The sequence below is a fragment of the Kribbella sp. NPDC026596 genome (assembly GCF_040638415.1).
Classification (GTDB): Bacteria; Actinomycetota; Actinomycetes; order Propionibacteriales; family Kribbellaceae; genus Kribbella.
Window position 1 is genome coordinate 1 of the sequence record NZ_JBEZYF010000006.1, and the last position, 55,515, is coordinate 55,515.

General features: G+C 67.9%; 58 protein-coding genes, 2 tRNA genes and 2 pseudogenes (1 of these 62 only partly in view). 33 read left to right on the plus strand and 29 right to left on the minus strand.

The genetic code is table 11. From position 1 onward, the window contains the following. Positions 1-379: 379 nt before the first annotated feature. Positions 380-877, minus strand: a complete 498-nt coding sequence (locus AB0E63_RS06335; RefSeq protein ID WP_360362270.1) for a MarR family transcriptional regulator — start codon at positions 875-877, stop codon at positions 380-382. A 97-nt stretch (positions 878-974) separates the two neighbouring features. Here AB0E63_RS06335 and AB0E63_RS06340 point away from each other — a divergent pair, with 97 nt between their 5' ends. Both AB0E63_RS06340 and AB0E63_RS06345 read left to right on the plus strand, forming a co-directional pair. Beyond that, positions 975-1,760, plus strand: a complete 786-nt coding sequence (locus AB0E63_RS06340; RefSeq protein WP_360362273.1) for a methyltransferase domain-containing protein — start codon at positions 975-977, stop codon at positions 1,758-1,760. A 2-nt stretch (positions 1,761-1,762) separates the two neighbouring features. Continuing rightward, positions 1,763-2,110 (plus strand): VOC family protein, encoded by a 348-nt coding sequence (locus AB0E63_RS06345; RefSeq protein WP_360362276.1) that lies wholly within the window; start codon positions 1,763-1,765, stop codon positions 2,108-2,110. A 40-nt stretch (positions 2,111-2,150) separates the two neighbouring features. Here AB0E63_RS06345 and AB0E63_RS06350 read toward each other — a convergent pair whose 3' ends face one another. From AB0E63_RS06350 to AB0E63_RS06375, 6 genes are all read right to left on the minus strand, one after another. Beyond that, positions 2,151-4,613 carry an FtsX-like permease family protein gene (locus AB0E63_RS06350; protein WP_360362279.1) on the minus strand — a complete coding sequence of 821 codons (2,463 nt, stop codon included), beginning with the start codon at positions 4,611-4,613 and terminating at the stop codon, positions 2,151-2,153. A 1-nt stretch (position 4,614) separates the two neighbouring features. Continuing rightward, positions 4,615-5,394 carry an ABC transporter ATP-binding protein gene (locus tag AB0E63_RS06355; RefSeq protein WP_360362282.1) on the minus strand — a complete coding sequence of 260 codons (780 nt, stop codon included), beginning with the start codon at positions 5,392-5,394 and terminating at the stop codon, positions 4,615-4,617. A gap of 98 nt (positions 5,395-5,492) precedes the next feature. Next, positions 5,493-6,164 carry a response regulator transcription factor gene (locus AB0E63_RS06360; RefSeq protein ID WP_360362284.1) on the minus strand — a complete coding sequence of 224 codons (672 nt, stop codon included), beginning with the start codon at positions 6,162-6,164 and terminating at the stop codon, positions 5,493-5,495. Further along, positions 6,161-7,345 carry a sensor histidine kinase gene (locus AB0E63_RS06365; protein WP_360362287.1) on the minus strand — a complete coding sequence of 395 codons (1,185 nt, stop codon included), beginning with the start codon at positions 7,343-7,345 and terminating at the stop codon, positions 6,161-6,163. Before AB0E63_RS06365 ends, AB0E63_RS06360 begins: the two co-directional genes overlap by 4 nt. 74 nt (positions 7,346-7,419) lie before the next feature. Further along, positions 7,420-8,022, minus strand: a complete 603-nt coding sequence (locus tag AB0E63_RS06370) for a TetR/AcrR family transcriptional regulator (RefSeq protein ID WP_360362290.1) — start codon at positions 8,020-8,022, stop codon at positions 7,420-7,422. Positions 8,023-8,118: 96 nt separating this feature from the next. Further along, positions 8,119-9,120: an acyl-CoA desaturase gene (locus AB0E63_RS06375; protein ID WP_360362292.1), complete on the minus strand. Its 1,002-nt coding sequence runs from the start codon at positions 9,118-9,120 to the stop codon at positions 8,119-8,121. A 121-nt stretch (positions 9,121-9,241) separates the two neighbouring features. On the opposite strand from AB0E63_RS06375, the gene AB0E63_RS06380 reads away from it, so the two are divergent. Continuing rightward, a tRNA-Gln gene (locus tag AB0E63_RS06380) sits at positions 9,242-9,313 on the plus strand. Positions 9,314-9,330: 17 nt separating this feature from the next. Here AB0E63_RS06380 and AB0E63_RS06385 read toward each other — a convergent pair. Next, positions 9,331-10,167 (minus strand): site-specific integrase, encoded by an 837-nt coding sequence (locus tag AB0E63_RS06385; protein ID WP_360362295.1) that lies wholly within the window; start codon positions 10,165-10,167, stop codon positions 9,331-9,333. On the opposite strand from AB0E63_RS06385, the pseudogene AB0E63_RS06390 reads away from it, so the two are divergent. Next, positions 10,081-10,434, plus strand: a pseudogene (locus AB0E63_RS06390) (HAD family phosphatase); the annotation flags it as partial. The gene AB0E63_RS06385 and the pseudogene AB0E63_RS06390 overlap by 87 nt on opposite strands. Here AB0E63_RS06390 and AB0E63_RS06395 read toward each other — a convergent pair. Beyond that, positions 10,431-10,754, minus strand: a complete 324-nt coding sequence (locus AB0E63_RS06395; protein ID WP_360362297.1) for a hypothetical protein — start codon at positions 10,752-10,754, stop codon at positions 10,431-10,433. The pseudogene AB0E63_RS06390 and the gene AB0E63_RS06395 overlap by 4 nt on opposite strands. 231 nt (positions 10,755-10,985) lie before the next feature. On the opposite strand from AB0E63_RS06395, the gene AB0E63_RS06400 reads away from it, so the two are divergent. After that, complete coding sequence (locus tag AB0E63_RS06400; protein WP_360362300.1) at positions 10,986-11,222, plus strand: hypothetical protein; 237 nt, start codon at positions 10,986-10,988, stop codon at positions 11,220-11,222. Positions 11,223-12,508: 1,286 nt separating this feature from the next. Here the strand turns inward: AB0E63_RS06400 and AB0E63_RS06405 are convergent. From AB0E63_RS06405 to AB0E63_RS06440, 8 genes are all read right to left on the minus strand, one after another. After that, positions 12,509-12,682 (minus strand): hypothetical protein, encoded by a 174-nt coding sequence (locus AB0E63_RS06405; RefSeq protein WP_360362302.1) that lies wholly within the window; start codon positions 12,680-12,682, stop codon positions 12,509-12,511. 720 nt (positions 12,683-13,402) lie between these two features. Next, positions 13,403-13,990, minus strand: a complete 588-nt coding sequence (locus AB0E63_RS06410; protein WP_360362305.1) for a GNAT family N-acetyltransferase — start codon at positions 13,988-13,990, stop codon at positions 13,403-13,405. A 158-nt stretch (positions 13,991-14,148) separates the two neighbouring features. Beyond that, a complete protein-coding gene (locus tag AB0E63_RS06415; RefSeq protein ID WP_360362307.1) occupies positions 14,149-14,553 on the minus strand; it encodes an NUDIX domain-containing protein in 405 nt (134 codons plus the stop codon). Positions 14,554-14,635: 82 nt separating this feature from the next. Further along, entirely contained in the window at positions 14,636-16,111 is a 1,476-nt protein-coding gene (locus tag AB0E63_RS06420) for an alpha/beta hydrolase (protein ID WP_360362869.1), read from the minus strand. A 90-nt stretch (positions 16,112-16,201) separates the two neighbouring features. Continuing rightward, the gene (locus tag AB0E63_RS06425; RefSeq protein WP_360362310.1) at positions 16,202-16,747 is read right to left on the minus strand and encodes a hypothetical protein; all 546 of its coding nucleotides are present in this window, start codon (positions 16,745-16,747) and stop codon (positions 16,202-16,204) included. A gap of 463 nt (positions 16,748-17,210) precedes the next feature. Next, positions 17,211-17,429, minus strand: coding sequence for a hypothetical protein (locus AB0E63_RS06430; protein ID WP_360362313.1), 219 nt, complete (start codon positions 17,427-17,429; stop codon positions 17,211-17,213). A gap of 248 nt (positions 17,430-17,677) precedes the next feature. Continuing rightward, positions 17,678-18,253 (minus strand): DinB family protein, encoded by a 576-nt coding sequence (locus tag AB0E63_RS06435; protein ID WP_360362315.1) that lies wholly within the window; start codon positions 18,251-18,253, stop codon positions 17,678-17,680. Continuing rightward, positions 18,234-19,337: an alpha/beta fold hydrolase gene (locus AB0E63_RS06440; protein ID WP_360362318.1), complete on the minus strand. Its 1,104-nt coding sequence runs from the start codon at positions 19,335-19,337 to the stop codon at positions 18,234-18,236. The genes AB0E63_RS06435 and AB0E63_RS06440 overlap by 20 nt, the downstream gene beginning before the upstream one ends. A gap of 14 nt (positions 19,338-19,351) precedes the next feature. Between AB0E63_RS06440 and AB0E63_RS06445 the strand changes: the two genes are divergently transcribed. Continuing rightward, complete coding sequence (locus AB0E63_RS06445; RefSeq protein ID WP_360362320.1) at positions 19,352-19,894, plus strand: hypothetical protein; 543 nt, start codon at positions 19,352-19,354, stop codon at positions 19,892-19,894. Here AB0E63_RS06445 and AB0E63_RS06450 read toward each other — a convergent pair. Next, positions 19,884-20,216 carry a VOC family protein gene (locus tag AB0E63_RS06450; protein ID WP_360362323.1) on the minus strand — a complete coding sequence of 111 codons (333 nt, stop codon included), beginning with the start codon at positions 20,214-20,216 and terminating at the stop codon, positions 19,884-19,886. The genes AB0E63_RS06445 and AB0E63_RS06450 overlap by 11 nt on opposite strands. Positions 20,217-20,233: 17 nt before the next feature. Further along, entirely contained in the window at positions 20,234-20,599 is a 366-nt protein-coding gene (locus tag AB0E63_RS06455; RefSeq protein WP_360362326.1) for a hypothetical protein, read from the minus strand. A 188-nt stretch (positions 20,600-20,787) separates the two neighbouring features. On the opposite strand from AB0E63_RS06455, the gene glmU reads away from it, so the two are divergent. Together glmU and AB0E63_RS06465 are read left to right on the plus strand one after the other, a co-directional pair. Continuing rightward, positions 20,788-22,254: a bifunctional UDP-N-acetylglucosamine diphosphorylase/glucosamine-1-phosphate N-acetyltransferase GlmU gene (gene glmU, locus AB0E63_RS06460; RefSeq protein ID WP_360362329.1), complete on the plus strand. Its 1,467-nt coding sequence runs from the start codon at positions 20,788-20,790 to the stop codon at positions 22,252-22,254. Between the two features lie 13 nt (positions 22,255-22,267). Continuing rightward, the gene (locus AB0E63_RS06465) at positions 22,268-23,248 is read left to right on the plus strand and encodes a ribose-phosphate diphosphokinase (RefSeq protein WP_360362332.1); all 981 of its coding nucleotides are present in this window, start codon (positions 22,268-22,270) and stop codon (positions 23,246-23,248) included. 45 nt (positions 23,249-23,293) lie between these two features. Here AB0E63_RS06465 and AB0E63_RS06470 read toward each other — a convergent pair whose 3' ends face one another. Next, entirely contained in the window at positions 23,294-23,773 is a 480-nt protein-coding gene (locus tag AB0E63_RS06470) for a hypothetical protein (protein ID WP_360362335.1), read from the minus strand. 114 nt (positions 23,774-23,887) lie between these two features. Continuing rightward, entirely contained in the window at positions 23,888-24,568 is a 681-nt protein-coding gene (locus AB0E63_RS06475; protein ID WP_360362338.1) for a hypothetical protein, read from the minus strand. 136 nt (positions 24,569-24,704) lie between these two features. Between AB0E63_RS06475 and AB0E63_RS06480 the strand changes: the two genes are divergently transcribed. From AB0E63_RS06480 to AB0E63_RS06520, 9 genes are all read left to right on the plus strand, one after another. After that, positions 24,705-26,669 (plus strand): histidine kinase, encoded by a 1,965-nt coding sequence (locus tag AB0E63_RS06480; RefSeq protein WP_360362341.1) that lies wholly within the window; start codon positions 24,705-24,707, stop codon positions 26,667-26,669. After that, complete coding sequence (locus AB0E63_RS06485) at positions 26,657-27,298, plus strand: response regulator transcription factor (RefSeq protein WP_360362344.1); 642 nt, start codon at positions 26,657-26,659, stop codon at positions 27,296-27,298. The genes AB0E63_RS06480 and AB0E63_RS06485 overlap by 13 nt, the downstream gene beginning before the upstream one ends. Before the next feature lie 23 nt (positions 27,299-27,321). Continuing rightward, positions 27,322-28,083 carry a DUF1932 domain-containing protein gene (locus tag AB0E63_RS06490; RefSeq protein WP_360362346.1) on the plus strand — a complete coding sequence of 254 codons (762 nt, stop codon included), beginning with the start codon at positions 27,322-27,324 and terminating at the stop codon, positions 28,081-28,083. Between the two features lie 270 nt (positions 28,084-28,353). Then, on the plus strand, positions 28,354-28,998 hold the full coding sequence (locus AB0E63_RS06495) for a 50S ribosomal protein L25/general stress protein Ctc (RefSeq protein ID WP_360362349.1): 645 nt from the start codon (positions 28,354-28,356) through the stop codon (positions 28,996-28,998). Positions 28,999-29,040: 42 nt separating this feature from the next. Continuing rightward, complete coding sequence (pth, locus tag AB0E63_RS06500; RefSeq protein WP_360362352.1) at positions 29,041-29,616, plus strand: aminoacyl-tRNA hydrolase; 576 nt, start codon at positions 29,041-29,043, stop codon at positions 29,614-29,616. Further along, complete coding sequence (gene mfd, locus AB0E63_RS06505; protein ID WP_360362355.1) at positions 29,613-33,239, plus strand: transcription-repair coupling factor; 3,627 nt, start codon at positions 29,613-29,615, stop codon at positions 33,237-33,239. The genes pth and mfd overlap by 4 nt, the downstream gene beginning before the upstream one ends. A gap of 28 nt (positions 33,240-33,267) precedes the next feature. Continuing rightward, entirely contained in the window at positions 33,268-33,891 is a 624-nt protein-coding gene (locus AB0E63_RS06510; RefSeq protein ID WP_360362357.1) for a hypothetical protein, read from the plus strand. 9 nt (positions 33,892-33,900) lie between these two features. Continuing rightward, entirely contained in the window at positions 33,901-34,959 is a 1,059-nt protein-coding gene (locus AB0E63_RS06515; protein ID WP_360362360.1) for a MazG family protein, read from the plus strand. Positions 34,960-35,271: 312 nt separating this feature from the next. Beyond that, positions 35,272-36,129, plus strand: a complete 858-nt coding sequence (locus tag AB0E63_RS06520) for a phosphotransferase (protein WP_360362363.1) — start codon at positions 35,272-35,274, stop codon at positions 36,127-36,129. Between the two features lie 43 nt (positions 36,130-36,172). Here the strand turns inward: AB0E63_RS06520 and AB0E63_RS06525 are convergent, their stop codons facing one another. Next, positions 36,173-36,619, minus strand: coding sequence for a hypothetical protein (locus tag AB0E63_RS06525; protein WP_360362366.1), 447 nt, complete (start codon positions 36,617-36,619; stop codon positions 36,173-36,175). A 69-nt stretch (positions 36,620-36,688) separates the two neighbouring features. Between AB0E63_RS06525 and AB0E63_RS06530 the strand changes: the two genes are divergently transcribed. The 7 genes from AB0E63_RS06530 (at position 36,689) to AB0E63_RS06560 (ending at position 41,467) form a co-directional block, all read left to right on the plus strand. Beyond that, positions 36,689-37,531 carry a LysR family transcriptional regulator gene (locus AB0E63_RS06530; protein ID WP_360362368.1) on the plus strand — a complete coding sequence of 281 codons (843 nt, stop codon included), beginning with the start codon at positions 36,689-36,691 and terminating at the stop codon, positions 37,529-37,531. Beyond that, the gene (locus AB0E63_RS06535; protein ID WP_360362370.1) at positions 37,528-38,052 is read left to right on the plus strand and encodes a tRNA 2'-phosphotransferase; all 525 of its coding nucleotides are present in this window, start codon (positions 37,528-37,530) and stop codon (positions 38,050-38,052) included. Before AB0E63_RS06530 ends, AB0E63_RS06535 begins: the two co-directional genes overlap by 4 nt. Positions 38,053-38,112: 60 nt before the next feature. Then, positions 38,113-39,393: a phosphopyruvate hydratase gene (eno, locus tag AB0E63_RS06540; RefSeq protein ID WP_360362373.1), complete on the plus strand. Its 1,281-nt coding sequence runs from the start codon at positions 38,113-38,115 to the stop codon at positions 39,391-39,393. Between the two features lie 14 nt (positions 39,394-39,407). Then, positions 39,408-39,707 (plus strand): hypothetical protein, encoded by a 300-nt coding sequence (locus AB0E63_RS06545; protein ID WP_360362376.1) that lies wholly within the window; start codon positions 39,408-39,410, stop codon positions 39,705-39,707. Continuing rightward, a complete protein-coding gene (locus tag AB0E63_RS06550; protein ID WP_360362379.1) occupies positions 39,632-40,015 on the plus strand; it encodes a septum formation initiator family protein in 384 nt (127 codons plus the stop codon). Before AB0E63_RS06545 ends, AB0E63_RS06550 begins: the two co-directional genes overlap by 76 nt. Further along, entirely contained in the window at positions 40,012-40,494 is a 483-nt protein-coding gene (locus tag AB0E63_RS06555) for a DUF501 domain-containing protein (protein ID WP_360362382.1), read from the plus strand. Before AB0E63_RS06550 ends, AB0E63_RS06555 begins: the two co-directional genes overlap by 4 nt. 97 nt (positions 40,495-40,591) lie before the next feature. Then, positions 40,592-41,467, plus strand: coding sequence for a Ppx/GppA phosphatase family protein (locus AB0E63_RS06560; RefSeq protein WP_360362871.1), 876 nt, complete (start codon positions 40,592-40,594; stop codon positions 41,465-41,467). On the opposite strand, the gene AB0E63_RS06565 is transcribed toward AB0E63_RS06560, so the two are convergent. Beyond that, complete coding sequence (locus tag AB0E63_RS06565; protein ID WP_360362385.1) at positions 41,464-42,036, minus strand: TetR/AcrR family transcriptional regulator; 573 nt, start codon at positions 42,034-42,036, stop codon at positions 41,464-41,466. The genes AB0E63_RS06560 and AB0E63_RS06565 overlap by 4 nt on opposite strands. A 133-nt stretch (positions 42,037-42,169) precedes the next feature. Between AB0E63_RS06565 and AB0E63_RS06570 the strand changes: the two genes are divergently transcribed. After that, positions 42,170-43,591 (plus strand): MFS transporter, encoded by a 1,422-nt coding sequence (locus tag AB0E63_RS06570; protein WP_360362388.1) that lies wholly within the window; start codon positions 42,170-42,172, stop codon positions 43,589-43,591. Here the strand turns inward: AB0E63_RS06570 and AB0E63_RS06575 are convergent. Continuing rightward, complete coding sequence (locus tag AB0E63_RS06575) at positions 43,571-44,104, minus strand: flavoprotein (protein ID WP_360362391.1); 534 nt, start codon at positions 44,102-44,104, stop codon at positions 43,571-43,573. The genes AB0E63_RS06570 and AB0E63_RS06575 overlap by 21 nt on opposite strands. Positions 44,105-44,121: 17 nt before the next feature. On the opposite strand from AB0E63_RS06575, the gene AB0E63_RS06580 reads away from it, so the two are divergent. Both AB0E63_RS06580 and AB0E63_RS06585 read left to right on the plus strand, forming a co-directional pair. Continuing rightward, on the plus strand, positions 44,122-44,952 hold the full coding sequence (locus AB0E63_RS06580; RefSeq protein WP_360362395.1) for a uracil-DNA glycosylase: 831 nt from the start codon (positions 44,122-44,124) through the stop codon (positions 44,950-44,952). A gap of 208 nt (positions 44,953-45,160) precedes the next feature. Then, a complete protein-coding gene (locus AB0E63_RS06585) occupies positions 45,161-46,468 on the plus strand; it encodes an NAD(P)/FAD-dependent oxidoreductase (protein WP_360362398.1) in 1,308 nt (435 codons plus the stop codon). On the opposite strand, the pseudogene AB0E63_RS06590 reads toward AB0E63_RS06585, so the two are convergent. The 3 genes and pseudogenes from AB0E63_RS06590 to AB0E63_RS06600 all read right to left on the minus strand — a co-directional run bounded on the left by AB0E63_RS06590 (position 46,465) and on the right by AB0E63_RS06600 (position 48,941). Further along, positions 46,465-47,189 (minus strand): annotated as a pseudogene (locus AB0E63_RS06590) (glycoside hydrolase domain-containing protein). The gene AB0E63_RS06585 and the pseudogene AB0E63_RS06590 overlap by 4 nt on opposite strands. Next, the gene (locus AB0E63_RS06595; protein ID WP_360362401.1) at positions 47,170-47,826 is read right to left on the minus strand and encodes a response regulator transcription factor; all 657 of its coding nucleotides are present in this window, start codon (positions 47,824-47,826) and stop codon (positions 47,170-47,172) included. Before AB0E63_RS06595 ends, AB0E63_RS06590 begins: the two are co-directional and overlap by 20 nt. Beyond that, positions 47,823-48,941 (minus strand): histidine kinase, encoded by a 1,119-nt coding sequence (locus AB0E63_RS06600; RefSeq protein WP_360362404.1) that lies wholly within the window; start codon positions 48,939-48,941, stop codon positions 47,823-47,825. Before AB0E63_RS06600 ends, AB0E63_RS06595 begins: the two co-directional genes overlap by 4 nt. Positions 48,942-49,045: 104 nt before the next feature. Between AB0E63_RS06600 and AB0E63_RS06605 the strand changes: the two genes are divergently transcribed. From AB0E63_RS06605 to AB0E63_RS06615, 3 genes are all read left to right on the plus strand, one after another. Then, complete coding sequence (locus AB0E63_RS06605; protein ID WP_360362407.1) at positions 49,046-49,552, plus strand: ACT domain-containing protein; 507 nt, start codon at positions 49,046-49,048, stop codon at positions 49,550-49,552. Beyond that, positions 49,549-50,097: a peptide deformylase gene (gene def / locus AB0E63_RS06610; protein WP_360362410.1), complete on the plus strand. Its 549-nt coding sequence runs from the start codon at positions 49,549-49,551 to the stop codon at positions 50,095-50,097. The genes AB0E63_RS06605 and def overlap by 4 nt, the downstream gene beginning before the upstream one ends. Positions 50,098-50,123: 26 nt before the next feature. Next, positions 50,124-50,206: transfer RNA gene (locus tag AB0E63_RS06615), tRNA-Leu, on the plus strand. Between the two features lie 97 nt (positions 50,207-50,303). Here the strand turns inward: AB0E63_RS06615 and AB0E63_RS06620 are convergent. Then, a complete protein-coding gene (locus AB0E63_RS06620; RefSeq protein WP_360362413.1) occupies positions 50,304-50,897 on the minus strand; it encodes a tyrosine-type recombinase/integrase in 594 nt (197 codons plus the stop codon). Here AB0E63_RS06620 and AB0E63_RS06625 point away from each other — a divergent pair. Next, the gene (locus tag AB0E63_RS06625) at positions 50,795-51,097 is read left to right on the plus strand and encodes a UTRA domain-containing protein (RefSeq protein ID WP_360362416.1); all 303 of its coding nucleotides are present in this window, start codon (positions 50,795-50,797) and stop codon (positions 51,095-51,097) included. The genes AB0E63_RS06620 and AB0E63_RS06625 overlap by 103 nt on opposite strands. A gap of 8 nt (positions 51,098-51,105) precedes the next feature. Then, positions 51,106-51,762 (plus strand): 2'-5' RNA ligase family protein, encoded by a 657-nt coding sequence (locus tag AB0E63_RS06630; protein WP_360362419.1) that lies wholly within the window; start codon positions 51,106-51,108, stop codon positions 51,760-51,762. Positions 51,763-51,861: 99 nt separating this feature from the next. On the opposite strand, the gene AB0E63_RS06635 is transcribed toward AB0E63_RS06630, so the two are convergent. Next, a complete protein-coding gene (locus tag AB0E63_RS06635) occupies positions 51,862-52,422 on the minus strand; it encodes a hypothetical protein (protein WP_360362422.1) in 561 nt (186 codons plus the stop codon). Between the two features lie 2,206 nt (positions 52,423-54,628). On the opposite strand from AB0E63_RS06635, the gene AB0E63_RS06640 reads away from it, so the two are divergent. Further along, positions 54,629-55,515 carry the 5' portion of a methyltransferase gene (locus AB0E63_RS06640; RefSeq protein WP_360362425.1) on the plus strand. Its footprint extends 118 nt past the window's final position, so the window shows 887 of its 1,005 coding nt (coding positions 1-887); the start codon lies at positions 54,629-54,631; its stop codon lies beyond the right edge, outside the window.

Here is a 55,515-nt window from a genome sequence, read left to right on the forward strand (position 1 = left end):
CCAGAAACAGACAACTGAGTCGCGGTGTGCCCTCCGATCCCCTGTGCTTCGGAGGGCGCACCGCGACTCCGGGTGAGCGGGCCCCGTGCCGGCCGGCGTTGTTCGGGCCCCGAGCCCCGGACACCGCGCGGCCACTTTCGGCGGACCACCTCTTGCCGCCGAAGTCACCATCTCTTGTACGTTTGGTAGCCGATCAACCACCGACAGTGAGGACCCTAGTAGGGCTCTTCACTCAGTGTCGATAGTCGTGAGCTACAGCAGCCTCTCGATCTCGTTGCAACTAGCAACGATCGAAACAGGCCGGAAGTGACGGGCGGTCTTTTCGGATTATTCCGGCACAATTCCAGCGATCGTTTGTCTGATTCGCTGGGCCGAATGATCAGTGTTTTTCCAGGTCGAACGGGCGGACCAGTTCGCGCAGCACCCGGGCGATCTTCGCCTGGTCGCGCTCGCTGATCGTGCCGAGCAGTTTGCGCTCGTGCGCGAGCAGATCGGCCATCGCGGCGTCGACGGCATCGCGGCCGGTGGTGGTCAGTTGCACGAGCACGCCGCGGCGGTCGGCCGGATCCGGCAGGCGCTCGACCAGACCGCGCGCGGTCAGCCGGTCGACCCGGTTCGTCATCGTGCCGGAGGTGACGAGGGTTTCCTTCAGCAGTTTGCCGGGGGAGAGTTGGTACGGCGCGCCGGCCCGGCGCAGCGCCGCGAGTACGTCGAACTCCCAGGACTCCAGGCCGTGCGTCTCGAATGCCTGGCTGCGAGCGCGATCCAGGTGCCGCGCCAGCCGGCTGACCCGCGACAGCACCTCCATCGGCGCCACGTCGAGGTCCGGGCGCTCCCGGCGCCAGGCCTCGAGCAGCCGGTCGACCTCGTCTTCCATGGTTCGAGACTACGTCATCAAGACTCTTGACATCAAGACAAGTCGGAGGACTAGAGTATCTCGATGTCAAGATAAATGCGTCAGAGAGGTGCTCACCATGCGCACGTCACCAGTGTGGAGTCCGGAGCAGTACGGTACGTACGCCGACGAGCGCGGCCGCCCGTACGCCGATCTGGTCGGCCGGGTCCGGGCCGCGGACGTCCGTACGGTCGTCGACCTCGGCTGTGGTCCCGGTGGGCTGACCGTGACACTGCGGGAGGTGTGGCCGGAGGCAACCATCGTCGGCGTCGACAACTCGCCGCAGATGCTCGAGGCGGCGCAGCGGTTCGCGGACGAACGGCTGAGCTTCGAGCTCGGCGACGTTCGGGAATGGGCGGTCGAGCCTGGCTCGGTGGATGTGATCGTCACCAACGCGACCCTGCAGTGGGTCCCCGAGCAACTGGATCTGCTGCCCGGCTTCGTCCGCGCGCTGCGTCCGGGCGGCTGGCTGGCGATCCAGATCCCCGGCAACGGCAACGCCCCGTCGCACGCGATCCTGCGCGAGCTCGCCAACACCGATCCCTATGCGGAGTTCGCGAAGGACTCGTCGCTTCGGCCCGACGTCCCGGGCCCGGCCGAGTACGTCGATGCGCTCAGCGCCGAGGGGTGCGTGGTCGACGCGTGGGAGACGACGTACTTCCATCTGCTGTCCGGCGACAACGCCGTACTGGAATGGGTGAAGGGGACCGGGGCTCGGCCGGTGCTGCAGACGTTGCCGGACGAGCTGCGGGTTCGGTTCGAGGCGGAGTACGGCGCTCGGCTGGCCGAGGCGTACCCGCAACGGGACTACGGGACGCTGCTGCCGTTCCGCCGGATCTTCGCCGTCGCGCATAAGAAGGGGTGACGATGCGACTCGATCATGTGCAGGTGTCGTGTCCCCCGGGCGGGGAGGATGTGGCGCGAGCGTTCTACCGGGATGCGCTCGGGATGACCGAGGTGGAGAAGCCGGAGCTGCTCAAGGCCCGCGGTGGGTGCTGGTTCAAGCAAGACGCCGCCGAGATTCACATCGGCGTCGAGGTGGACTTCCAGCCGGCGAAGAAGGCTCACCCCGCGCTGGCCGTGGACGACCTGGACGGGCTGGCGGCCAAGCTCGAAGGGCTTGGCTTCCCGGTCACGTGGGACAACGAGACGATCCCGGGCCGCCGGCGGTTTCACACCGCCGACGGCCACGGGAATCGAGTGGAAATCCTCTGAGCGGCTCGCCCGGCCCCCTCAAGCCGGGCGAGCCGTCGGCCTACTCGGTCGCCAGGGCGCCGGCGGGGGCGACCTTGGCGGCTCGCCGCGCGGGCAGCACCGAGGCGAGCAGGCCGGCGACGGCAGCGACGGCCGCGATCACGACGAGCAGCGTGCCGGGTACGGCGTACTCGACGCCGCCGTCGACCGTCTGGCCGCCCATCAGCGCGCTCGTCCCGGTCCAGCCGTAGATCAGGCCGAGCGCGATCCCGAGACCGGCCGCGACCAGTGCCATCAGCAACGATTCGACCGCGAGCATGCCGCGCAGCTGACGCCGGGTCAGCCCCATCGCCCGCAGGAGCGCGTTCTCCCGGGTGCGTTCCAGGACCGACAGGCTGAGCGTGTTGCCGACACCGACAAGCGCGATCAGCACCGAGACCCCGAGCAGGCCGACACCGACGATCAGCAGGACATCGAAGATCTTCGTGTAGCTGGTCCGCTCGGCCAGTCCACCGGTGACCCCCAGCTCCTTGATCGAGGGGATCGACTGTTGCACGGAGTCGATCACCTGCGAGCCATCCGCCTTCGGGTCCGACGCCAGCCAGAACCCGGTCACCGCGGCGCTCGGCGAGAGCTTCGCGAGATCGGTGGACGTGACGGTGATCGGGTCGAGTCCGGTCGCCAGCCGGGCCGTCACGGACAGCTTGTGACCGCCGGACACGATCGTCAGCGGAGCGCCCTCCTCCAGGTTCAGCATGCGGAGGGTCTGGTAGTCGAGCAGCGCCGTACCGGGCTTGAGCTGGGCCGCGGTCGCTGGGTTGTGAATGACGGAACCCGCCGCGGCCTGGTCGATGCCGGTCACCGGCAGCTCCTGGCCGTTGGTCTTCACGGTCACCTGGCGAACCGGGACGACCTGCGTGATGCCCTTGATGTCCCGCAGTTGCTGCTCGGCACCGGACGGCATCTTCTCGTTGTACGCGTTGACCATCAGGTCGACCGGATACTGCCCGTCCATCGACACGTCGAACGTCTTGCGCACCGACGCGATCCCGACGCAGGTCAGGCTGATCAGCGTCACGCCGATCAACAGGGCCGACGTGGTGGCCGCCGTACGCTTCGGGTTGCGGATCGCGTTGGCGACCGCGATCCGGGCCGGTACGCCGCCACCGCGAGCCGGCAGCGCGCCGATCAAGCGGATGAGCGCGGGCACGAGCAGCGACCCGATCGCCAGGATGCCGAGGAACGACACCGCACCACCGGCGACACCGACCAGAACCTGGTGGCCCGAGGCGCCGGCCGCCAGCAGCAGCCCGCCGCCGGCGAGCAACAGGATGCCGAGGATCAACCGCAGTACGCCGGCCTTCGAAGCGGCCGCCGGAGCGGCTTCGGGACGAAGGGCGGCCAGTGGCGCGACCTTGGTCGCCCGGCGAGCCGGTACGACGGCCGCCATGATCGTCGCCACCGTCCCGAGCAGGAGCGGCACGAACACCGACAAGAGGTCGAGGTGCAGCGCGACCGGCGGGATACCCCAGTCGAACTCGCGGGACAGCGCCAGCGCCAGTGCGGACAGCGCGACGCCGAAGACGACCCCGATCGCGGACGCGATCACGCCGACCACCGTCGCCTCCGCGAGTACGGAGGAGAACACCTGGCGGCGGGACGCGCCTACGCACCGCAGCAACGCCATCTCGCGAGTGCGCTGGGCGATCACGATCGTGAAGGTGTTGCCGATCACCAGGCAGGCGACGAACAGCGCGATCACGGCGAACATGCCGAACACCCCGCCGAGGACGTCGATGCCGTTCGTGTAGCCCTCCACCTCGTGCTGGATCCAGGCGTCACCGGTGTAGACCTTCAGGTCCCTCGAGACGGCACTCTGGACGGCGGCCGCCATCGCCTGCTGGTCGACGCCGGGCTTGGCCGCGACCGCGAGCGCCCGGACGAACGCGTCCGGTTCGAGGACCTTCACCGCGGCCGGGGTGGCCACGGCGGACGCCGTACCGACGGACTTGGCGTCGTCCAGCAGGCCGGTGATGGTGACGTCCCACGACTTGTTGTTGTACGAGCTGATCCGCAGCGTCTGACCGACCGAGAGCTTGTGCTTGGCGGCGAGCTTGGCCGGGATGGCGATCTCGTTCGTTGCGGTGGGCAACCGTCCGGACGACGTACCCGGTCCGGCGATGTGGGTGGTGTCGTAGAGCGAGTCGATCTGCAAACTGGTCGGGCGGACCAGGCCTGGGAACGACACCTCCATGAACGCCGTGGTCATCGTCACCGCGGACGCGGCCTGCGGAAGCTTGCTGACGCTGGCGATGTCGGACGGCGTGATCTCGCCTTTCTCGGGGTACGCGAGCGCGTCGACGCCGCGGTACCGGGCGCCGATCGTCTCGTCGATACCGTGCGACGCGGACGCGTGCGCGGTCATCGCCAGGGTGCCGAAACCGACACCGAGGATGATCGCCAGGCAGGCGGCGATCAGGCGGCCCAGGTGGGCGCGCAGCGAGGAGAGGATGGAGCGTCGCACCTCAGGCCCCCAGCTGCCGCAGTGCGTCGAGCACGGTCTCCGGGGTGGGCTCGCGCAGTTCGCCGGCCAGCTTGCCGTCGGCGAGCATCACGACGCGGTCGGCGTACGACGCCGCCAGCGGATCGTGGGTCACCATGACCACCGTCTGGCCGAACTCGCGGACCGACCGGCGCAGGAACCCGAGCACCTCGGCCCCGGACCGGGAGTCAAGGTTGCCGGTCGGCTCGTCGGCGAACACGACCTCGGGCCGGCCGACGAGTGCACGCGCGACGGCGACCCGCTGCTGCTGACCGCCGGACAGCTCCGACGGGCGGTGCGTGAGCCGGTCCTGCAGCCCGAGTACGTCGATCAGCGCGCTCAGCCACTGCTGGTCGGGTTTGCGGTTGCCGAGCTCGAGCGGCAGCAGGATGTTGTCCTTCGCGGACAGCATCGGCAGCAGGTTGAACGCCTGGAACACGAACCCGACCCGGTCCCGCCGGATCTTGGTCAGCTCGGCGTCCGGCAGCCGGGTCAGCAGGGTCTCGCCGAGCAGCACCTGACCGCCGGTCGGGGTGTCCAGCCCGGCCAGGCAGTGCATCAGCGTCGACTTGCCCGAACCGGACGGCCCCATGATCGCGGTGAACTGGCCGACCCCGAAGTCGACCGACACCCCGTCGAGCGCGGCGACCGCGGTGTCGCCCTGTCCGTACACCTTGCGCAGGTCGTGCGCCCGGATCGCGGTTCGCGGCGTACCGTCCTGCGGCAGCCGCCCTGCCGCCAGCTCACCGGTCTGCAAGCTCATGTCACTCCTTGGTTCAACGTGATGTTGTCCAAGAAGTTAGTGATCCGCCCGCCTGGTTTCGTCGGACCAGAGTGGGGACTGCGGGTCCTACCTGGGTATTACTTGGTCGGCCTGACCAGCCCGGTCTCGTACCCCAGGACGACGAGCGCGACCCGGTCGCGCAGACCCGTCTTGGCCAGGATCCGGCCGATGTGGGTCTTGACCGTTGCCTCTGACAACGTGAACAGCCTGGCGATCTCGGTGTTCGACAGGCCGCGGGCCACCTCGACCAGGACCTCGCGTTCCCGGGCGGTCAGATCGGCCAGGTCGGGGCGCTCGGTCTCGGCGTCGGGCAGTGCGCCGGCGAAGTGCTCCAGCAGACGCTTCGTCGTACTCGGGGACACCACCGCGTCTCCGGAGTACACCTGCCGGATCGCGGACAGTAGGTCGGCCGGCGGCGTGTTCTTGAGCAGGAAGCCGGCCGCACCGGCCTTGATCGCGGCGAACGCGTACTCGTCCAGGTCGAACGTGGTGAGCACGATCACCTTCGGTGCCTGCGGCAACGACTGCAGCCGTCGGGTGGCCTCCACGCCGTCCAGGCGGGGCATCCGGACGTCCATCAGTACGACGTCGCAGGCCGTCACCTGGATCTTCTCGATCGCCTCGCCACCGTCGCCGGCCTGGCCGACCACCCGCATGTCGGCCTGGGAGTCCACCAGCATCGTGAATCCGGCCCTGACCAGCTCCTGGTCGTCCACCAGGAAGACCCTGATCACGTCGGTCTCTCTCACTGCTGTCCTCCAGTCGGAAGGTTGTACGGGAGCTTGGCGATCACCTCGTAACCGCCGCCCGCCTTCGGTCCGGCGCTCACCGTACCGCCGGAGATCGAGGCGCGTTGCCGCATCCCGACCAGTCCGTGACCCGGGTCCGAGCTCGGCGCGACCCCACCACCCCGGCCGTCATCGGTGACCACCACGGTCAGCATCTCGCGGCCGAAGTCCAGGTTCACGCACGTGCGCGCTCCCGGCCCGGCGTGTTTCAGTGTGTTGGTCAGACCCTCCTGCACGATCCGGTACGCCGTCAGTCCGAGCAGCGCCGGCAGATCCCGGGGCTCGCCGGTGACCTCGTAGTCGACGGTCAGCCCGGCGTCGCGGACGTTGTCGATCAGCTCCGGCAAGCTTGAGACACCGGGTTGCGGGCGCGGCTGGTTCGGGTCGAGCTCGGGTTGCTCGTCCTGTTTGAGCAGGCCGAGCATCTTGCGCATCTCGGTCAGGCTCGCGCGGCCGGTGTCGCCAATGGTGGCCAGGGCCTTCTTCGCCTGCTCCGGCGACTGGTCCGCGGCGTACAGGCCGCCGTCGGCCTGGACGATCATGATCGACAGGCCGTGCGCGACCACGTCGTGGATCTCGCGGGCGATCCTGGTCCGCTCGTTACTCACGGCCAGCTTGGCCTCACGGTCGCGATCACGTTCCAGCTGGTCCGCGCGTTCCTCGAGCTGAGCGACGTACAGGCCGCGGGTACGGCGGCGCTCACCGAGGGCCCAGACCCCGAAGACGAGGGCGCCGAGGGCGACCATCATCGTGATCTGCTGTTTCCAGTCGCCGCCGTTGTAGTAGCGCGCGGTCGCCATCAGGACGCCCAGGCCGCCGATGCCGAGGGCGATCCGGCTGAGCGGCACGGCGCCGTACACGGAGATGGCGTAGAGGGCGACCAGCAGGCCGACGTTGCCGGCCATCAGGTCGACGCCGGCCAGCCATTGCAGAACGGCCAGTGCCGAGACGCCGAAGAAGACCAGTTCGGGGTGGGTGCGGCGCCAGATCAGCGGGACCAGCATGCCGAACGCGAGGATGCCGCCGAACCCGTTCTGGGCCACCGACAGGAAGCCGAAGATCATGGTCAGCCCGCCCGCGAGCAGCAGGTCGAACGCCTTGCTGCGGGCAGGCACGGGCCGCGCGGTCAGGATCCCCGTCATGCGGGCCAGAGTACGGGGATCGCCCAGGTCAGAGGTCATTCCACGGTCGGATGTCGACGTACGACCAGAGGTTGTTACTTGTGCGGTCTGGTGGACAGCGTCGGCTTGGCCTCGAGGCCGGACAGGCCGTTCCAGGCGAGGTTGACCAGGTGCGCGGCGACGTCCTGCTTCTTGGGCTTGCGGGCGTCCAGCCACCACTGGCCGGTGAGCGCGACCATGCCGACCAGCATCTGGGCGTACATCGGCGCGTTCTTCGGATCCAGGCTGCGGCGCTTGAACTCCTCGGCCAGGATGTGCTCGACCCGGGTGCCGACGTCGCTCAGAATCGAGATGAACGAGCCCGTCGACGACCCGACCGGCGAGTCGCGGACCAGGATCCGGAAGCCGTCGGAGTTGTTCTCGATGTAGTCCAGCAGCGCGAGCGCCGCCTGCTCGACCAACTCGTGCGCCCGGCCGGCCGTCAGCGCCCCGGTGACACCGTCGAGCAGGGCACGGACCTCGCGGTCCACGACAACGGCGTACAGGCCTTCCTTGCCGCCGAAGTGTTCGTAGACGACCGGCTTGGAGACCTCGGCGCGGTGCGCGATCTCCTCGACGGAGGTCGCCTCGTACCCCTTCTGGGCGAACAGGCCACGGGCGATGGTGATGAGTTGCTCGCGACGCTCGGCACTGGTCATCCGCACTCGGCCGGACCGCCGCGGTTTGGGTTCCGTCACGTCGAGATCACGTCAGCATCATGCCGTACTTCGGTGTTGCGAGCGGATGTTTTACGGTCAGGCCGCTTTCAATGTGCGGGTGGCGGCGTCGGCCCGGCGGGCCTCCAGGCGCTCCCTGACCGGCCAACGGACGTCGCTGACCCAGTTCAACTTCTCGAAGAACCAGATGCAGCGGGCGGACGTGTCGAGCTGTCCCTTGAGTACGCCGTGCCGTGCGCAGGTCGGGTCCGAGTGGTGCAGGTTGTGCCACGACTCACCTTGGCTCAGGATCGCCAGCCACCACACGTTGCCGGACTTGTCCCGGCTCTTGAACGGCCGGTCGCCGATGGTGTGGCAGATCGAGTTGATCGACCAGGTGACGTGGTGCAACAGCGCGATCCGGACCAGGCTGGCCCAGAAGAACGCGGTCAGCGCGCCCCCGATCGACCAGGACCAGAGCCCGCCGATGACCGCCGGGAGGAGCAGGCTGACAACAACCAGGAGCGGGAACATCCGGGACACCCTGACGATGTCCTTGTCCCTCAGCAGGTCCGGCGCGTACTGCCGCTGCGGGGTCTGCTCGGTGTCGAACAGCCAGCCGACGTGCGCGTGCAGAAACCCCTTGGTCAGCGCGCTGAGGCTGGTGCCGTATTTCCACGGGCTGTGCGGGTCGCCGTCACGGTCGGAGAACTTGTGATGCTTACGGTGATCGGCCACCCACCGGATCACCGGGCCCTCGATCGCCAGTGAGCCGGCGATCGCGAGCGCGTACTTCATCGGCCGGTTCGGCTTGAAGGACTTGTGCGTGAACAGCCGGTGGAACCCGATCGAGATGCCGTGTCCGGCGATCGTGTAGAAGACCACCGCGAGTACGACATCGCGCCAGCCGAGGAATCCGCCCCAGGCGATCGGTACGGCCGCGAGCACGGCGAGGAACGGGATGCCGATGAACAACGCCAGCGCGACCTGCTCCCACGGGCGCTTCTGCTCACCCCCGAGCGTTCCGGTGTCGACGTCGAAGTCGTCGGCCTGCTGGGCGCTGGTGGGCGCCTCCGGTGCGGCTACGGCGGGTGGAGTCATCAGGTTTTCCCTCGGGTGGCGGACTGCTTACCTACGCTACCGTAACCTACGGAGGCGTAGGTAAGGAACCCCTCAGCGTGTCGACGACCCCACTCATGGCAAACTGTCCCGGCAACCACGATCCCCCGTGGGGTAATCGGCAGCCCGCGAGACTTTGAATCTCGAAGACCAGGATCGAAACCTGGCGGGGGAGCAACAAGAACCCCCAGGTCAGAGCGTTTCTGACCTAGGGGTTCTGTCATGTACGGACGGTTTGCTAACGCTTTTGCTAACAGGGTCATACTCGGTGGCTTCACTGTCACTCTCCGAAGCGCCCGTCTGATCGTCGCCGTCGACGGCAGCAGCGAAGGTGTTAGCAGCCTGATCCGCGTGCTGGCGGCTGACGTGGGCGTAGACCCGGAGAGTGATCGCGGGGTCGGCGTGGCCGAGGCGTTCCGCAACGACGTGGACCGGCACTCCGGCGATCAGGAGCAGGGTGGCATGGACGTGGCGCAGATCGTGTAGCCGAGCAGGCGGCAGCGGCTGGGCTGGACGGGGCAGCTCTTGCCGTGGGGTCCGTCGTGTACCGGGAATCGCCGGTTCGTTGTATTGCCGAATTAGTACGGCGATCAGGTTCGTGACCGTGTCCGGAGGTACTGGCCGTCCAAGACCGGTCGTGAACACGTAGTCGTCGCCCAGCCAGGCGTCACCCGCGATCTTCTGTTCGGCCTCCTGGCGGGTTTGGTGCTCGCGGAGGACCGTCAGGGTTCGTTTGTCGAGGGAGACGGTGCGCTCGCGACCGCTCTTGGGTGTGCCTTCGAGTCGCTTGCCCGCGACCATGCCCGCCGTGCCTTGAATGCGGATCGTTCCCTTCTCGAAGTCCACGTTTGACCACCGCAGGAACAGCAGTTCGCCTCGACGGGCACCGGAGTACGCCGACAGCCGGAAGAAGGCGAACAGGCGGCCTGCCAGGACGCCGGACGGCAGCTCGCGATCGTCAGCAACAACACCGCCGCATCGGTTCGTGCTTACCTCGCCCGTGTCGGACTGGCCAGGTACGTGCAACACGTCGAGGCCCGCGACCCATCAGACCCAGCCCTGATGAAGCCGCACCCGTACTTGATCGAACGAGCAGCACAGGCACTCGTCACGACTCCGGTCCGCTGCACCCTTATCGGTGACCAGACGACCGACGTCCAAGCTGCCAAGTCCATCGGAGCGGGCAGCGTCGGATACGCCAACAAGCCCGGCAAGGCCGACAGTCTGACCGCAGCCGGTGCCGATGCCGTCGTCGCCCACATCTCCGAACTCACCCAGGCAATCCGCGCCAGCTAGTCGCCGGTGAAGTCAAGCCGTCGATGGTGGGGACGTCCTCGCGCAGGCTCAAGTAGTGCAACGAGCGGAAGCAGGGCGGCCACCGCATCACGAACTTGCGCCTGCTCGGTCTGGCGTGAAAGCAGCCCAAGTTCGGATGCCATCATGACCGCCTGAAGCGAGTTGAAGCGGGTGTCGTCGTACCGGTCGATGCCTGACAACATCGGAAACTTCGTCGGCTCCGTGGCGGCCACATCGCACAGCCCCAGAATGTCGACAGAAGCGTCCAAGTGAGCGATTACCTCGCCCGTGTACTCGCGAACGCGAACGGCGATTCCCATGACTACATCCTGCCCTGTGCGGAGACCAGCACCCGGGGACCCTAGGGTCCTGGTCCGCCGAGATCTGCCAGTCTGTGCCGGTCGACTGTCGTATGCCAGTTGATGCTTGTCGTTCGGTGCCACCTGATGGTTGACACCCTCGTCTAGGAGACCGAGGGTACGGCGCTCGTCCGCTCATGGCCGATGATCGGATGTTCGGTTATCCGTCTCCGGCACTACTACCGTTAACCCATGACAATGACGCCACCGGGGCTTCCCGCAATCGCGGGTGCCCTTTGGGATCTGCGGGATCACGCCTACGACCATCCCGAGCAGTGGACTGGAGTCAGCTCAGAGGACGTGTTCCAAGTCATGGCCCAGATTGTTGAACGCGCGATCGACGCTGAAGTCGACATGGATTGGATCAAGTTCCCGGGTGTGGTCACATCCTCGCTCCTTCGAGGCGACTCCACCGATACCCAGGTGTGACCGACCCGCCCGATCATGCTGCGACTCGTGCATCCACTGTCACAGATCACCTGGCGGACGCCGGCCAACGCACGCACATGCCGCTGTCCGCGCGGTCATGCCGAATTGAGGACGAGTCGTCCGGACCTGATTGGTTGCGGAAGATTCGCAGTCGCCGACGTAGGCGCCCTTACCGGGAGGATGTGCCGTCGGAAGATCCGCTCTTCCGGTGTTTCTGCTCGGCATCAGCCAGGCTCCGCTGCAGCTCGTAGTGGCGCAGTTGGGCGGGCCAGATCCCAGCGATAGTTAGCACTCCGACACAAAGAGAGATCACCAAGCACCACCATGGCGACAGCCAAAGTCCCAAGAGGAGGGCGACCAGGCCGAAGAAAAGTGTCGTCATGACGAATACCCAGTAGGCAAACGCCCAGCTCAAATGTCTACTTGGCCAGGTCCGCCAGGTCGGAGGCTTGATGAGCAGAACCGGAAGCGACGAGGCAATCGACATCACTGCCCAGGTGGCGGCCCAGCCGAGGCCGTAGCGGACGTAGAACATCGCGGGAAACAGCAGTCCGAAAACCAGGCATGAGGCCCAGATCGGCAACCTCCGCCGCGCCTGGACACGGGGGGCTTCGGCTTGGACCCGCCGCCCCGGTTCACCGCGCGATTATGGCATGTCGGCAGGCTGACGCACATACCCATGTGGCGTCTGCCGCCAGAGTGACGGCGAGACTACGGCGAAGGTGCGCGTGCTCAGGACCTGGCCCCGGCGCACGTGCTCGAAGCCGCAGGGACACGTCCGCATCTGCCGCGGTCCGTGCCTTTCAGCTGTCGCAGATCAGCTGGCGGACGAGTGTCGCGCATCAGTCGACGGAGGACAGAGATCTGCCAGTCGCTCTGCCGAATTGGGCTCTTATGGATCAAGGCGCGCCTTCGGCGCGCGGCGCGGCGTGCGCATGCGGCCTCCGGCCGTTCACCGCCGCGCCCGCTGTCGGTGTCTTTCAGTAGAGCCAAGAGCAATGCCTCCGGCGGGGGCCTCACGACTCCGGGATGACGGGTCCGAATCGGCCGGCCATCTCGTGGAGGGCGGGGTGCGTCTTCCCGTCTGCCGCTCAGCCCAGTCAGGACCTATCAGCAGCCGCCAGAGGGGCCAAGATCGTTCGTCCGGTGGGGCGCTCCATCTTGGCCCCTCTGGCGTCTCCTGATCGCGCTACGCGTGGGCTGAACGGCAGACGGGAAGACACCAGGTCGAACTATGTGCGGGCAGCGCACGTCTGCGAACCGGGCACGTGTGCGTCTCGCCCCTATCAGGTCTTGAGGTTCGACCTGGTGAATACGACCATGACCAGTCCGATTGGCCCCAGGACGCCGTACATCGGGTGGTAGATGCCCTTCGCCTTCGCCAGGTACTCCGCAGCGTCGGACCACCTGATGATGCAGAACACGAGCGATGCGAGAACTGCCAAACCAGTCAGCCGCATAGGCCAACCCTGCATAGCTCCGGCGAGAAGACCGAGCACAACCACGACCACCGTCATCGCAGATGCCACAGCGAACGCCCTCCAGAACTTCCGCATGATCGCTGCGCGCGGAGGGAAGATGTGCGACTCGGACGACATGTCCGCATCATAGACGCCGTGGCTCCAGGTCGGCTTTGCTAACGGATTTGCTAACAAACGGTGTGGATCGGGGTGGACGATCAGGCACGAGCTGGGCCGGATCTACGCTCACGCCCGGTACGAGTGAATGCCCCGTGGACCGGTGCGGACGGGTCTGCGGCAACTTTGAATCTCGAAGACCAGGATCGAAACCTGGCGGGGGAGCTAGAACTACCGGGTCTATCCCGCGCGGAGCTACGCGCGCTCCTGCCGTCGCGTGCTACGCACACGACCGCTCGGACCGCAAGCCGAGTAGCACCATCTGGTCTGTCTGTGATCCGCCAGACCAGATGCGCGACACGTGTCCGCCAACTGATGCGCCTATCAGCGGATGATTGCGCTGGGACGAGACGGCGACCTCGCAACCTCCCGCCGCGAACTCGTCGAGCTCTGAAGGGGCCGATGGGCGTCTGGATCGGTCGCGAGAGTCCGCCATAAGGTCTCGACGATTGCGCGTACGCGCAATCGTCGAGAAGGCGAGCGACTCGTGGAGACGGCGCGGTGCCGGGTAGCCGTGGTCTCCGCGTGGAGCGCTGGACCGGATCAGTCGCGCGTACTCGGGGCAACCTTGCGCACCATCACGCAGTTGCCCAGGCCCTTGGGCCGGTCGTAGGTGAAGCCCTCGCGCTCGTACATCGTGCGGGTGCCGTTGTAGAGGAACGACGAGTTCTTCTTCCGGACCCCGCCGGTGTCGTGCGGGTAGCCCTCGACCAGGCCGCCGCCGGCCTGCCCGATCAGCTCGACGGCTCCGCGCAGGGCGATCGCCGCCAGGCCCTGACCGCGAAGGCCGCGCTCGACCAGGATGCAGGTGACCCGGTAGTCGGGCAGTCGCTCGGCAGTGGCCACGTACTCCTTGCGGTGCTGGATGTTGGGCAGCTCCTCGGGTGATCCGTACTCCGCCCAGGCGACGGCCCGGTCGCCGTCGTAGACCAGCGCCGCGTGCGCGATCCCGTCGGCCACCAGACGTTGCTTGAGCGCCCGGTTCCCCTCGGCGGTCTGGCCCTTCTCCGCGCAGTCGGGATGGAAATGCGTGCACCAGCAGCTGGCGAACATGCCCTTGTTCCGCTCGACGAGAGCGGCGAAGTCGTCGAAAGTCTCCGGCGTGAGCGCCTTGATCGTGAAGTCGGACATGCCAGCAACGTACCCCCGATTCCGGACGTTCGGCGTCCGGTAGCTCACGCTGCCAGGGCGGCGTACGCGCCGTCGCGGGCGAGGAGCTCGGCCGGGTGAAACGCACTCATCTGCCGGATTCCACGCGCTCATGCCCTTGAGCGGACGGTTCGTAGCGGCTAGTCGGTTGCGACTTGGATGGCGCTCAGGATGCTTGACAGACTGGCCGGGTCGGCCATCTTCAGGTTTGCGAGGTCGCTGGGCCGGAACCAGCGAAGGTCGTCGTGCTCCTCGGGTGCGGCGTTGACAGGTTCGCCTTCCCAGCGTGTGACGAGGAACGCGTGCTTGTCGAGGGTGGGGTCGCTGATCGTCATCGGGATGGGTACGGGGTGGTGGATGTGGACGCCGAGTTCTTCGAGGCATTCCCGACTGACGGCTTGGTGAGGTAACTCGCCCGACTCGACGTGTCCGCCGACGAGGTCCCAGCAGTCGGGATACCACCGACGCGCTGGGTGGCGATGCACCAGGAGCACGAGACCGTCGCGCACAAGTGCAGCGACTGAGATCGGAATCGGGGCGACCATGGCGACACACTAGGCGCGAACGCACTCTCCTGCCGCCGAGAGGGAGGCGCGGTCATGCCGGTGTGCGGCTGCAGATTTGGTGTCAGGGGTGAGTCAGCGGTGCGCCGGTGCGTACCGAGATGACGACGTCGTGGATTGCGCGGGTGACCGCTGCTGCGTGATCCGGGTCCTCTACCAAGGAAGCGTGGGTTGCCCCTGGCACGACGCGATGGAGGCTGTTGGTGGACAGAGTGACTGTCTCGTTCTGGTCAGCCATCCATCCCTCGGAGTTTCCGCGTTCGGCGGTCAGGACGACCAGTGGCTTCGCATCGAGGGTGCGGAGTGTTCCCGCCTCGGCCGTGGACCGATTCGCGACGCCGTACTCATCGAGCGTCCCGCTCAGTCCCTTCCCGGTGGCGGCGGTGGCGCGGGCATCGTCGCGGTACTCCGGCGGTAGATCGGCGTACGACATGCTGGCCAGAAGCCGGCCGATGCCCAGCCGAGAGGTTGTCGCGAACAACGAAGACACGTGCTTCAAGACGCTGTAAGAACCCGTCTCCGGCGGAGGCGTGGGTTCGTCTTTGGCGGCGGTGGAGTCAATGAGGACGAGACCGGCGACCTCCCCGGGATACCTTGAGGCATACGTCCTCACGTACAACCCGCCAAAGGAATGTCCGGCCAGGACATACGGACCCGGAACCTGTGCACGGTCCAGGAGCGTGTGGAGATCTGTGGCGATCTGCGCACCATCGGGTGGACTTGCAGCCGGATCACTCCAGCCGCGGCCCGCCCGGTCGTAGACGCATACTCGGCTGTCACTGGCCAGAGCCGGAGCGATCAGCCCCATCGACGCCGCCGATCCGCCCGCGCCGGGCTCGAGGATCACAGTCGGACCGCGTGAGCCATAGCATTCCAGGTGGAGTCGGTACGGTCCCACGTCGACGAGTTGCCCGCGCATGGCAACCGCCGGTGCGGTGGACTGACTGATCCTTTCGTACCCCCCGCCCACGGCGAGAAGCGCCAGGATGACCAACACCGGGCACAGCAGCCACGCCCTGGTGCGGCTATGCAGCTCACGCCTAGCGCGGACCCACACCCAGACCACCAAGACCAACACAGCGGGCGGCCAAACCCACCCCAGCGCGTCCACCACAGATTCCGGGGCCATGAGCACCAACGCACCAGACACGGCCATAAAGATCGCGGGCACTACGGCCCAGCGCTGAGGTTGGTCGGTGAACCGCACGGACAGCCCCGCCAAGAGCGCCCACCCGAACGCAAACCCGAACAGCACCATCGCGGTGGAGAAGTTGATATCCACGGTGTCGACTGGCAGGAACGCGAGGATGACCGCCGCTGCGAACCCAGCGGCCAGCGATCCGGCCACGACTATGCCGATCTGCGTACGCGCTGACTCTGGTGCAGGAGCAGCAACCTGCTCGGCGCGCGTCGTCCCAGTCGAACTTCGGTGGGTGATGACAACCACCTCCCCCTTGTCGAGGGCCCCCGCCCTCGTCTTCCAGCATGCGCTCAACGGCGCAGGCGACGGAATAGTCCGACCAGGCCCACGCAATGCCATACGGCACGCGACCGCTGTCCCCGGCCTGGTCCGCCGCTCCAGGCTGCTGCGGGCCGTGCCGATGATGGGCACTGCATTGGGTTGATAGCTCTAGTTGTCCTCAGCCATGGAGGTTCGGCGAGCAGTTCCGCGGTGCAGAGCTAGATGGCCGCCGAGGAAGCCCGCACCCGCCACGACCAGGTTCCCGGCTACGGCAAGCTTTGTGCCGAGGCGGTGCTCGCCGCGCAGACGGGCGACGAGCGAGCCGGCGAAAAGGAACGTTGCAGCGTCCATGCCGAGCCCGTGGACCGCGCCGATCCTGCGTTCAGTGCCTGACAGTTCCGCCCAGTCAGCGGCACCTGCGAGAGCCGTCGGCACGGACGCCAGCAGCCCGAACCCGGCGAGGAGCGTCGCCCCGCGACGCGACTCGGACCCACCGGTGAGGTCGAGAAGAGACGTACCGAGCCAGCAGCCGGCGGTCACGTCGGTCAGCGACGGATGCAACGAATGACCGAGTACGTCGGTGTGCAGCGGGCTGCGCCGTACCCGTTCGATCAGCGGTCCGTAAGCCAGCTCCTGTGCGCGGGCAAGCCGCTCGGAGAGCGGGCTTTCGCCGACCGCGCGAACTGCGCGTTGCGGCAAGGATCTCGACGCCACGCGATCAAGATACGCTGACGGCCATCACCCCTGGAAGCGCCGGCTGACGCTTTGCCGACTACGCCGGTGACAGAAGCGCGGATCTCCGCGATTCCGTGCTTCGCCCACGACTCTAGGCTCCCTTGTCGACAGTACGAGGCATCACGGGCAGAGTGTGCGTCGATGGGGAGTAGGTCGGCTAGGGTTCCACACGTGCTGTGGGACATTTCGTCATTCGGCGTGAAGGGCTGCGGCGCGGCAATCTGTCCTAGGTAGATCGCCAGAGACTCGAGACGGTGGTCGGGTGCGACTCGGATGCGCGCTACGCCCGCGAATCGAGGGAGTTCGGACGCTGCCCGCTCTCTTCGGCGAGTTCCCGTAGCAGTCGCCGCGACACCACAGCACCACGAGCGACGCCGTCAACATCAGCGCCGGTCCGACGGATCCCGATTACCGCCGCTGTCTATCCAAGCTTCTGCGGCGCTCAGGTCAGTGGTGCGGGCCAGGTGTTGGCGGGTAGGAGGTCGCGGAGGCTGGACGTTTGGTGTCTGCCTAGGACTACCTCGGTGTCGAGGTTCGCCGGGTCGATCTGGCGGATGAACTCTCGGCAGCGGCCGCAGGGTGGGACGACGTGGAGGGCGCCCTCCTCGCCTCCGCAGACGGCCACGATCTTGGCGATCTTGTACTCGCGGGCAGTCACCATGCCGCGATGGCCGCATGCTCGGCACAGAATCCCGTACCGCTCGCGGTGTCGATGCAGACACCGACGTACACGTTGCCGGCGTCAGTTATGAGGGCCGACGCCACGTCGCCGAAGACTCGGTCAGCGACATGGTGAGGATGCAGCACGGCTACGGCCGCATCGATGAGGCTGTCGTTATCTCAAGCGATCATGCACGGAACCTAACAACCCGGTCCGGCCGGAGGCGATGGGATTCTCGCCCGGTCGGCTCACTGTGCGCGGAAGTGGTTGGCGGCCTCTTGAACGGCGGTTCTTCTGTTGTGCCAGAAGGTCGCGTCTGCATCGACGGTTGCCTCGTTGCCGCCGATTCGGCCGTCGATCAGTTCGCGGATGATGTCGGCGTGGCCGGCGTGCTGTTGTGTCTCGGCGACCATCCTGATCAACAGGACGCCCAACGTTGTCTCCTGGTGGCCTTCGGCCCAATGCGCTACGTGGCCTGGGCTGTCTAGGTCGAGCTCGGCGACAGTGAGGTCGGAATGAGTGCCGGCCTGCCGGTAGACGTCGGTGATGTAGTCGCTCGATTCGTCGGGTGTGGCCCACATGTCGATCTCGGAGTACGGGTCGTCTCGGAACCAAGACGGGCGCACGATGGGTGGGCGGCCGAACGACTGACCGAGATAGCCGTACTCCAGGCCGGCCAGATGCTTGACCAAGCCGAGCAGGTTCGTGCCTGTTGGAGTCGCTGGACGGCGGCGGTCGTACTCCGGCAAGCCGTCCAGCTTGGCGAGCATTGCCGCCCGGCTGCCCTGCAGAACTCTCAACAGCTCAGCCTTGAGATCGACCATCACCGGCACCTCCCGACCGGAACCTACCGAACGGAAGGTGCCAACAGACCGCGTGGACGAGCAGCCGCGGCCGTGACGGGATCACGCTCAGGCCGGGGTGAGCAGACGCGGCTGGAGTCATTCCTGACTTTTTGCACGACCTTGGTGAGCTACGCGCGACGTCGTGCGGACCCGGTGCACAAGGTCGCTTGAGTGGCGGTGCAGGCGACGCGGACGGCGTACAGCACTCGCCGAGATCGACGACGAGGCATGCGGTTAGGTGAGGAATTGGCGGATGCGGTCGGACCAGAGCGTGGGCTTTTCGAACTGGCACATGTGGGCGGTGTTGGGGATTACGGCTAGTTGGGTGGTGGGGACGGCGGCGTGGAGGCGGTGGGCTAGTTGGAGGGGAAAGCCCATGTCTTTTTCGCCGTGGAGGATGAGGATGGGGTTGGGGAAGTTGCGGAGGATCTGTTCGGGGTCGCCGGGGCACCAGGGGTGCATGAGGCCTTGGATCGCGCGTTCCTCGGACCAGTCGCCCAGGTCTGGGCCGATGGCTTGGAGGAGTTCGAGATAGGCGGGCGCGAGGTCCAGGTTCCAGACGAAGATCGTGGAGTTGCGGAGGGCGCCGTTCGCGGCGTTCGTACTCCTGCCAGCCGGCTAGGTATTGGGCGCTTTCGGTGCTGCTGTAGGCGGTGGTCGATGCCAGCACCAGGCGGCGGACCTGCTGCGGGTGCTTGTCCACGAAGTGCATCGCGGCGCGGCCGCCGGTGGAGAAGCCGAGGAGGTCCACCTGTCCGAGGCCAAGCTTGTCGATCAGGCGGTGGGTGTCTTGTACGACGTACTCCGGTTGGAGCTCGTCGTCCGGGAGCCCGCGCGTGCTCCGGCCGCAGCCGCGGAAGTCGAAGAGGACGATGTGGTGGTCGCGGGCCAGGGGCTCGAAGCCGGGGAGCAGGTAGCCGTGGCCGACGTCCGGGCCGCCGTGCATCACTACCAGGGAGGGCTTGCCGGTGCGTTGACCGAGCTCATGGACGTACAGGGTGACGTCGCCGACGTCCACGAAACTCTCCATGCGGGCAGCATTCCAGAGCTCACCGACAGTCATGAGAGGGTCGCGAGGTGACCACGACGCCGCCCATCGAGAACGTTCGGGTCCTTCATCGCACGGGGCAGTGGTGTCCCGGCCGCCGGATCGGAGAGGTTGTCGCGTACGACGTACGGATCCTGCCCGAGTATCAGGTGGCTGGACGGCCGACCGTCGATCGCAGCTATCTGTTGCTTGACCAGGGCATCCAGTTGACCAGGCCGGTTGTGTTCGTAGGCCCGGTGGAGGGCTGGTGGTACGTCGACCTGGTCGACGTCGAACGCACCGAGGCTGGACTTGTCGTCCATGACCTCTACGCCGACTTTCTCGTACCGCCCGGTGCTGGTCGCTATCACGTACTGGATCTCGACGACCTTGCTGATGCTCTGAGCAGTGGCGAGATCACAGGTGCCCAGTGCGCCACGGTCCTCAGGAACACCCAACGCTTTGTCGAGCGGCACCTGCGCGGCACCGAGCAAGGCTCGGTCGGTCCTCCGCAGCAGTTCCCGCCGGCGAGCATCGCACCGCTCGAGTCGCTGCCTTCTTTCTTCGAGGGCAGCACCCCAGTCATTCGATGACGCAGAAGACGGTGCCGTCGGGGGCCGCTAGTACGACGAAGTCCGCGTCTGGTGGGTAGGTCCAGTCTTCGACGCGGGTGGCGCCCAGACCGATCAGGCGGTCTACCTCGGAGTCGAGGGTCGAGGTGGTGCGGTCGACCCAGAGGTCGAGGTGCGTACGGTCGGTCTCGTCGAGGTGGAGGCGAGTGGCGGGGCCGCGGCGAGGGATGAGGAAGTCGGGATTGTCCGGGGAGGCGTCGTACCCCAGGGCCTGCTTCCAGAACTCGGCGGCAGGTCCGAGGTCGTTGGTGTTCAGCACGATCGCTCCGAGAGTCAGGCCCATCGCTGTGCTCCTATCCGTCAGTGGGGGATGACGACTATTTGGTGGGGGTCTTCGTAGAGGATTTGGCCGGGGTTGGGGGAGGTGTGGCGGGTGCAGGGGATGGCGTGGGCGGCGAGGATGGTGAGGTAGCCGGGGATTCGGTCGAAGAGGTGGGTGGCGGTGGGTTTGAACCAGGCGGCCGCCAGGAGGTTGTCGGCGTAGACGGTGGGGTCGACGTGCGACGGGTTGGTGTACGTGGCGTCGTACCAGGCGTTGTTCTCGCGGCGGAAGGCTTCTTCCTCAGGAGTCAGGAGGCCGCGGTGCCCGAGCTGGTTGACCAGGCCGAAGATTCCGATGTGGCGGCCGCGGTGGTCGGGGGTGGGGCTCTGGTAACGGATGTACACCTCAGATGAGTACCACGGCGGCGGATCCAACACGGAGAGTGACCGAAGACGCAACGTGAGACCGATCACGGCCGTGGGATCTGGTCAAGGGCGTTCTGATGAGCAAGTAGGCTTGCGCGGGCACTGGTTCGAGTGCCCATGCTGATACTTGTTCGAGAAACTCGCAGGGAACTCGAGGAGAAGACCGCGTGACTTCCCATCGCCCCGCGGCGGTCGTCATCATGGCCGCCGGGCTCGGAACCCGGATGAAATCGGCGACCCCGAAGGTGTTGCACGAGATCGGCGGGCGCAGCCTCGTCGGGCACGCCGTGGTCACCGCCCGGGCACTCGCCCCCGAACACCTCGTCGTCGTGGTCGGCAACGGCCGCGAGCTGGTCGAGGCCCACCTCGCCAGCGTCGATCCGGAGGTGAAGACCGCCGTCCAGGAGCAGCAGCTCGGCACCGGTGACGCGGTCCGGGCCGGGCTGACCGCCGTACCGGTGGACTTCGACGGCTCGGTGATCGTGACGTCCGGAGACGTACCGCTGCTCGAGGCGGAGACGCTGCACGAGCTGATCGCCGAGCACGACAAGCATGGCAACGCGGTCACGGTCCTGACCGCCCGCGTGCCGGACCCGACCGGGTACGGGCGGATCATCGCGGGCGAGGACGGCACGGTCGCCGGGATCGTCGAGCACAAGGACGCGACGCCCGAGCAGCGGGAGATCGACGAGATCAACGCCGGGATCTACGTGTTCGACGCGGCCACGCTGCGCGACGGGCTGAGCCGGCTGACCACCGACAACGCGCAGGGCGAGCTGTACCTGACCGACGTACTGGCGATCGCCCGGAACGACGGCAAGCGAGTCGGCGCGCACGTCACCGAGGACGCGATGCAGACCGAGGGCGTCAACGACCGCGTCCAGCTGGCCACGCTCCGCGCCGAGCTGAACCGCCGTACGCTCGACAAACTGATGCGCGACGGCGTCACGATCGTCGACCCGAACACCACCTGGGTCGACCAGACCGTCCAGCTCGCCCGCGATGTCACCCTGCTGCCGAACACCCAGCTCCACGGCGAAACCACTGTGGAGACCGGCGCCACGATCGGTCCGGACACCACCCTCACGGACGTACAGATCGGCGAGGGCGCGACGATCATCCGCACGCACGGATCCAGCTCGGAAATCGGCCCCGGAGCGTCTGTCGGCCCGTTCGCCTACCTCCGCCCCGGCACCAAGCTGGGCGTGAAGGGCAAGATCGGCACCTTCGTCGAGACCAAGAACTCCACCATCGGCGACGGCGCCAAGGTGCCGCACCTGACGTACGCCGGGGACGCGACGATCGGCGACGGTGCGAACATCGGCGCCGGCACGATCTTCGCGAACTACGACGGGGTCGCGAAGCACCCGACCCACATCGGCAAGCACTCGTTCATCGGCAGCAACTCGGTCATCGTCGCGCCGCGGACGGTCGCCGACGGCGCGTACCTGGCCGCCGGGACCGCGCTGACCGAGGACGTCGGCCCGGGCGAGATCGCGGTGGCCCGGGGCCGGCAGCGCAACATCAAGGGCTGGGTCGCGCGCAAGCGGGCCGGGACCAAGACCGCCAAGGCGGCCGAAGAAGCTCTCGCGGCGGAACAGCCCGCGCAGGGCGACACTGGCGAGACGGCGTAACGGGAGACTGGCCATGAGCGGGATGAAGCGAACCACCGAGAAGAACCTGATGGTGTTCTCCGGCCGGGCTCACCCCGGTCTGGCCGAGGAGGTGGCCGAGCAGCTCGGCGCCGGCCTGGTCCCGACCTCGGCGTACGACTTCGCCAACGGCGAGATCTACGTCCGGTTCGAGGAGTCGGTCCGGGGCAGCGACGCCTTCGTGATCCAGAGCCACACCTCGCCGATCAACGAGTGGATCATGGAGCAGCTGATCATGGTCGACGCGCTGAAGCGGGCGTCGGCCAAGCGGATCACCGTCGTCCTGCCGTTCTACGGGTACGCGCGGCAGGACAAGAAGCACCGTGGTCGCGAGCCGATCTCGGCCCGGCTGATGGCGGACCTGTTCAAGACCGCCGGCGCGAACCGGCTGATCTGTGTCGACCTGCACACGTCGCAGATCCAGGGCTTCTTCGACGGCCCGGTGGACCACCTGATGGCGATGCCGATCCTGAGCGAGTACGTCCGGAACAAGTACGGCGACCAGCAGCTGGCCGTGGTCTCCCCGGACGCCGGCCGGATCAAGGTGGCCGAGCAGTGGTCGGCCCGGCTGAACAACGCGCCGCTGGCCTTCATCCACAAGACCCGCGACATCGAGCGGCCGAACGAGACCATGGCGAACCGGGTCGTCGGTGAGGTCAAGGGCCGGGTCTGCATCCTGGTCGACGACATGATCGACACCGCCGGGACCATCACGAAGGCGGCCGACGCGCTGTACGCCGAAGGCGCCGCCGGCGTGGTGATCGCCGCGACCCACGCGATCCTGTCCGGTCCCGCGGTGGACCGGCTGAAGAACTGCCAGGCCAGCGAGGTGATCGTCACGAACACGCTGCCGATCGCCGAGGACCGCCGGTTCGACAAGCTCACCGAGCTGTCGATCGCGCCGCTGATCAGCCGGGCCATCCGCGAGGTCTTCGAGGACGGCTCGGTGACCAGCCTGTTCGAGGGCCGCGCCTAGACAGCAGGGCGTACGACGTCACGCCGTACGCCCTGACGTGGTCGGTCAGGCGTTGATCCGCCGTCCCGTCAGCTTCCCGGTGACCGTCTCCACCACCTCGGTCGCGCTGCCTGGAGCGAACACGGTGACCCGGTAGGTCGCCGAGATCATGCCGTGCGACAGCGCCCCCCTCAGCTGCACCCGGACCGTCGGCCCAACCGAGTCCGGGCCCTGCTCGCCCGGGAAGCCGCTCCAGAAGGTCGCCCGGAACGACTTGCCCTTACTCGACCAGGTACCGGTGAACGGTGGTCCGGCAGGGCTGATGTCGTGCGACACGAACACGCCGCCGCCGGCGAAGCTCAACACGAGCCGGATCTTGTCGGTCGTACCGTCGTCCTGACGCACGCACATCCAGCTGCCGAGCAGCCCGTTGTCGTTGCCCGCCACCGCAGGCGTGGCCGTCGCCAGCCCAGCGATCGCCACACCACCCGCGGCGATTCCTGCACCCCTCAACGCCTGGCGGCGTCCCACTGCGTTCTCGCCCATTGGATTCCCCTCCCCAGAGATCCGCTGTTCCTTCCAAGCTGCACCCGGCACCATGCGGTGACAACGGCTCGGCCCACCTGACGACGAGGGGTAGCGCGTTGCCTCCTCGCCGTACTAATCGACGGCGGTACGCCGCCACGCGTAGTACGCGATCGCGATACCGCCCGTTGCCATCGGCACCTGGACGGTCAGCCCGATCCACCCGTTGCCCGGGACCACGAAGCTGATCACGATGAAGAGCACGAGCAGCGGGACCCAGCGGGGTACGGCGTGCGACCGCCACAACCCGACCACCTGGACGACCGTGCCGATGGCAACCAGCAGCGCGCCGGCGAGCATCGGGCCGAAGAGGTGCAGCAGGTCGTCGTTGGCGCTGGCAATCACCGGCGTACCGGCCGTGGCGTCGACTCCGGTGGCGAAGTAGTACGCCGCCGCCAGCCCGCCGACGCCGACCGCTTGGAACGCGATGCCGATCCACATCATCAAGCCGCCCGCGGTGGCCCAGGCGGCGCCGCGCTTGCGGACGAGGTAGGTGGTGAGGAACGCCTGGGCCGGCACACCCAGCAGCGCGCCCGCGGCCAGGAGCACCAGCAGCCCCCACCAGCGGTCCCGCAGCGGCTGGATGTCGGCGTACGAGTAGGTCTCGCCGCCGCCGGACGGTTCGGGCCAGAGCACGCCGCCCGGCATCGCGATGAGGTTGCTGATAGTGAGAACCAGGCCGACTGCGCCGATGCGCCGGCGGGTGACCGGATCGGCGGACGGAGCGACGGCTGGCCGGACAGTTTCGGTGGACATGCTGACCCCCTGCGAGAGAAATCGGACAGGTTCAGCGAATGCCCGATCCCCGGGCCGGCACATCGGAGCCGGTACGGACGCCGGCCTCAGTGCTGGCTCGGAGCCGTCCGGAGTACGGCGGACTTACGCTGACGACATGCGGTGGCCGCGGTGGGGCGCGCTCGGCACCTTCCTGATCGTCGTTGCGATGGTCGCGGGGAGTTCCTGGCTGCTGATCGCGTACCGCACCGGGCCGCACACGCTCCGGAACTTCGTCGGCCTGGCCGCGATCGGTACCGCGATCGCCGTGCTGGGGCTTGCTGTCAGCCGGCGTGAACCGGCCAACCCGGTCGGCGCGATCCTCGGCTGGATCGGCGCGATCGCGCTCTTCCTGACCGCACGCGACGTCTACTACAACGCCGTGGTGCACAATCCCGGGCGCCTGCCGTTGGACAGCAGGGTCGTGGCCTGGCTCGAGGAGAGCGGCTGGTGGCTGCTGGTCGCGGTCGCGTTCCTGCTGATCTACTTCCCGACCGGTCGCCTGGTGAGCCGCCGCTGGAGACCGGTCCCACCGGCCTTGCTGGCGCTCGGCGTGGCGCAACAGGTCTTCGGTGTCCGAGCCTCGGAGCCCTTTCTGTCCCCGTTGCGTGACCTACCTCGACCGTACAGGCCGCTGACCGGTGGCCTTCGGTTCGTCAGCGATGTCGAGTTCTTCGCTTTCCTGGCCCTGTGCCTGATCGCGATCGTCCCCGTGGTGATTCGGTACCGCCGGTCGACCGGCAAGGTCCGGGCCCAGCTCAAGTGGCTGATGCTCGCCGGCCTGGCCGCCGTCCTCTACCCATTCGTCTGCGGCGCCGAGATCATCGTCACCGGCGACACCGGCATCGTCGCGACCATCGTCGGCATCGTCGCCCTCGTGTCCCTCCCGGCGTCCGTCGGCGTGGCGATGCTCCGGTACGACCTGTACGACGTCGATCGCGTGGTGGCCGACAGTGTCACGTACGGGATCGTGATGGTCGTCCTCCTCGGCACGTACGCCGTCGCCGCCGTATCACTGGGTCTGGTCGTCAGCGACTCCGCAGCCGTCGCCGCGGCCGCCACGGCCGTGTGTGCGCTCGTCCTGTCGCCGTTGCGCTCTCGCCTGCAGCGCTCGGTCGACCGGCGGCTCTACCCACCACGTCGCGCTGCCCTGCTGGCGATCGAGGACCTGCAGCGACGGATCCACACCGAGCAGGCGCAGCCGGAGGAGCTGGAGTCCGCTCTGCGTACCGCACTGCGCGATCCGGCGTTGCGGGTCGGTCTACTCGTCCCCGGGGCCTCTGGCTTCGTCGATGCCGCCGGTACGCCGGTCAGCGGACCACAGCTGGTTCCGGTGATGCTGGGTGGTGCACAGATCGGCGTACTGGCGTCCGATACGACGAGTCCCGCCGTACTGAGGGCCGTGGCGGCTGGGGCTGCCAGTCTGGTCGAGGTGACGCGGCTGCGGGCCGAGTTGGCCGGTGCGCTGCGTGAGGTCGAGGCGAGCCGGGCGCGGCTGGTGCAGGCGGGGGACGCCGAGCGGAGGCGACTCGAGCGGGATCTGCACGACGGCGCTCAGCAGCGGCTGGTCTCGCTGGGGATGGCGATGCGGCTGGCGCAGCGGCATCTGGGCGACGGGTCGGTCGATGTCGACGGGCTGCTCGACCAGGGCGTCGCGGAGCTGACCACTGCGGTCGCTGAGCTGCGGCAGATCGCCCACGGGTTGCGGCCGGCGAGCCTCGACGACGGACTGCACGCGGCGTTGAGCGCGATCACGCAGTCGATGCCGATCCCGGTCCGCCTGCAGATCCCGTCCGAACTGCCGGAGGAACTGGCCACGACGGCGTACTTCGTGGCGGCCGAGGCTGTCACGAACGCCGCGAAGTACGCGAACGCGACGTCGATCGCGGTCCGGGTGGCCCGGTCGACGGGCGAGGTGCGGGTGCTGATCGAGGACGACGGCTGCGGGGGAGCAGCACCGAGACCTGGTTCTGGTCTGAGCGGGTTGCTCGATCGGGTGGCGGCGGTCGGCGGCTCTCTGGAGCTGCGTAGTCCAGCCGGCCGGGGTACGACGATCGAGGCGGTGCTGCCGTGCGGATCGTGATCGGGGAGGACTCGGCGTTGTTCCGGGAGGGGCTGGCGCGGTTGCTGGCCGATGCGGGGCATGAGATCGCCGGCCTGGCTGTGGACGCGCCCAGCCTGCTGACCACGGTCGCCGAAACGACCCCGGATCTCGCGGTGATCGACATCCGGATGCCGCCCGATCACACCGACGACGGGGCCCGGGCCGCTCGTCGGCTCCGGATGCAGAACCCCGAGCTGGGCATCGTGCTGCTCTCCCAGCACGTCGAGACCCGGCACTCGGTCGAGCTCGTCGCGACCGGCCGCTTCGGCTACCTGCTCAAGGATCGCGTACTCGCGCTGGACGAGTTCCTCGACGCGTTGGACCGGGTCGCCTCCGGCGGATCGGCACTCGATCCCGAGGTGGTCGCGCGGCTGATCGGACGCCAGCGCGCCGACGATCGCCTTGCGCCGTTGACCCCTCGCGAACGTGAGGTCCTCGCACTGATGGCCGAGGGCTGCACGAACGTCGGCATCGGTCGCCGACTGTTCCTGACCGAGCGGACCGTGGAGACCCATGTCGGCAGCATCTTGGCGAAGCTGGGGCTGATCACCAACGATGAACAGCACCGCCGGGTGCTCGCCGTACTGGCCTATCTTGGAGACCACTGACCGCTCTCCCAGAGGACTGGCACATGCGAATCGCTGTCTTCCATCCCGGCGCTATGGGCTCGAAGTTGGCCGCTCAGCTGGTCGCGGCCGGCCATGAAGTGCACTGGGTGCCGGAAGGGCGCAGCGAGGCATCGGCCGCGCGTGCGGCGGAGGCCGGGCTGATCGGTACGCCGTTCGCCGAAGCGGTCCGCGAGGCCGAAGCGGTGCTGTGCTCGTGTGCACCGCAAGGCGCGGTGGATATCGCCCAGCAGGTCGGCAGTGCGGGCTTCAGCGGCCTGTACATCGAGGCGAACCCGTTGTCCCCGATGTCGTTGCGCGAGGCCCAGTCGGCGGTGTCGGAGGCGACCTTTGTGGACGCCGGTGTGGTGGGTCCGCCGCCGACCGGTGGCCCGAGTCCGACGCACCTGATGCTGTCCGGCGCCGCCGCTGAGCAAGCGGCCGAGCTCTGGGCCGGCACCGCGGTCACCGCGATGGTGGTCGGCGCCGAGCCCGGTGCGGCCAGCGCGGCGAAGTCGTCGTACGCCCTGTACAACAAGGGCAAGGCGGCCCTGGCGGTCCTGGCCTTCCAGCTCGCAGAGAAGTACGGCGTCACGGACGCGCTGATCGCCCAGCAGGTCCGCGCGGACGCGGGTTCGCTCAAGGATCCGCAGTTGCCGGAGAACCTCAGGAGCGTGGCCTGGCGCTGGGGTCCGGAGTTCGACGAACTGGCCGAGACCCTGGACAACGCTGGCCTGGAAGGCGACGCGGCCCGCGCCCTGCGGCAGGTCTGGACCAGACTCAGCTGACCGGACACCCGAAAACCGGTCACGACCGGTGAGCCGGACGGGGAGAGAAGTGCCCGGGGGAACGGATTTCCTGTCTGGGCGGGGTGGTGGGTAGACTGTTTTGGTTGCCTCGGCGAGGGACGCCCCCCGAGTACTGATGGGCGCGGCTCCGTGATCGACGCGGTGGTTCGTTGCCTGACGCCTTCTCGGGGTCACCAGGCGCCCGCTGAGGCCGCAGCCGAGTTCCACCTAGACAACTGATCACCGCAACGCACCTGAGGAGTTCATCTCGTGGCCGAGGTCAAGATCCAAGCCGAATCGCGCACGGAGTTCGGCAAGGGTGCTGCCCGCCGAATCCGCCGGGACAACAAGGTTCCCGCCGTCCTCTACGGCCACGGCAGTGACCCGGTGCACATCACGCTGCCCGGTCACGACACCATGCTGGCCCTGAAGACCGCCAACGCCCTGCTGATGATCGAGGTCGAGGGCGGCGAGTCCCACCTGGCGCTGCCCAAGCAGGTCCAGCGCGACCCGATCAAGGGCTTCATCGAGCACGTCGACCTGGTCATCGTCCGTCGTGGCGAGAAGGTTCAGGTCGAGGTCGCGGTCCACCTCGAGGGCGAGGCCGTCAGCGACACGCTGGTCGTGCTGGAGCACCCGAGCGTCCTGGTCGAGGCCGAGGCGACGCACATCCCCGACGGCGTCACCGTCTCGATCGAGGGCCTCGACGTCGGCGCCCAGATCCACGCCTCCGACCTGCAGTTCCCGGCCGGGACGACGCTGGCGATCGAGCCGGACACCCTGATCGTGAACATCACCCAGGCCCAGACCGCCGAGCAGGTCGACGCCGAGCTGGCCGACGCCGAGGCCGAGGCCGGGATCGAGAGGGACGAGCCGACTCCGGTCGCGGAGCCGGCGGCCGCCGCCGCCGAGTAGTCTGCGCCTTCACTACACAGACAGCAGGAAGGGCCGGGATCCGTGGCGGACGACGTGTGGTTGGTCGTCGGACTGGGGAATCCCGGCCCTTCCTATGCCCGCACCCGGCACAACATCGGTCACCTGGTGGCCGACGAGCTGGCCGCCCGCACCGGCGGCAAGTGGAAGCAGCACAAGCAGGTCAAGGCCGAGGTGATCGAGACCCGGATCAGCGGGATCCGGACCGTGCTGGCCAAACCCCGCTCGTACATGAACGAGTCCGGCGGCCCGGTGTCCGGGCTGCTGAAGTTCTTCAAGCTGGAACCGGCCAACCTGCTGGTCGTGCACGACGAGCTCGACATCGACTTCGGCGTCCTGCGGTGCAAGTTCGGCGGCGGCGACAACGGCCACAACGGGCTCAAGTCGCTGCGGAAATCGCTTGGCACCGGTGAGTACTATCGAGTCCGGTTCGGTGTGGGTCGTCCGCCGGGCCGGCAGGCTCCCGCCGACTTCGTCCTCAACGAGTTCTCCTCGACCGAACGCAAGGATCTTCCGTTCGCCGCGGACCGGACCGCGGACGCGGTGGAATCCCTGCTCACCGACGGCCTCGAAGCCACCCAAGGGAAGTACAACTCGTGAAACTGAGCGGTCTGGTCGACACCCTGATCACCGATCCGGTGGTGGCCGAGGCCGTTCGTGACGCCAGGGCGGACGGTGTCACGACCCTCGACCTGAGCGCGCCGACCCCGATCCGCCCGGTCCTGCTCGCCGCGATCGCGTCGGAGCAGAACGGCGCCGACCGTCCCGTACTCGCGGTGACGGCGACCTTCCGGGAAGCCGAAGAGCTGACCGAGGCCCTGCAGTGCCTGGTCGAGCCCGGCACGGTCGCCTACTACCCGGCGTGGGAGACGCTGCCGCACGAGCGGCTCTCGCCCCGCTCGGACACGGTCGGCCGGCGGCTCGCCGTACTGCGTCGCCTCGTGCACCCGGACCCGTCGGACGAGACGACCGGGCCGATCAAGATCCTGGTCGCGCCGGTGCGGTCCGTCCTGCAGCCGCAGGTCGCCGGGCTGGCCGATCTGAAGCCCGTGCAGTTGCACGTCGGCGACTCCGTGGACCTCGAGGAGGTCGTCGAGCAGCTCGCCGGAGCTGCGTACCACCGGGTCGATCTGGTCGAGCGGCGCGGTGAGTTCGCGGTCCGCGGCGGCATCATCGACGTCTTCCCGCCGACCGAGGAGCACCCGCTGCGGGTCGACTTCTTCGGCGACGACATCGAAGAGATCCGGTACTTCGCGGTCGCCGACCAGCGCTCGCTGGAGATCGCCGAGCACGGTCTGTGGGCTCCGCCGTGCCGCGAGCTGCTGCTGACCGAGGAGGTCCGGTCGCGCGCCGCCGTACTGGCCAAGGAGCACCCGGAGCTGGCCGAGCTGTTCGAGAAGCTGGCCGAAGGACATGCGGTCGAGGGCATGGAGTCGCTGGCTCCGGTGCTCGTCGACGACATGGAGCTGCTGGTCGACCTGATGCCGGCCGGTACGCACGTCGTCGTGAGCGACCCCGAGCGGGTCCGGGCCCGGGCGCACGATCTGGTCGCGACCAGCCAGGAGTTCCTGGAGGCGTCGTGGGCCGCGGCCGCCGGTGGTGGCGAGGCGCCGATCGACCTGGGTGCGGCGGCGTACATGTCGCTGGGCGACGTCCGGTCGCAGGCCCTGGGCAGAGGGCTGGCCTGGTGGAGCCTGTCACCGTTCGCGGCCGCGCCGACCGATACGCCGGAGCTGCGGGACTCGATGGGTGAGCGGATCTCGTTCGACATCGACCCGGACGCGGGTGCGGTTCGCAGCCGGATCATCGCCGCGCACGAGGTCGACCCGTACCGCGGTGAGACGGCGGCCGCGGTCGAGGACGTCCGAGGCTGGTTGCGGGACGGCTGGCGGGTCGTGTGTGTCACCGAGGGCCACGGTCCGGCGCAACGCCTGGCCGAGGTGTTCTCCGAGGCCGAGCTGCCGGCCCGGGCGGTCGAGGGGATCGAGGAGATCCCGGCGCCCGGCGTCGTACTGATCTCGCAGGGCCAGCTGGACCACGGGTTCATTGCCGAAGGCATCAAGTTCGCGGTGCTCACCGAGAACGACCTGGTCGGCCAGCGGTCGGCGGCCGAACGGCGTTCGGCGCAACGGATGCCGAGCCGGCGGAAGAAGGCGGTCGACCCGCTCGAGCTGCAGCCCGGCGACTATGTCGTGCACGAGCAGCACGGCGTCGGCCGGTACGTCGAGATGATGCAGCGGACCGTCGGCACGGGGGCTCAGAAGGCCACCCGCGAGTACATCGTGATCGAGTTCGCCCCGAGCAAGCGCGGGCAACCCGGCGACCGGCTGTACGTGCCGACCGACCAGCTCGACCAGGTCACCCGGTACGTCGGTGGCGAGCAGCCAACGCTGGACAAGATGGGTGGCGGCGACTGGGCCAAGCGCAAGGGCCGCGCCCGCAAGGCGGTCCGGCAGATCGCCGGCGAGCTGATCAAGCTGTACGCCGCCCGGCAGGCGACCAAGGGTCACGCCTTCGCCAAGGACACCCCGTGGCAGGCCGAGCTGGAGGACGCGTTCCCGTTCGTGGAGACGCCGGACCAGTTGGCCACCATCGACGACGTGAAGCACGACATGGAACGTGTCATGCCAATGGACCGGATCGTGTGTGGTGACGTCGGCTACGGCAAGACGGAGATCGCCGTACGGGCGGCCTTCAAGGCGGTCCAGGACGGTAAGCAGGTCGCCGTACTGGTGCCGACGACACTGCTCGTGCAGCAGCACTATGCGACCTTCGCCGAGCGGTACGCCGCCTTCCCGGTGAACGTCGCGCCGCTGTCGCGGTTCCAGACCGACAAGGAGGCCAAGGCCACCATCGACGGCCTGGCCGACGGGTCGGTCGATGTGGTGATCGGGACGCACCGGCTGTTCAGCGGCGAGGTCGCGTTCAAGGATCTCGGACTGGTCGTGGTCGACGAGGAGCAGCGGTTCGGCGTCGAGCACAAGGAGCAGCTGAAGCGGTTGCGGACGGCGGTCGACGTACTGACGATGTCCGCGACGCCGATCCCGCGGACGCTGGAGATGTCGATCACCGGGATCCGCGAGATGTCGACGATCGCCACCCCGCCGGAGGAGCGGCACCCGGTGCTGACCTTCGTCGGCGCCTACGAGGAAGGCCAGGTGACCGCCGCGATCCGGCGCGAGCTGCTCCGCGAGGGTCAGGTCTTCGTCGTCCACAACCGGGTGAACACGATCGAGAAGGCCGCCGCCCGGATCCGCCAGCTGGTCCCCGAGGCCCGGGTGAGCGTCGCGCACGGCCAGATGAACGAGCACACCCTCGAGAACGTCATCCAGGGTTTCTGGGAGAAGCAGTCCGACGTCATCGTGTGTACGACGATCGTCGAGTCCGGGATCGACATCTCGAACGCGAACACGATGATCGTCGAGCGCGCCGACCTGCTCGGCCTGTCCCAGCTGCACCAGCTCCGCGGCCGGGTCGGTCGCGGCCGGGAGCGCGCGTACGCGTACTTCTTCTTCCCGCCGGAGAAGCCGCTGACCGAGACCGCGCACGACCGGCTCGCCACGATCGCGCAGCACGCGGACCTGGGCGGCGGCATGGCGGTCGCGATGAAGGACCTGGAGATCCGTGGCGCCGGCAACCTGCTCGGCGGCGAGCAGTCCGGCCACATCGCCGACGTCGGCTTCGACCTGTACGTCCGGCTGGTCGGCGAGGCGGTCGCGGAGTACCGCGGCGACACCCAGGTCGAGGAACCCGAGGTCAAGATCGAGCTGCCTATCGACGCGCACCTGCCGCACGACTACATCCCGTCGCAGCGGCTGCGGCTGGAGATGTACCAGCGGCTCGCGGCGGTCCGCGACGAGGACGGCATCGCCGAGCTGGTCGAGGAGTTGCACGATCGGTACGGCGACATCCCGCAGCCGGTGCTGAACCTGATCGAGGTGGCGAAGTTCCGCAACCACGCCCGCCGGGCCGGCCTGCACGACGTCACCCTGCAGGGCAACCTGATCCGGTTCGGACCGGTCGAGCTGCCCGATTCGAAGGTGCTCCGGCTGAACAGGCTGTACCCGAAGAGTCTGGTCAAGCCGCAACTGCGTACGATCCTGGTGCCGAGACCTGCCACCCGGCCGGTCGCCGGTCAGCCGCTCCGCGATCAGGAGCTGCTGCAGTGGTGCACCCGGTTGATCGACGACGTGATCGCCGAACCGGTCGGGGTACCGGCGTGAACCTGAACTGGACGAACGAGGAGATTCGGTGAGCACATCGCGACGGCTTCGGGCCATCGGTGCCGCAGTGGCTACGGTGCTGCTGGTCGGCGGTTGCGCGGCGGGGACGCACCCGGGCGCGGCGGCCGTGGTCGGCGGGACCGAGATCAGCGTCGGCGACGTCGACAAGACCTCGCGCGCGGTCTCCACGGCCCTCGGCCAGGACTTCAACGCCAACGTCACGCTGGGTGAGCTGGTGAACAACGCGCTGGTCGAGCAGGTCCGCGAGGAGCGGTCGATCCCGGTCAGCGACGCGGAGATCGCCGAGGCGGCCAAGCTCGTGGTCCGCGACGAGGCGTCGTACCAGAAGTTCCAGCAGGACACGGTCTCGCGCGACTTCCTGAACCAGGTCGCGGCGGCCGCCGTCACCACCATCAAGCTCGGCGGTGGCACCGGCGTCAACGACCCGCTGGCGCAGCAGAAGCAGCAGGCCGGGATCGCCGCCGTCAAGGACGCCTCGAAGGACATCAAGGTCACCATCGCGCCGCGCTTCGGCCAGTGGACCGACGGCGCCATCGACGGCAACATCTCCGGCTCACTGTCCTCGGAGTCCGCGCAGGCCAAGGCCAGGCGCGAGGCCGCCGAGGCCCAGCAGCAACAGGGCCAGGGCTGAGGCCGCCGCATGCCTGGTGACACCACGGGCGGGATCACGGTCGTCCTGACCAGCCCGCGGGTGGCACCGGGCCTGCTCACCCGCGCCGCCTGGCAGGCCTTCACCGACGCCGACTCGGTTGGCGCCGGCGCATCCGCCGGGCAGCTGCGACCCGATGTGCAGGCGCTTGTCGGCTCCGGCCTGACCGTGACCCGGGTCGAGGGCGGCGTCGCCGAGCACTGGGCTTGGTTGTCGACCGCGGCCGGCTCCGGCCGTCAGGTCGCGTGGCTCGTCGGTGAGGATGGCGAGCCCGGTCTGCTCCGGGTCGTCGCCGACCAGCTCACGCGCGACCCGCGACCGCCGTACGAGGTGGAGATCCTGCACGGCTCGTACGACGTACCCGGCGCACGACTGATCGACCTCGTGAGCGTGATGGACCGCCTCCGCCGCAACTGCCCGTGGGATCAGGAGCAGACCCACGAGAGCCTCGCGAAGTACCTCCTCGAAGAGACCTACGAAACCCTCGAGGCCATCGACACCGGCGACCGCGCCCACCTCCGCGAGGAACTCGGCGATCTGTTGCTGCAGGTCGCCTTCCACTCGCGCATCGCCGAGGAGGACACTGACGAAGGCTTCTCGATCGACGACGTCTCCGGTGACATCGTCGAGAAGCTGGTCCGCCGCCACCCGCACGTCTTCGGCACCGTCGACGCAGCCGACGCGGCCGCCGTCGAAGCCAACTGGGAAACCATCAAGGCCGCCGAGAAGCAACGCTCGTCCGTCCTCGAAGGCATCCCCCTGGCCCTCCCCGCGCTGGCCCTCGCCGACAAGATCCTCGGCCGCGCTGCCAAGGTCCTCCCCGCCGACACGACGCCGGCAGACTCCAGCGCCGAGCCCACACCCGGGGCGCCCGACTCCGACGCCGAGCCGACGCCAGCGGCGCCGGACTCCGACGCCGAGCGCATCGGCGCGCAGCTGCTGGCCTTGGTCCGCGAGGCTCGCACGCTGGACGTCGACGCCGAGCAGGCCCTCCGGACCACCATCCAGCAGCTGGCCGCCGAGATCCGCACCACGGAATCCCAGCCCTGACCCGTCCGCCCCGCCGCCCAACGCCGACGCGGCATCCCGGGAAACGACGCGGACTTGGCGCACTCACCAACCCCGGGGTCAGCCGCCGAAGGGTCACGGCTGAGCGGCCCAGTGTCCGCCGCGCGCTGCTTGATGAGTGCCACAGGTCCGGTCGTCCTCCGGGGGCGGACGTCCAGGCCATCACATTCGCCGAAGTTGGCCGTGGGTAGGCGTGGAGTCGTGCGCGCAGCGTCGTTGTGATGGCCTGGCGGTCCGGCTTGCGGCGGAGAAATCCGAATGCTCGACAGGCCCGCCGCCTGGCAGGGTGGGCGCGTGGACGTCCCCGGAGTGCTGCAGGAGCGGTGGGGTCTCGAACCGGTGCGGCTGGAGGCGCTGACCGGCGGGATGGGGTCGGAGACCTGGCTCGCCGCGGCGGATGGCTGGCGGGTGGTCGTGAAGTCGGTGCACGCCGGGGACTCGGCGTTCGCGCACGGCCTGGAGCTGGCCGTGCGGCTGGACGACGCAGGGTTCGTCACGGGCCGGCCACAGGTGAGCCGGGCCGGCCGGGTCGTCGAGCGCGTCGGTGACCGGCAGGTCGGCGTACTGGAATTCGTCGACGGTACGCCGCTGACGGGCGACGCGGCGGATCAGTGGGCCGTCGGGGAGGCGCTCGCCCGGGTCCACCAGCTGTCGGCGACCGCACCCGGTGAGCTGGAGGACTGGCTGCAGCTGGTGACCCAGTTCGAGCCGTACTTCGACCTGGAGGACTGGATCCGTCCGGCCGTCGAGAGCGCGCTGAACGGCGTACGGGCGTTCGACGAGCTGACGTGGGCGTGGCTGCACGGCGACCCCGCCGCCGAGGCCTTCCTCCGCCAACCCGACGACGCCGTCGCCCTGATCGACTGGGGCGCCGCAATGCACGGTCCCGTCCTGTACGACGTAGCGTCAGCCGTCATGTACGCCGACGGCCAACCAGACCACGTCGTACCCGCCTACCTCCGTCAGCACGCCGACCTCGAGCACGAGATCCGAGCCGGGCTGGACGCCTTCCTCCCCATCAGATGGTCCGTCCAAGCCGGCTACTTCGCCTGGCGCTGCGCCAACAACATCCGCACTGGCATCACCAGCCCCGCCGAGAACCACAAAGGCCTAACCGACGCCCACCAAGCCTTCACCACCGCAAACCGCTGACCGCTCGCTCGCCGCGCGGACGATCGAGCCCCGAGGTGGGCGGTTAGGTGTGGGCTAGGTCTTGGCGGATTGCGGTTTCGGTTGTGGGCCAGTTGTTGAAGAGGTAGCGGTGGGGGACTACTGGGGTGATCGCCGCGATGACGTCCGGCTTGTCGTCCACGAAGTGGGTGATGCCGAGTTCGGCGCAGTGGATGGCCTTCTCCGGGCGCCGCAGGCAGAACCGAACGTTGCCCTCGGCAATCCCAGTCCGCTCGAAGAACCCGTGATGCCGCAACCACGCCAGCGACCGCTGTTGTACGCGCGGGCCACACTTCGACACCAACCACGCCGTACCGAACAACGGCACGAGCCGCGCGATCGCGTCGAAAGCACCCGGCACGGCGGGAGTCCGCAGCATCGCCGCGGTGCCGCCGGAGAAGAACGACGTGTCACCCGATCCCGAAGCGCCGTCGATGATCACCCGGCCGATGTCGATTCCCAATCTGTTCATACCTCCAGGCTCACAGTCTGAGCTCTTCAGGAGAACTAGCTATATGTCGACAAGCTATAGTTTGGATTAATGACTCTGGTTGCGGAGGATCTCGAGGCGTTCGCGGTGTTCGCCCGGCATCGCAACTTCACGCACGCGGCGAACGAGTTGCATGTCAGCCAGCCCGCGCTGCACACTCGCATCCGCAAGCTGGAGAGCCGTCTTGGCGCGCGGCTGTACCTGAAACACGGCCGGCAGCTCCGCTTGACCGACGCCGGCGAACGGCTGGCCGCCTTCGCGAACGACACGAAGGACCGCGCGGCCGACTTCCTGGAATCCCTCGACGCCGCGCCACCGCGCCCGCTGGTCCTGATGGCTGGGTCGGGTGCGTATCTGTATCTGCTCGGCGAACCGATCCGGCGCATCCTCAGGAAGGGTCACGAGCTGCGGCTGCTCACCGGCGACGCGTCCGCCACGCTGGCCGCGGTCCGTGACGGTTCGGCCGACATCGGAGTCACCGCGCTCACAGTCCCGCCGGACGACCTCGATTGTGAACTGCTGGCGCAGTATCCGCAGACCCTCATCACCCGGGCCGATCACCGGCTGGCCGATCGGCGCAGCGTGAAGCTGAAGGACCTCCAGGACGAGGCACTCGTCGTACCGCCGAAGGATCGGCCGCATCGGCAGCAGCTCGAGCGGAGCCTGCTGGATCACGGCATCCGCTGGTCCGTCGCGGTCGAGGCCGAAGGGTGGGAACTGCTGGTCCACTTCGTCCGTCTGGGGATAGGACCGGCCGTCGTCAACGGTTCCGTGCGTACGACGGGCGCCGTACGGAAGATCCCGGTCAAGGATCTGCCGCCGATCCGGTACTACGTCGTCGCCCGCGCGGACCGGAGTGATCGGGTGGCCGAGCTGAAGGGGATGTTGGTGTGAGCAGGGACAGCCGGGCGATCTCCAGGCTGCTCAGGCACACGGTGGGTGAGCGCGGTCTCACGATGAGTTCGGACGGTTGGGCGACGATCGCCGACGTACTGAACCTGCTCGAGCTGCCCCGGGACCGGCTCGACGCAGCGGTGCTGGAGAACGACAAGCAGCGGCTGCAGGTGGACGGGGAGCGGATCCGCGCGTGTCAGGGGCATTCGCTCGATGGGATGCCGGTGACGCGTGAAGCCTTGGAGAACAGTTGGGAACGGGTGTACCCCGATCACCTGCTCTGGCATGGGACCACCCGCGCCGCCTTGCCTGCGATCCAGCGGGAAGGCTTGCGGCCAGAACGGCGTACGCACGTGCACTTGGCGGCGTCGAAGGACAGCCCGGTCGGCCGGCGTACGGCCGTAGAAGTCTTGCTGGGCGTGGATTCCGGCAATCTCGAGGTCTTTCGGGCGCCCAACGGAGTGTTACTGACGCGGGAGGTACCTGCGGATGCGATCGTTAGGGCCGACGCGGTCCACTGAGGCTGGTGGTCTGGAGGCTAGGCTCGGGACCGATTCGTCATCGAGAACTTGGGAGTCAATGTGGCCACCATCGAGGCCGTCGGCGCCCGCGAGATCCTCGACTCGCGCGGCAACCCCACTGTCGAGGTCGAGGTTCTACTCGACGACGACACCGTCGCCCGGGCGGCCGTGCCCTCGGGCGCGTCCACCGGTCAGTTCGAGGCCGTCGAACTGCGCGACGGTGACAAGGCCCGGTACGGCGGCAAGGGTGTCCAGAAGGCGATCACCGCCATCCTGGAGGACATCGACAAGGAGATCGTCGGGTACGACGTCCACGAGCAGCGGCTGATCGACCACGCGCTGCTCGACCTGGACGGCACCCCGAACAAGGCCAAGCTGGGCGCGAACGCCATCCTCGGCGTCAGCCTCGCCGTCGCCAAGGCGGCGGCGGACAGCTCCGGCCTGCCGCTGTTCCGCTACGTCGGCGGCCCGAACGCGCACGTCCTGCCGGTGCCGATGATGAACATCCTCAACGGCGGCGCGCACGCGGACAGCAACGTCGACGTGCAGGAGTTCATGATCGCCCCGATCGGCGCGGCCACCTACGCCGAGGCGCTGATGCAGGGCGCCGGCGTCTACCACGCGCTGAAGGCGGTGCTGAAGGAGCGCGGCCTGTCCACCGGCCTCGGCGACGAGGGCGGCTTCGCGCCGAACCTGGCCAGCAACCGCGAGGCCCTCGACCTGATCGCGGTCGCGGTCGAGAAGGCCGGCCTCAAGCTCGGCACCGACATCGCGCTGGCGATGGACGTGGCCGCGAGTGAGTTCCACACCGACGGCGTGTACGCGTTCGAGGGTGGCAAGAAGTCGGCCGACGAGATGATCGCCTACTACGCCGACCTGGTCGCGTCGTACCCGATCGTCTCGATCGAGGACCCGCTGAACGAGGAGGACTGGGACGGCTGGAAGAGCCTGACCGGTCAGCTCGGCGACAAGATCCAGATCGTCGGTGACGACCTGTTCGTCACCAACGTCGAGCGGCTGCAGCGCGGCATCACCGAGAAGTCGGCGAACAGCCTGCTGGTCAAGGTGAACCAGATCGGTTCGCTGACCGAGACCCTGGACGCGGTCGACCTGGCCCACCGCAGCGGCTTCACCTGCATGATGAGCCACCGCTCGGGCGAGACCGAGGACACCACGATCGCCGACCTCGCGGTCGCGACGAACTGCGGCCAGATCAAGTCCGGCGCCCCGGCCCGGTCCGACCGCACCGCGAAGTACAACCAGCTGCTCCGGATCGAGGAGGAGCTCGACGACGCGGCGGCGTACGCCGGTCGCTCGGCCTTCCCGCGGTACCAGGGCTGACCTCAGGAGCTGACATGCCGTCCCGTCGGGAATCCGGTGCACGACCCGGCTCGCGTCCGTCGAGCCGGACCCAGTCGCGTCCACCGGCCCGACGGGGCGACCAGCCAAAACGCCGTACGACGGGGACCTCGCCCGGCCCGGCTCGCACCCGGGGCTCGCGTAACCTGACCGGCCGGGCGGCCGTCGTACTGCTCGTGCTCGGCGCGCTGATCGTGTCGTACGCGCAGAGCCTGCGGGTGTGGTTCGACCAGCACCAGCAGATCACCGCGCTGCAGCAGGGATCCGGGACCGGGAGAAGCGCGTCGGCGAGCTGAACGACGAGATCGCCCGCTGGAACGACGACGCGTTCGTGAAGGCGCAGGCGCGGCAGCGGCTCGGCTGGGTGATGCCCGGCGAGGTCGGCTACCGCGTGATCGGCGCGGACGGCAAACCGGTGGGCGCACCGCCGGAGCCCAGTGCGCCGTCGGACGGTACGACGGAAGCCCAGAAGCCGACCTGGTACACCAAGCTGTGGGGGAGCGTCGAGGGAGCGGGTAGGCCGCCGGCCCCGGCTGTGGCGCCGACCCCGGCCAAGCCCACCCCGAAACCCATCCTCACCCCGTCGCCTAAAGTGACCCGGTGAGCGTTAGTCCTGCGGACGAAGAAGCGGTCGGCAAACAGCTGGGCCGCACCCCGCGCGGCATCCGGTCCGTCGCGCACCGCTGCAGCTGCGGCCTGCCCGACGTCGTCGAGACCGAGCCGCGCCTGCCGGACGGTACGCCGTTCCCCACCACCTACTACGTGACCTGCCCGCGCCTGGCGTCCGCGATCGGCACCCTCGAGGCCGAGGGCATGATGAAGGAAATGACCGACCGCCTCACCACCGATCCCGAGCTGGCTGCGTGGTATCAGGCGGCGCACGAGTCGTATCTGGCCCACCGCGAATCGATCGAGCACGTCGAGGAGATCGCCGGCATCACCGCGGGCGGCATGCCCACTCGCGTGAAATGCCTCCACGTCCTGGTCGGCCACTCCTTGGCCGTCGGCCCCGGCGTGAACCCGCTCGGCGACGAGGCCCTGGAAGCCCTGGACGACTGGGGCCGCCGAGGCCCGTGTGTCTGACGCCGCCGCGTCCTCTGCGTCCACCAGGCCCGCCGCGTCCGCCGGAACCGCCGGGACCGCGAGCCGCGTCGCCGCCGTCGACTGTGGGACCAACTCCATCCGCCTGTTGATCGCCGATCTGGTGGACGGCTCGTTGGATGAAGTCGATCGACGGATGACCATCGTGCGGCTCGGCCAGGGCGTGGATTCCACGGGCGCCTTCGCGCCTGAGGCGCTGGAGCGAGTGTTCAAGGCCTCCGACGACTTCGCCGCAGCGATCCGTGCGGCCGGGGTCTCCCGGACCCGGTTCGTCGCCACCTCCGCGGCTCGCGACGTGAGCAACCGGGACCAGTTCTTCACCGGGATCGCTCTCCGGTTCGGCGTGGAGCCGGAGATCATCTCGGGTGCCGAGGAAGCCGAGCTCACCTTCACCGGCGCAACCGCGGGACTCGCCGCCCTGCACGTACCCGGCCCCTACCTGGTCGCCGACATCGGCGGCGGCTCCACAGAGCTCGTCCTCGGCGACGTTGACGGAGTGATCGCGGCTCAGTCCCTCGACATGGGATCCGTTCGCATGACCGAGCGACACATCACCTCGGACCCCACGACCCCCGACGAGCTCGCCGCCATCACCAAAGACGTGGACGCACTCCTCGACCGCTGTGCGGTGCCCATTCGGGAGGCCCGTGCGCTGATCGGCGTCGCCGGGACCGTCACCAGCGTGGCCGCGGTCGCCTTACGACTCCCGGAGTACGACCGCACTGCCGTCCACCACGCACGCCTCACCCAGGCAGAACTCCGCGCCGCCACGACCTGGCTGACGAACTCCACCCGCGCCGAGCGTTCCGCCGTACCGTCGATTCACCCCGGCCGCGTAGACGTGATCGGGGCCGGCGCCCTCATCCTGCAACGCCTGTTCGACCGCATGACCGTCAACGACGTCATCGTCTCCGAACACGACATCCTGGACGGCGTCGCACTCTCGCTCGGTTAGCGGGCGCGGACTCCGTCGAGGGCGATCTCCAGTACGCGCACCCGCTGGTCGTCGTCGACGAAGCCGGCTGCGGTCAGGCCGCTGACCATCCGGAGCAGGTCGTCGAAGCTGACGTCCGTACGCGCCTCGCCCGCGGCCTGGGCGCGTTCGAACAGCGGTGTGCCGGCGGCGTACATCGCCTCCCGGGCAGTCTTGAACCGGTCCGAATCGCGGTTGAGCGACTCCCAGATCGCCCGCTTCGTCGCGGCGTACTGGACGAAGCGACGCAGCCAGGTGGTCAGGGCTTCCCACGGCGGCAGGTCGGCGACGTCCTCGGCCGCGAGGCAGAGCTCCTCGATCTCACCGAAGTACACGGCGTTGAACAGGTCCTGCCGGGTCGGGAAGTTCCGGTACAGCGTGCCGATGCCGACACCCGCCTGGCGGGCGATGTCCTCCAGGGACGCATCGGCCCCCTTGTTGGCGAACGCGTCCCGAGCCGCGGCGAGCAGCGCGTCGAAGTTCCGGCGCGCGTCGGCCCGCGCCGGGCGCCGTACGTCGACCTGCAGGGCCGGCCTGCTCTGTTCACTCACCACTCGATCACCCTAGCCAGTTGAAACCGGAGGCATCCCTCCGTTATAGTGGAGGCATACCTCGACTTTACCAGGCCGGGGAACTCTCGCGCCCCGAGCGTGGCGCGCTCCACCCCTTTCGAAGGACTTCTGCATGCCTGAAATCAGGTCTGGAAACCCACGGCTGACGCTGGCGGTGCTGGCGACGGTCGTGGCGTCGTTCTCGATGTTGCAGTCGCTGGTGAGCCCGGCGCTGCCCGTCATTCAGCACGACCTGCACACGACCGCGAGCACCGTCACCTGGGTGTTCACCGCGCTGCTCCTGTCGGTCTCCGTGGCGACCCCACTGCTCGGCCGGATCGGCGATATGTACGGCAAGGAACGCACACTGCTCGTCGGGCTGATCGCCCTCGCGGTCGGCTGTCTGCTCGCCGCGCTGGCCCCGAACGTCGGCGTACTGATCGGAGCCCGTGTGGTCCAAGGTGTCGGCGGAGCAGTCTTCCCGCTGTCGTTCGGCATCATCCGGGACGAGTTCCCGGCCGAGCGGGTGCCGTCCATGGTCGGCGTGGTGTCCGCGATCATCGCCGCCGGTGGCGGGCTGGGCATCGTGTTGGCCGGCCCGATCGTGTCGTCGCTCGGCTGGCGCTGGCTGTTCTGGATCCCGATGATCGTGATCTCGCTCGCCGCGGTGATGGTTCGCCGCTACGTCCCCGAGTCGCCGAACCGGGTGCCCGGGCGAATCGATTGGCTGGCAGCCACATTGCTGTCCGGCTGGCTGGTCGCGCTGCTGCTCCCGCTCAGCGCAGGACGCTCGTGGGGCTGGGCCTCATTGTCGACAATCGGATTGTTCGCGCTTGCCGTCGTACTGCTCGTTGCCTGGATCACCGTCGAACTGCGCTCGCGGAACCCGCTGATCGACATGCGCATGATGCGGCTGCCGGCGATCTGGACCACCAACCTGGTGGCACTGCTCTTCGGTGCGGCGATGTTCGCTGTGTACGCGTTCGTACCGCAGTTCATGCAGATCCCGAAGATCGCGGGCTTCGGGTTCGGCTCGAGTGTCACGCAGGCCGGTCTCTTGATGCTGCCGATGCTGGTCACGATGGCTGTCACCGGTTCGCTGAGCGGTCCGTTGGCTCCGCGTTTCAGCGTGAAGTCCCAGGTGGTCTGGGGTTCCGCGCTGAGCCTGGTCGCGTCGCTCGCCTTCGCCGAGTTCCATGACGAGCCGTGGCAGGTCGCCCTGTCGACCGCGCTGTTCGGCGTCGGTCTGGGGCTCGCCTACGCCTCGATGACCAGCCTGATCGTTCAGAACGTCCCGCGGGAGCAGACCGGCGCCGCCACCGGCATGAACGCCAACATCCGCACCATCGGCGGCTCGATCGGTACGGCGCTCGCCAGCTCGATCATCACCGGCCACATCCAGCCCAGCGGCCTCCCCGCCGAAGCCGGCTTCACCAACACCTTCCTCCTCCTCTCCGCCTTCGCCGCGGCCGCCGTACTCCTCGCCCTGGCCATCCCCAAGGCGCGACGTGTTGTGGTGCCGGTTGCGCAGCCCTCAGAGGAGCTGGTGGCCTAACCTGTCGACCGCTGCGAGAACCCTGTCCCACGGGAGCTCCCGCCCGTCTTCGGCCCGCGGTTCGAGCAGGTCCCACTCCACGAGTACGACGCCTGCCGCGCGCAGCGTCTCCAGATGACCGGCCCACGCGGGATGCCTCGCGTGGGCCGCGTTCACTCGCGGGAACACGACCATCGGCGTGCTCCCAAGCCCCTCCGAGAGCACACTCAACGCCTGGTTGTCTCCGATGCCGAGCGCAAGCTTGGCCACCGTGTTCGCACTGGCCGGCGCCGCCGCGAACAGCTCGATCGGCGGGTGTGGCTGAGCCTCCCCAGGCCGCCGGGGCTGCGACCGTACCGGCAACCCGGTGATCCGTTCGAGCTCCCACCGCTCAGCCGGCGCCATCCACGCAGCCGCCGTCGGCGTGAGGGAGATGGCGGGCTGGTGCCCGCGCTCGAGGAGCGGTTCGATCAGCCCCACACGCAACTGCTCGACGCCGCCGGTTGCCGACGCGACCACTCCGATGACGCTCATGTCTCTAGTCTGAACGGATGAAGCTTCCGCATCCGCTGACGGGGGACTTGTTCGAGAGCCCAGTGCCACCCGGGACCGGCTGGCCGGAGGATCCCGCCGTACGACGAACTCCGGTGGCGCACGACGCACCTGAGGTTCTGAGGCTGTCGGAGACCGGGCAACTGCGAGAACTGGAGGCTCGGGTTTCGGTGTGCCGGGCTTGTCCGCGGTTGGTGGAGTGGCGAGAAGACGTTGCCGTAGGCAAACGAAAGTCCTTCGCCGACCAGCCGTACTGGGGCCGGCCGATCCCCGGCTGGGGCGCAGTCGAGCCGCGGATCCTGATCGCCGGCCTCGCGCCAGCGGCGAACGGCGGCAACCGCACCGGCCGCGTCTTCACCGGCGACCGCTCCGGCGACTGGCTGTTCGCCGCCCTGCATCGCGTCGGCCTCGCCAACCAGCCCACCAGCGAACACGCCGGCGACGGCCTCCACCTCATCGCCACCCGCATGATCGCGGCCGTCCGCTGCGCCCCACCCGCCAACAAACCCACCCCCACCGAACGCGACACCTGCGCCCCCTGGTTCCGCGCCGAACTGAACCTGGTCCTCCCCACCACCCAAGCCATCATCTGCCTAGGCAAATTCGGGTACGACGCTCTCCTCGCCGGACTGCAGTCCCTGGGCGCCACCATCCCCAAACCCCGCCCGCCCTTCGGCCACGCAGTCGAGCACCCCATCGAAACCCCGCACGGCACCGTGACCGTCCTTGGCTGCTACCACCCCAGCCAGCAAAACACCTTCACCGGCAAACTCACCGAACCCATGCTCGACGCCGTCCTCACCCGAGCCAAGACCCTCGCCGACCTGTGACCTGTAGTGGGCTTGCGGTTTTGTGACGGTGGTTGTGAGTGCTGGCGACCGGGTGCTTCGGGCCGCACCATGAGGGGATGGTGGTCCCTCGGGTGGGGGAGCGTTCGGTGGGTGAGATCACTCGCGGGAGGGTTTGTGAAATGTTTCACGAGCCCTTAGCGTTGAAGTGAACATGAAGTCGGAGAACCACTCAGGGAGAGTGAACCGCATGACAGCCCAGGTGCCGCACATCCTCGTCGTCGGAGGCGGTTACGTCGGGATGTACACCGCGTACGGCCTGCGCCGCGCGGCTCGCAAGGGCCGGATCCGGGTGACTGTGGTCGACCCGCGTTCGGTGATGACCTATCAGCCATTCCTGCCCGAGGCTGCGGCCGGCTCGGTGGAGCCGCGGCACGTGGTGGTGCCACTGCGTAAGACCCTCAAGGGTTGCCGGGTGGTGACCGGCCGGGTGACCGGGATCGACCACGCGCACAAGGTCGCCAAGGTGATGCCGGAGGAGGGTCCGGAGTACGAGCTGGCCTACGACCAGATCGTGGTCGCGCTCGGCTCGATCGCCCGTACGCTGCCGATCCCCGGCCTGGCCGAGGAGGCCACCGGGTTCAAGAACGTCGAAGAGGCGATCGCGCTGCGCAACAAGGTGCTGGACCGTCTCGACGTCGCGTCGTCGCAGCCCGACCCCGCGCTGCGCAAGTCCGCGCTGACCTTCGTCTTCATCGGCGGTGGGTACGCCGGTGTCGAGGCGTTCGCGGAGCTCGAGGACATGGCCCGTTACGCCACCAGGTACTACGACAACATCAAGCCCGAGGACATGCGCTGGGTGCTGGTCGAGGCCACCGACCGGATCCTGCCCGAGGTCGGCCCGGATCTCGGCAAGTACACCGTGGACCAGCTGCGCAAGCGCAACATGGACATCAAGCTGGAGACCCGGCTGGAGTCCTGCGAGAAGGGTCACGTGATCCTCAGCGACGGCGACGAGTTCGACGCCGACACGATCGTCTGGACCGCCGGCGTGAAGGCGAACCCGGCGCTCGCCGCGACCGACTTCCCGCTGGACGAGAAGGGCCGCGTCAAGACGCTGGCGAACCTGCGGATCGAGGGTGTCACCGACGCCTGGACCGCCGGTGACAACGCCGCCGTCCCCGACCTCACGAGCGAGACCGGCGCGTACTGCGCTCCGAACGCCCAGCACGCGGTCCGCCAGGCGCGCCAGCTCGCCGCGAACATCCTCCGGGTGGTCGACGGGCAGCCGCCGCAGGACTACAAGCACAAGTACGTCGGCTCGGTCGCGAGCCTCGGCCTGCACAAGGGCGTCGCCCAGCTGTACGGCGTCAAGGTGAAGGGCTGGCTGGCCTGGTTCCTGCACCGGACCTACCACGTGTCCCGCGTCCCCACCACGAACCGGAAGGCACGGGTCATCCTCGACTGGACGCTGGCGCTGTTCTTCCGGCGCGAGGTCACCAGCCTGGGCAGCCTGCAGACCCCGAACGACGAGTTCCGCCGCGCGACGCAGTCCTAATGATCGGCGGGAGCGGCACCCCATTCGCTGGGTGCCGCTCCCAGCTGTACGACGATCCGCCCGCCGCGCGTCACGGATGACTCCGGCAACCACGACTCAGCTCGCGTGCGCCCGTTCAACGTCAGCGACTGCACGTACTGGTTCGCATCCGATGTCGCCGGCGCTTCCACAGTCAGTCGTACGCAGTTGCTCCGCCGCAGCTCCACCTTCGGGAACAGCGGGCTCCCGACCAGCAGCTCAGCACGACCGGGAGTCTGCGGGAACAGCCCAATCGTGGCGAATACGTACCACGCGGACAGCGTGCCCAGATCGTCGTTCCCCGGGAGCCCCGACGGCCCAACGCCGTACACGGTGTCGACAATCTCCCGCGTGGTCGCCTGCGTCTTCCAAGCGACGCCGAGTCCGTTGTAGAGCCAGGGTGCGTGCAGCCCCGGCTCGTTGGTCGGGTCGTAGCGGAGTGCGCTGCCGCCCACGACCGCCCAGTTCCCGTTCTCGTCATGGAAGAAGCGTCCAGCCGGTGTACGGCGGAACCGTTCATCAGCGTGGCGAGCCCAGACACGTCCTGCGGGACCATCCAGGTGTACGTCGCACTCGAGCCCTGAGCGAACCCGACATCGGTGGACGGCGTGAACCCGGGCTGCGGGCGGACGGACTCTTCAACGTTAGAACGCCTAGGTTGCCATGCGGTGATGCTGAGGTGTCTAGTGCAACAGACCTGCATCGTGAACCAGCAAGGCGATTTGCACGCGGTTGTTCAGGTCGAGTTTGGTCAGGATCCGGGAGACGTGCGTCTTCACGGTCGGGACGCTGAGGTAGAGCGTCGCGCTGATCTCCGCGTTCGACTTCCCCTCGCCGACCGCGACGGCGATCTCACGCTCACGGGAGTTCAGGCCGTCGAGCCGGGCGCGCGCCTTGGCCTTGCGGTCGTCGTGGCCGGAGGCGGCGACGCGGGTGATCAGGCGTTGGGTGACGGCCGGCGAGAGTACGGGCTGTCCGCCGGCCACCCGGCGTACCGACTCGACGATCTCGGCCGGCGGGGTGTCCTTCAGGACGAAGCCGGCCGCGCCCGCGCGGAGTGCGCGCAGAACATGCTCGTCGGCGTCGAACGTGGTCAGGATGACGACCTCGGGCGCGCCCGGGCGCCGCCGTACCGCCTCCGTCGCGGTCAGCCCGTCGGTGCCGGGCATCCGGATGTCCATCAGGATGACGTCCGGAGCGAGCCGGTCGATCAGTCCTTGTACGCCGCTACCGTCACCGGCTTCACCGACCACCCGGATGTCCGGCGCGCCCGCGAGCATCATCTTCAGCCCGGCACGCAACAGCGGATCATCGTCGATGATCAGTACCCGAATGGTCATGCGGGCCACGGTAACCAGGCGAAGAGGCGGAACTCGCCGTCGGGGGTGCGACCGTGTTCCACCCGTCCCTCGACCAGGGCCGCGCGCTCGGCCAATCCCTTCAAACCCTGACCGTCTCCTCGTCTGCGGTTCGGCGCCAGGTTGCGCACCTCGACTTCGAGGCCGTTGCCTGGGGCACCGGTCACGCTGATGCTCACCTGCTCGCCCGGCGCGTGCTTCATCGCGTTGGTGAGACCTTCCTGCACGATCCGGTACGCCGTACGCCCGACGTGGTCCGGCAGTGGGCCGGGGGCATCCAGCGTGAGATCGACGGGCAACCCCGCGGTGCGGGAGCCATCGACCAACTGCGGCAGGTCGGCGAACGTCGGCTGCGGGAGTTCACCCACCGGAGCTCGCAGTACGCCGATCACCTCGCGAAGATCCTGCAGGGCCTGGTGCGCGCTGGCCCGGATGATCTCGGCGGCCCCGGAAACCTCCTCGGTGGACGCGTCCGGACGATAGGCCAGCGCGCCGGCGTGCACGCTCAGCAGCGACAACCGATGCCCGAGTACGTCGTGCATCTCACGGGCGATCTCCTCGCGGGCCCGCATCTGGGCCTGCTCGGCCTCGAGCTTGGCAACGGTCTCGGCCCGCTCGGCGCGATCGCGCAGCGTCTGCAGGAGTTGCCGGCGCGAGCGGATGTAGAAGCCCCAGCCGGCCACCGCGATGTAGACAGCCACGGCGGCGACCGCGAGCGCCTGCTGGTCGTCCTTCTGCCGGACCTGGAAGTACATGACCAGGCTGACGGAGTTCGCGACGAAGATCAGCAGCGACGTACGCCATGGCTTGTGGATCGCCACCGTCATGATCAGCAGCAGCGTCGCGCCGCTGGCCGCCTCGGAGTAGATCGAGACCACGGCCGCGACGAGGGCCAGCTGGACCGGCCAGCGCCGGCGGAACCAGAGCGTGAGGCAGAGCGCCATCCCCGACAGGAGGTCCAACGCGAGCAGTGTCTGGTTGACGGGGTCGCGCTCGCCTTCGCTGTACGTGTACAGGCCGAGCAGGACAGCCAGGACGAAGGTGATGCTGTCCACGATCCAGTCGCGCGTACTGCGGCGGTGCGTGGACCCGGTCATGCTCCGAATGTAGCGGTGCGTAAGCGCTCTCCGGAGCCTTTGGGGCTGTCCGGATACCGAAGTCGTTTTCTTGAGCTACTTAGGTCAACGGTAGGTTGCCGGGCATGAGTCAGCTCGCTGTCACCGTCATCGGACCCGACCGCCCGGGCATCATCGCGGACGTCACCGAGGCCCTGGCCGGGACCGGGGTCAACCTCGAGGACTCGACCATGACGCTGCTGCGCGGTCACTTCGCGATGATGATCGTCTGCTCCGGGCCGTTCGACGAGGTGAAGTCTGCGCTGGAGCCGCTGCGCGGCGAGCTGGTCATCACGGTGCGGCAGGTCGGCCCCGAACACGAGCACGCGCCGATCGGACCGCCGTACATGCTGAGCGTGCACGGGGCGGACCGGCCGGGGATCGTGGCGGCGGTGACACGGATGATCGCGTCGGCCGGCGGGACGATCACGGACCTGACGACCCGGCTCAGCGGGGAGCTGTACGTGCTGACCGCGGAGGTCGAGCTGCCTCCGTCCGCTGACCTGTCGATGCTCTACCGGGCGCTGGAGATCACTGCCGAGGAGCTCGGCGTCGGCGTCACGTTGCGCCCGGCCGAGAGCGACGACCTGTGACCGTCCTGACCGGCTGGAGCCCTTCGCAGCTAGGTGTTTCCGGCGAGGTTCTGGAGGTTCTCCACGCGCCGCACCCCGTCCTCGCGACCGAGGGCGCGACCGTGGATCCGCTCGACCCGGTCATGATTCAGCTCGCCGCCGACCTGGTCGCAACCATGCGGGTGTCGCCCGGCTGCGTCGGGCTGGCGGCGCCGCAGGTCGGAGTAGCTGCGCAGATGTTCTCGCTCGACGTCACCGATCACCCCAAGACCCGCACCTGCCACGGCGTCTTCGTCCTCTGCAACGCCGTCGTGGTCGAAGCATCCCGCCAGGAGAAGGGCCGCGAGGGCTGCATGTCCGTCCCCGACTTCACCGGCGACGTCAAACGCGCCACCCGCCTGACCGTCACCGGCGTCCTCCCCGGTACGACGGACGAGATCACGATCACCACCGATGCCTTCGAAGCCCGCGCCCTCCAGCACGAGATCGACCACTGCAACGGCGAGCTCTTCCTCGACCGCGTCGCCGGCGCCCACGCCGTCTACCCCCGCAAGGTCTACAAGTAAGTTGTAGTCTCAGTCCTCGCCGTACAGCCCGGGTGGCGGAACGGCAGACGCAGCGAGCTTAAACCTCGCGGCCCTAACAGGCATACGGGTTCGAATCCCGTCCCGGGCACTGACCTCTGACCTGCGAAGATGCGTTGCGGGGAATATTAGCCAGGCTGCAAGAACACCCGCGATGGTTGCAACAGCGGTTGCAGTTGTCACCGCAGTCATGCCCACAGCGCCTTCGCCATCTTGGCTGCAGCGTCCTCGGCAAGCTTGCTCGTCACATGGGTGTACCGCTTGGTCACCGCCAACGACGAGTGCCCGAGGATCTCCTGCACAACCCGGATGTCAACGCCCTGCTCGAGGAGCAACGTGGCCGCTGTGTGCCGTGCATCATGCGGCCGCGCGTCCCGAAGGCCGGCCGATTTGAGCATGGCCTTGAACTCAGCCCAGTCGCGCCGCGGGCTGATCGGCCTGCCAGTCGAACCAGCGAACACGAGATCCCAGTCCTCCCACTGATCCCCTGCGGCAAGCCGTTCCACTGACTGAGCCGCCTTCTGAGCCTTCAGTTGCGGGATCAGCGGCTCAGGGATGACGCTCCACCTGGTCTTGCCGCCCTTCGGCGGTCGGAACTCCCACTCACCACCCTGCCGCTCCGGGCAATACCGAGCGTGATTCACACACGCGGCAGCACACGTAGCACGATGACGAGTCTTTGCGCACTCGCGCGGATCTGAACAGCCATGCGAGAACCTCTTGCGCTTCACCTGCCGCACCTGAACACGACGCTTCTCAAGATCGAGATACCTCCAGCGCATTCCAAGAGCCTCGGACTAGCGACATCCTCAAGCTGGCTCCCGGCATGCCGGTCCTCCATGTCATCCACACCGCGCGCAGTGCAGATGGTGACGTCCTCGAAGTATCCGAGTCAGTTTGGCCGGCCGATCGCGTAATGCTCATCGACGAGTACGAGATCACCGCCGAAGCCGAGCAGCCAAACGCACAATCGGAGATCTAGGAGGACCAATGACAGACAAGCCAGAGTGGATGTGGCGTCACGCAACCGAACTCCGCAACCACTGGTGGTGGCGCCCAGGCTGGCACATCGGGACGCGCTTCTACGCCTTCCACCTCGCGGCGGGCGACCGGGACGAGCTCGCGGGTCTGATTGCGCGATATCAGCAGGCAATCGAAGGCATCCCAGGATTGGACATCATTCCCCGCGAATGGCTGCACATAACGATGCAGGGGCTTGCGTTCGTGGATCACATCTCGCCCGAAGACCTCGCGTCGGTGGTGAAGACGAGCCGCGCAGCACTGACCGAAGTTGATCCGTTCAGCCTCGTTTTCAATCGTCCTCTCATCCGACCAGAAGCACTCGTCCTGGTGCCGGAGGACGTGAGACCTCTCAACGACCTTCGAGACACTGTCAGGTCAGCGATCAACAAGGCTGTGGGGCAGGGCGTCATCGACTTGGGCTCCACAGACTTCCAACCACACGTGAGCTTCGCATACGTCGAGGCGGATCAGGCGGCCGCCGACGTGCTCACAGCGCTTGAAGGCGTCCAGAGCACAGCCACACGGTTCCGCGTCGATGAAGTGCCGTTAATCGAGATGCACCGCGACAACCGGATGTACGAGTGGCGGGTGCTCGACACGTTCCAGCTTTCAGCGAAGCACTAGGCCGCGGACGTGTTCCTGACCCACCTAGCCTCCATCGCTGGCGCTGTCCATCTTTAGGGCGCTGCCAGCGGCTGTCAGCGGCGAGTGGGTTTGTTGTCGTTAGCCGATCTCCGCGACCACCGCGGCGCAGACATCGTCGGTCCGGCCGGTCTGCTTGACGACGCCAATCCTGCGCAGAAGCTGGTCGTCGGACTGGTCAGTCGGGGTGCCAGCGTTGTCGAACAAGAACTCGACGACCGTCTGCCCAGTATTCTGGGCGATCCGCTCGCCGTTCTCGTTGTACCACACGATGTTGCCCATAAATTTGACCCGGTAGGTCAGAGTGCCGTCACCGTTGTCCGTGATGCGATGCTCACCGCCGTTGTACGACCCGACCGAGGTGACTGACTCTCCGTTCGCCACGTTGGTGGCGGAGTCTTTGAAGTCGGCGTGATCGAAGTTGTACACCAGACCATCGGGGCCGTGGGAGTTGATCCTGTACCTGCCGTCTGCCACGCCGGCTTCCGCGACCGTTAGGCCAGGAACGTCACAGTAGTCCTCAGAGAGCTGGGAGTACTCATCGTGGAATGTACCCCGCTCGATGAGCGCCGCCGAAGCGGAACCCGCCGTCCAGACCGACGGCCCGGACAGGCCGACCAACACGGCCCCCACAACTGTCATCGCACGAGATCGCCTCATGATGCCCCCGGTGATTGACGCGACGCACTTCGAATGGCGGCCCCGTTCCCGGCATACGCCTGGTCGAGCTACTGCGCAACGGCTCGACCGAGTCCGACCGTCTTTCCCACAGGAAGCTGCATCACCCGAACGAGCCTCATCTGCCGCGAGCTGTGCTTTCGGCTGTCGCAGATCACCTGGTGGACGAGTGTCGCGCATCACCGGACGGAGGACACTCCGTCGCCCCGGTTGCCCCCGGTGTGCCCCGGTCTGCCTGACAAGTTTCTCTACGTCTTCAAGACGGGCCCCTCCAGGGCCCGAAAGCGCGCCGCCACCACAGGGCGGGACGCCTGCCCGCCACTCCGCTCCGCTGCGTTCTGGGCGCGTCCCTTGGCTTGGCGCGCACGTGCCAACAGGGTGCCGGGGCGAAGACAGCAGAACTCGCCATCAACGCTCGACACCCTGTCGGTGCATCACTCGCCGGATGGCCGGCTACCCGCCTCACCCGATGACCCAAACCGCCCGCCTGACCGTGGGGGTTCCGCATCGCCCCGCTAGCAATCATGGAGAAGTCCGGTCCGGCCCGGCACGCGTCAAGCGCGCCTACGGCGTCGCAAGCGATCGAGCAAGCTCGACCCTTGACCCGCACCGCTCCGAACCTGAGGTCGGCAGCTATCGGGGCGACGCGGAGGACTGCCCGCCGCGCTGACACGTAGCCGTCAACTCTGCGAGGGAAGCAGACCCTCAGACGACTTCAAGGGACCGGGTAGTCGTCCCGGCCGCCCGCCCACTTGCGGTTGGGGGTCAGTCGTGTTCCGGGGTCAGACTGTTGTCCCCGGCGCGGTAAATGATCGGGACATGGCAGGGCACTCCGCAGATGCGATTCTGTACCGGAGCGGAGACAGGATGGCCACAGGCGAAGCCGTCGGCGTTGGCATCTATGGCGTGCCAGAAATCAGGGTCGTACCCCTGGTCGATTAGGTCACTCACAGACAGCAGCAGAGAGCCGGAGGGGCACCCTGTCTCTGTGGGTGTGCCAGCAGCCGCTGAGGTAGCGCTGAGCGCCATAAGTCCAGTGGCCATTAGGGTGCCCGCAGCACCAAGGGCTGCGACGCGGTGTAGTCGACGGAGCATGATTAACCCCCCTGGGTCATGATCACCACACATTGGCGCAGACAGCGCACGATGTTGGCCTGTTTCCGGATCGAGGTCTCGCCCCCCGGCGCCGCTCCCCTCATAGTGCGTGACCTCGCTATACGCGATACGCCGGCCATAGGCACCTGTCAAGAGAGAGGACCCAGCAGTACCTGAGCGCTGATCGTCCCGATCGCTGTGCGCGCTCCCCGATCGAACACAGGGTGGGACGCGGGTTGACGCGTAAGTGTCATCCACGGCCTGCAAACAGCGACCGACACGTACACCAGCGAAGTAAAGCAACCAGCTCGACCAAGAGCGGCCCGCATGCTCAACCTTGACCGTGCACAACTCTCGAACGGCTGTCGTCGACCGCCGAGCTCCGAGTTCGCAACGCGGGGCGTGGTTGCAGTAGCGGTTGCAGTTCGCCCCAGTACGCCACTGGTCGAAGGGGTTGCCGCCCAAGGTAGCCCGACTCCCATGAACCACCATGGACGGTCAAGGACGGGACCAGGTCGAACTTAAACCTCGCGGCCCTAACAGGCATACGGGTTCGAATCCCGTCCCGGGCACAAGACGCGAGTGTGGTCCGGCCCACGCGTGCTCCGCGGCCGCTCTCTTCGTCGCTCCGCTCCTCAGCGCACCCGCTACGCCCGCTCCCACCCACCCCCCGGCTCATCGCCGGTGCATCCCTCCCGGCTACCGCCGGGTCTTCTGGCTTTCGCCAGGAGTTGCCGGCTGCCGCCGGCGACCTGCGGGCTATCGCCCGGGGCTTGCGGGCTGCCGCCCGGTTGTGCGCGCTGCCGCGCGGCACCAGGCACTGTGTTCCACCAACAGAACGGCGACACACGTCCGCCAACTGATGTGCGACGGACTAGCAGCCTGGGCGACCACCCGGGACGCAGTGCCCAACGCACGGACATGCCGAATTGAGGACGTCTGGCTGTGGGTGCCCGGCCAATGTTCCGCACGAACGTGCGGATGCGCCCGTACGCAGTTCTACGCATGCCCGGCTCCGACAAGATGGGCACTCTTTCCGATGCCGTGCCACCGGCCCGCTGCATAGCGTGCGCCCATGGAGACTTCCCGAGAGCTACACCGCCTGGTTACCGGGTACCAGGTATCGCAGGCGGTGCATGTCGCCGCGACCCTGGGACTGTCCGACCTGCTCGCCGACGGCCCGAAAAGCGTGGCCGAGCTGGCTGACGCCACGGGGGCGGACGCACGTTCGCTGACCCGCCTGATGTACGCAATGGCCGCGGTCGGGCTGTATGTCGGCGACGGTGACGAGAGGTTCGCGAACACCGAGCTCGGTGACGCCTTCCGAACCGATGCGCCGAATTCCGTCGCCGGCTGGGCGCGCCTCGTCGGCCGGCCGTACCACTGGCAGACGTACGCCTCGCTGGAGCACAGCATCCGCACGGGTGAGAACGCGTTCGCAGCTGTCCACGGGGAGTCGGTCTGGGACTACCTTGCCAAGCATCCCGCCGAGCAGAAGGTCTTCGACGAAGCCATGACGGCCTTGTCCCAGGCGGTGGCCGACGAGGTCGTCAATGCCTACGACTTCGGTCAGTTCGGCACGGTCGTCGACGTCGGCGGCGGTCGGGGGATGCTGTTGGCCGCCGTCCTGTCGCGCTACCCCTCGGTCAACGGCGTGCTGTTCGACCGGCCCGACGTCGTAGCCGGCGCGCACGAACTGCTGTCGTCGATTGGTGTGTGGCAGCGCTGCCGAGGGGTCGGAGGCAGCTTCTTCGACTCTGTCCCGGACGGCGGGGACGCATACCTGCTCAAGGCGGTGATCCACGACTGGCCGGACGCCGAGTCCGTCGAGATCTTGCGCACCTGCCGGCGCTCGATGCCGGCGCACGGTCGCCTGCTGTTGGTGGAGCAGCTGCTGGACGAGTCTCCAGACCCCGTTCGGACGGCGCTGTCCGATCTCACCATGCTCGTCGTGGCAGGCGG

Bases quoted from the DNA above. Each gene is read 5' to 3' on its own strand.
- AB0E63_RS06595 (WP_360362401.1), bottom strand. From the start codon at position 47,826: ATGACCATTCGGGTACTGATCATCGACGATGATCCGCTGTTGCGTGCC.
- AB0E63_RS06515 (WP_360362360.1), top strand. From the start codon at position 33,901: ATGCCTGGTGACACCACGGGCGGGATCACGGTCGTCCTGACCAGCCCG.
- AB0E63_RS06335 (WP_360362270.1), bottom strand. From the start codon at position 877: ATGGAAGACGAGGTCGACCGGCTGCTCGAGGCCTGGCGCCGGGAGCGC.
- AB0E63_RS06465 (WP_360362332.1), top strand. From the start codon at position 22,268: ATGAGCGGGATGAAGCGAACCACCGAGAAGAACCTGATGGTGTTCTCC.
- AB0E63_RS06370 (WP_360362290.1), bottom strand. From the start codon at position 8,022: ATGACCAGTGCCGAGCGTCGCGAGCAACTCATCACCATCGCCCGTGGC.
- AB0E63_RS06570 (WP_360362388.1), top strand. From the start codon at position 42,170: ATGCCTGAAATCAGGTCTGGAAACCCACGGCTGACGCTGGCGGTGCTG.
- AB0E63_RS06580 (WP_360362395.1), top strand. From the start codon at position 44,122: ATGAAGCTTCCGCATCCGCTGACGGGGGACTTGTTCGAGAGCCCAGTG.
- AB0E63_RS06475 (WP_360362338.1), bottom strand. From the start codon at position 24,568: ATGTCCACCGAAACTGTCCGGCCAGCCGTCGCTCCGTCCGCCGATCCG.
- AB0E63_RS06525 (WP_360362366.1), bottom strand. From the start codon at position 36,619: ATGAACAGATTGGGAATCGACATCGGCCGGGTGATCATCGACGGCGCT.
- AB0E63_RS06585 (WP_360362398.1), top strand. From the start codon at position 45,161: ATGACAGCCCAGGTGCCGCACATCCTCGTCGTCGGAGGCGGTTACGTC.
- AB0E63_RS06420 (WP_360362869.1), bottom strand. From the start codon at position 16,111: ATGGCATTGCGTGGGCCTGGTCGGACTATTCCGTCGCCTGCGCCGTTG.
- AB0E63_RS06415 (WP_360362307.1), bottom strand. From the start codon at position 14,553: ATGGTCGCCCCGATTCCGATCTCAGTCGCTGCACTTGTGCGCGACGGT.
- AB0E63_RS06435 (WP_360362315.1), bottom strand. From the start codon at position 18,253: ATGGTCGATCTCAAGGCTGAGCTGTTGAGAGTTCTGCAGGGCAGCCGG.
- AB0E63_RS06530 (WP_360362368.1), top strand. From the start codon at position 36,689: ATGACTCTGGTTGCGGAGGATCTCGAGGCGTTCGCGGTGTTCGCCCGG.
- AB0E63_RS06490 (WP_360362346.1), top strand. From the start codon at position 27,322: ATGCGAATCGCTGTCTTCCATCCCGGCGCTATGGGCTCGAAGTTGGCC.
- AB0E63_RS06375 (WP_360362292.1), bottom strand. From the start codon at position 9,120: ATGACTCCACCCGCCGTAGCCGCACCGGAGGCGCCCACCAGCGCCCAG.
- AB0E63_RS06480 (WP_360362341.1), top strand. From the start codon at position 24,705: ATGCGGTGGCCGCGGTGGGGCGCGCTCGGCACCTTCCTGATCGTCGTT.
- AB0E63_RS06345 (WP_360362276.1), top strand. From the start codon at position 1,763: ATGCGACTCGATCATGTGCAGGTGTCGTGTCCCCCGGGCGGGGAGGAT.
- AB0E63_RS06410 (WP_360362305.1), bottom strand. From the start codon at position 13,990: ATGTCCGACTTCACGATCAAGGCGCTCACGCCGGAGACTTTCGACGAC.
- AB0E63_RS06395 (WP_360362297.1), bottom strand. From the start codon at position 10,754: ATGGGAATCGCCGTTCGCGTTCGCGAGTACACGGGCGAGGTAATCGCT.
- AB0E63_RS06450 (WP_360362323.1), bottom strand. From the start codon at position 20,216: ATGGGCCTGACTCTCGGAGCGATCGTGCTGAACACCAACGACCTCGGA.
- AB0E63_RS06605 (WP_360362407.1), top strand. From the start codon at position 49,046: ATGAGTCAGCTCGCTGTCACCGTCATCGGACCCGACCGCCCGGGCATC.
- AB0E63_RS06635 (WP_360362422.1), bottom strand. From the start codon at position 52,422: ATGACAGTTGTGGGGGCCGTGTTGGTCGGCCTGTCCGGGCCGTCGGTC.
- AB0E63_RS06440 (WP_360362318.1), bottom strand. From the start codon at position 19,337: ATGACTGTCGGTGAGCTCTGGAATGCTGCCCGCATGGAGAGTTTCGTG.
- AB0E63_RS06470 (WP_360362335.1), bottom strand. From the start codon at position 23,773: ATGGGCGAGAACGCAGTGGGACGCCGCCAGGCGTTGAGGGGTGCAGGA.
- AB0E63_RS06400 (WP_360362300.1), top strand. From the start codon at position 10,986: ATGACAATGACGCCACCGGGGCTTCCCGCAATCGCGGGTGCCCTTTGG.
- AB0E63_RS06545 (WP_360362376.1), top strand. From the start codon at position 39,408: ATGCCGTCCCGTCGGGAATCCGGTGCACGACCCGGCTCGCGTCCGTCG.
- AB0E63_RS06575 (WP_360362391.1), bottom strand. From the start codon at position 44,104: ATGAGCGTCATCGGAGTGGTCGCGTCGGCAACCGGCGGCGTCGAGCAG.
- AB0E63_RS06355 (WP_360362282.1), bottom strand. From the start codon at position 5,394: ATGAGCTTGCAGACCGGTGAGCTGGCGGCAGGGCGGCTGCCGCAGGAC.
- AB0E63_RS06365 (WP_360362287.1), bottom strand. From the start codon at position 7,345: ATGACGGGGATCCTGACCGCGCGGCCCGTGCCTGCCCGCAGCAAGGCG.
- AB0E63_RS06600 (WP_360362404.1), bottom strand. From the start codon at position 48,941: ATGACCGGGTCCACGCACCGCCGCAGTACGCGCGACTGGATCGTGGAC.
- AB0E63_RS06620 (WP_360362413.1), bottom strand. From the start codon at position 50,897: ATGCGCTGGAGGTATCTCGATCTTGAGAAGCGTCGTGTTCAGGTGCGG.
- AB0E63_RS06430 (WP_360362313.1), bottom strand. From the start codon at position 17,429: ATGGTGACTGCCCGCGAGTACAAGATCGCCAAGATCGTGGCCGTCTGC.
- AB0E63_RS06340 (WP_360362273.1), top strand. From the start codon at position 975: ATGCGCACGTCACCAGTGTGGAGTCCGGAGCAGTACGGTACGTACGCC.
- AB0E63_RS06630 (WP_360362419.1), top strand. From the start codon at position 51,106: ATGACAGACAAGCCAGAGTGGATGTGGCGTCACGCAACCGAACTCCGC.
- AB0E63_RS06405 (WP_360362302.1), bottom strand. From the start codon at position 12,682: ATGCGGCTGACTGGTTTGGCAGTTCTCGCATCGCTCGTGTTCTGCATC.